Genomic DNA, 53,367 nt, shown 5'->3' with positions numbered 1-53,367 from the left:
GCCGGAGAATGAGAGCAAAGAGGCGATGGCCGCATCTTCAACCCAGCGCAGCACCCGGAAGAAAATTCCTTTTTTCTTCGTTGCGTCACTGATGGACTCAATCGTTTTTTGCCTGGCATCTTCACCTTCAATGCCAGACGCCCCATAGCTGACAATCAGAATGATGGCGCTGGCAAATAAACCGGCGAACATAATTACCCAATAGGCGGCGGCAGATACACCGATTAGCGACTTAGCCCCGGTAAATGTCGCATAGCCGAGCAACAATAGAATCCCGTATGAAAAGATGCCGATGATAACCTTGATAAAAAACTTACTCATGGCATTTCCTTTTAGGCGTGAGCCTGTCGCACGGGACAACCACCTGAGAGAAAGCGGCATTCCCCAGGCCCACTACTGAAAGACTCTCGTTTTGCGCGTGCGATGCGCATAAAAAATCCCCGCTGTTGCGAGGATCGTTATTTGAGGCACTGCGTGGTGATGTATTCCTGCAGGCCGCTCACTTGTTTGGTGATAACGCTAATTCGCTCTCTGAGGGTGAAATAATCCCGTTGAGCGGCGTCAGTAAGTCGGGGACCGGTTGCATCATCCACGCCGGTGGCGCCGGAGGTATTACCCTTGGGGCAGGTGGCGTTGATGCGCAGCCCACACTTGCCAGAGCGAACACACTGCTGAAGAGCATCAAGCTGCTTTTTCGCATCAGCTAACTCCTTTGTGTATTTGGCATCCAGCGCGGCGACGTCGCGCTGCCGGGTCTGCATGTCGGTTATGGTGGCGTTCGCTAGCGTCAGGGCGGATGTGGCTTTATCGCGCTGGGCTTTGTAGTTGATGGCGTTGTCGCGGTAGTGGTTTACCATCCAGCCAAGAGAAACCAGCAGGCAGGCGACGACAGCAATGATGATTGCGGTTATACGGCTCATTACAGGCCATCCAGACAGAGCTTTCTCTCAGCGTCGCGGCGCTTTACCAGACCGGGGAGAATGGTCTTTCCGGCGTAGACCCAGCGAGGAAACTGGTTACAGGCGGATTGCCACGCTGCTGGCCCGTCACGAAACATCGCGTAAAGCGTTGATTGCTTCATCGTGGGACAGCCAACATTAAACGTAATCGACGTCACCGCCGAGAATGTGTTGTCGCTGAGCTTTTTTCCGTTGGCGTAGGTGTTAACGCAGCGCTCGGCATCCAGGATGTTCTTTTCCCAGTCGGCGGCGATCTGCGCGTCCGTCTTGCTCACGCCAGCTTTAACGCCGTGAGTATTCCCGATGCCGTCGGTCAGGACGCCTGCCGGGCAGACATACGGATCACGTCTGCAGGATTCAGCGTTTCCGATTAACTCCAGACCACGCTCGTTTGTCCGTACATGACCCGCATTCAGCACGATGGCAATGATGGCACCTACAGAGCAAACCGCACCTGCAGCACCAGCCTTTTTATTCAGTTGCGCCATTGTTGTTTATCCTGTTCATCGATTCGGTGATCACTTCAGCGGATGAGGGGCGCTCACTGAGAGGTTTTTGTTGCACGCCATGGAGGTATTCAGCTAATAGCTGTGTCCGTTTGCTGTCTTCCTTACGTTCATTTCTGGCATCCATGCGACCAAACACAAATGAGGCAACTGAGATAACCACGCCAATAAAACCAAAGAGGATGTAAACAACATCCTGAGTTGTAAAGCCCAGCATGGACGCAATTGCCGCAAGCCAGGCAAAGAACTGTGTGATGATATTCCCTTGCTGGTCATTCATTTTCATGGTCTCTCACCTCGCGATGTTGCGGGTGCTGTGTGGTTGGAGGAAATCAGGCTCGCGGGCTCTTATGTAAAAGTGAAGGTAAGGGTGATTCCCGGAGCCTGAAAATAAAAAACCCCGGCGAACGCCAGGGCTAAGAATGTTACCCGCTTACTGATACGGGGCGCTCAACCTTAGTTAGCGCAGATTCGGATTGTGGTCCTGCCTTTGTGAGCTTTGCATTCGGCTGGAACATGTAGGATACGCATCGCCCACCGCGCTTTCATATTGGCGGCGGTTAGCCATAAAAAAACCCGCTCGCTGGCGGGTTTTTAACTCTGAACATACAATGCCCATCGTTAATGTCAAATTTACACAAAAATGGCAACATTGCAAGTATCTTGTCGCCAAATACTCATATTTCTATTCGATCTTGCATTACCGTCACCCTTTTAATTTGGATATCAGAATAGCTCTCCTCCTGAAAGCATTTTGATACGAGGCTTTCATAGAATGGCTTCCAGCTGTAGCGCCAGGTACGATCCGGCAAGCTGGATAACTCGGTGAAAATGCCACGATATGCCACCGATGATTTTGGACGGCTGTATCCGCGCCCCTCACACCGCTTACACACTTTGTATACCGGTACACCGCGGAACTCCGTTTCTTTGCGATCGAGCGTTTTCCCGGTACCGCCACACTGGCAGCGCTTGCTTATTTTCCCAGTACCGCTGCACTTTTTGCAAAGCACATGCTCTGTTTCTCTGACTACGCGCTTCACTTCAAAATCGGATGGTGACTGGCGCAGGTCTTTTGCCCATTGAGGCAGCCGCATGGTGTAGTGGCTCTTTTCTGTCTCGGTGGTGACTGGCGTAAACCCCTTTCCATGGCATTTGTGGCATTCCACCGAATCCGCCGCCGAAGATGCATAGTCGTTGTATGCGAAGCGCGCCAGAATACGCATGCAGAGGGGAAATTTTTTACCAGCGGCTTTTCGCACTGCGAACGGCGCATGCTGTTTAGCGTATTCAGCCAGCCAGGCTATAGACGCGTCCCGGTCCTGCTGGCTGATGCCTGCCTTGCCAAGATACATCGTGAGACCGATGCCGGCCTGTGCCTGCGTCATCCCAAGCGCGGCCATCACATCGGTCACGGTAAGTTGCTCACCGTCGGTAGCCCGGCTGGTACCTGAAATATGCATGCCCTTCGGGGCAAAGAATTTGATCACACCATCAAGATTCATAGTCGATTCTCCCTATGCCAGCACGCCAAGCGCAAAGGCCCGGTCCAGCAGTTGAACGATTAATACAGGCTGCAGGCCGAATTCCTGCTCAAACTTAATCCGGTCGTGATGCAGCTGATCGTGGTGCCTGCGGCACAGCGGCAACGTGAAAATATCGTGCGCTTTGGTGGCGGTACCGCCCTGCCCCCAGCCAATGAGGTGATGGGGATCGTCCGACGGCTTACCGCAGCACACGCAGGGCTGGGTCTTGACCCATTTGATGAAGGCCGGGTTCGTCCAGCGGATGCGCTTCGGGCGGGCAAAAAAGGTGGCCGGCGCTTCAGGCTCCACAGCAACACTCACCAGCGGCTGCCCGAGGGGGTGTTCCTGCCAGTCAGGCTCCACGCTGTACCCGTCCAGCCTGTTCTCCAGAATGCTGGTGGCCGGTAACGCTGGCACGATATCGCTTTCCCGGTACACCGTGGGTTCAGGTTCTGACGGCAGTCGCAGAGCGCGCTGCGCCATTTCTTCGTTGATTGCCCCGGCAATACCGGCTGATACCGCCCACCAGCAGAGCTCCGCGACGGAAAGTTCCCGCTCGCGGTTATAGCCCAGCGACGCAAGGACGGTATCAATCACCCAGGCGATGACGTTCTCGCGGGCCAGTTCGGCCAGTTGTTCGGTCGTCTGCTGCCTCAGCTCGTTATCACAGTGCCAGCAGACCGCCAGCGCACCAGGCGGGTGTCGCATCGTAACCAGTTCGTGATGGTGATAACTGGCGTGCGGGTACTGGCAGACATCCGTCCGCAGTAACAGCCAGTGCTCCAGCGCGGCCAGACCACCAGCGGCACGAATAACGCGCTCATCGGTGAAGAAGGGTCGAAGGAGGTGATCTTCCGCCAGCGGCTGCCGGGCATCAGGAATGCGCCCGGACGGCAGGTGGGCCATATTCGCCGGGGCCTCCTCCACCAGCACCCGGCCCTGGGCGAAAACACCCATCAGATCGTTGCCGGGCTTCAGCAGCACAATGCCCATCTGTCTGGCGATCTCAGGTCTCAGCAGCAGGCGCATGGGCAAGCCTCCCGGATGATAATCTGTCCTGTCTGCCCCCAGACCTTTGACACGCGCCCGTCCCAGATATGGCTGTCCTCGCCGAAGATGGCGTCCAGCAGCGCCTTTTCCAGGTTATCCTTGTCCGGACGTTGCTGGTGCGGCTTCCCGTCGTATTCAGCGCGCTTCTTCCTGCTCCAGCTCGGCGGCATGGGTAGCACAAAAATAACGTGGTAGCCGCTGGCGGGCAGCGTGATGTTGTTCAGCCGGACTTCGTCGCAGAACGCACGGTAACGGAGTACCTCCGGCCGTTTCTTCCATTTGTCTGCCCGGGTCTGTCGCGGCTTGCCCAGCGGCGTGATGTTGTAGGCCGTCATACATCACCCCAGCAGCGATGCTGCCAGCGTTTGCTTTGCCGCGGTGTTTTGCCGGATTCAGGAAGGAATGCGCTCACCGTCCAGTGGATAAGATCGTTATCCAGGCTTTTCTTGGTGCGTACGTTATTTTCGCGATAGCGCGCCACCAGCTCGTCGGCTTCTTCTGTGGTGAGATTGTCCTGAAGGAACCAGCTTTTCTTCATTTGCCACTCCGGAAGGATTCAGGCAAAAGGAAATCGCTGGCGCCAGAGAACGTCAGTGTGTGGGAGTGTTGTTTTTGATTTCGCGCCATGGTGTTGCTCCGTGGCGCATGTCGTCAGGTTCTGGTTGTTCAGGCCAGTCGTTGGATTATGCTCGATTCGCTGACGAGCGGTCAATTTTTGGCGCTCATTTCCCTGAACACCTCAATGATCGTTTCCCTGGTCCAGTACTGCTCATCCCGGGATAACTTCCTGCAAGCGACTTCATTTCCATCCGAAGACACAATAAACCTGTCATTTTTTGCCAACCTGAAGGAACAGACCTCACGACCTAATCCATCGGTAATGGTTGCTTTGAAATCTCCGGCAGGAGCTGAGTTAACAATGCCCACAACACTTCCCCCCTGCGCGACGTACTGACGCAAAATTGAGTAACGGCGGCTGCATAAAAGGGAAATACGATCCACGACTGGACATGCAGGCCACATTGGATTTTTTGTTAATAGAACCAGTCGTCGGCGCTCTCCCAGGTCTCCTGGAGGATTTTCTCCACGGCTTTTTTGTCGTCCTTATCCGCGCCAATGACTGTCAGCCCGTCGACGCTGGCGCGCCTGATGGTAATGCTGCAGTCATCAAAGCGGTTGCCAAGACGTTTTAACAACTCTTTCTCCAGCGCCGGTACAGCCCCATCAGGAAGATTCTTTGTCCGATCAATGGTTAACTCGACCTTCATGATTCCCTCCAAATCGATATACTGTATGAATATACAGTTACATTATTAACCCTACAACTGCTGATTGCAATCGGTTTAAAAGCACGTTTTGTTAACTGATTCTGTATAAATTTCTGCAAAAGCCCGCCGGAGCGGGCTTCGTATGATTAGCAGGCTTATTTTTATGCGGCCTGTTCCTTCACTCCGCAAAGCTCAGGCAGATTAGCCCGCACCAGCGCCTCGGCGAACTGTGGCGGTACTGCATTACCGCAGCGGGCCACCTGCTTATCTTTCGCGTAGCGCTTTCCGGTATAGTCCTGGTCGATGATGTACCACTCAGGAAAACCCTGCGCGCGATACAGCTCACGCGGCTGCAGCATACGCATCCCGATATCCACAATCCGGTATGTCACGCCGTCGATCTCAACAATCCCGGTACAATCTTCGCCACAATACTTTCTCAGGAATTCGACGACCTGTTGCGCGCGCTCTTCGTCGTAGCTCACGGCCGCGAGCGTAGTCTGCACTTCCCCAACATGCTGGCCACCAGCAGTGATGGTCGGCATTGGCTCATCCACGCGCTGCCCATCGCGGCACGTTCCGCGCAGCTTGATCAGATGAGAGGCAACAACAGCATGGTGATCGACCGTCGTCACGGAGTGTGCTGGCTCATCCAGCCCCACGCCCGGGCCCGTATAATTCCCGCCATAGTGCTTCGCCAGGAACGCGCTCACCGTTGCGAACTTATTGCCGCCTGCGGTAACAGTCCCCAGCGGGTGATTAAGCTGCAGCACGCGAGGCTCCTGCCCGGGTCGCTCGCCGTAGCCCATCTGGATCAGCGTCGGTGTCACCAGCTGCGATTTACCGCCACCGCCCGCAGTGATCGTTGCGCTGGGTTCGTCTGCCCGGTGGCCGATACTGGCGCCGAACTGGCGGGCAATCACTGGAGCAACCACGCAGGCGCGGGATTGCTTCAGGATAGTGTGGGCAGGCTTATTCAGCGCGCGCGGCTTCGCCTGGTATTCGCTACCGCCGTTGCCAGCCATGAACGGTGCCAGATATGGCACAGCCAGCGCATAGCCGAGCTTTTTCGTGATGGTCTGTAGCGGCTCATCCAGCGACTGGCCTCTAAAGCAATCGTACTCGCTCTTGCTGCTGGTATGGTTGCACTTGACGATAAACGGCGAGGCACTGTCAATAACGAAGCGCTTGATGCCGCGGGCAATCCTCCTGAGCGTGTTTTCTGCCAGCGGCTTCTTCCGCCCGAAAATGGAAGGTGCCGGTATTGACCAGTCGATACACTCAGCAGCTGTACGCCACGGCACCCGTTTACCAGCCATGACTGCGGCTGTTTTCGGGTCACCGTGCGTAGGTTCCGGCCACACTATCGGCTTCCCGTCGCAGCGCATCACCATGAAAAACCGTTTGCGGATTGTCGGCGTACCGTGGTCGCATGCCCGCAGCTCTCGGTACTCGACGACATAGCCCAGCCCCCTGACCAGCCGCGCAGCGTCATCACTATCAAGCGGGATGCCCAGAAACTCGCAGCATTCAGCCAGCGCGGGATGATCCGCCGGGATGCCAGTAGTCAGCATGCCGATGAAAGCCTCGAAGGTCTCGCCGGAACGGTCTGGGTCAGGTCTCATTTCCCCGGCTAGCAGCGGACCCCACGTTTTGAACTCCTCCACGTTCTCCAGTTTCATTACCCGCGGTTTAACATCCAGCCCCCAGCGCAGCACCACCCAGGCCAGCCCGCGAATCGCTTTCTCTACAGGCTTTGCCCCCTTCGCTTTCGAGAAATGACGGCAATCCGGCGAGAACCACGCCAGCGCCACAGGACGGCCGGCGGTCGCGACGCGCGGGTCGATATCGAAAACATCCTCGCAGTAGTGAAGCGTTTCCGGGTGGTTGGTGGTGTGCATCGCCACGGCGTTCTGGTCGTGGTTGATAGCAATATCCACGCTGCGGCCGATAGCCATCTCAATGCCGGTACTGGCGCCGCCGCCACCAGCAAAATTATCAACGATGATTTCTCTCACTCGTATTTCTCCATGGCGTGGGCCAGCGAGCAGGCTGCGGTGATAACTGCCGGAACAGGCATTCTTTCCAGCAGCATGCGGTTGATGTGGTGCTTAAGTCGGCGCTGGTGGTGCGCCGGGAGATCCCCGGCGTGTTCTACCTGCGAAAACACCATGCTGATCTCGGCGGGCCATACCGTTTCCGGTACGTCCACCAGCAGCATTTTTTCCAGCTCAATGATGCGGCTGGTGGCGTATTGCAGCAGAGCCTGCATCACCTCACCTCCTGCTCATCAGCTTTCCGGCGCTGCTGAAGTTCTGCACGTTCGGAGGCGCTAATCTCGCCATATTGATAAACGCGGTCCCACAGCGATAATGGTCCATACCCCGCATCTTTTGGTACGTTCAGCTCGTCCAGGCAAAATGACACCTGCTCAGCCGCCGCGTAACCCCGCTGTAAAGCTCCCTCAGCAATTCTATGCTCCCGAAGCTCACACAGTGCAAACACAGCATCACCAAGCGCCATGCCTGTTTCTGAACCATTCAAACGGTACGAATCGCGAGTAAATTTGAGCAATAATTCTTGTATGCGCTCGTCTGTTAATTTGTTATTAGCCATTATTTAAGCCCCTCAATCATCGGCAGGCGGTAAAGCTGCCCTGGCGCCACATCATGACGACGCCAGCGGATATCACAGGTGCGCTCTTCGTTCGGCGAAGACCACACCACTACGTCAGCAACTGGCTCTGCGGTTAATGCTGCCAGTGCGATTTCAAGCAGCTCAAGCTGCGCATGATATGACTCTGCATGTGCATCAGTACGTGAAATGGATATATCGCTGCGCGTTTCTTCAATGAGTCTTGAGGCCCACCCCTTTAACTGCTCTTTGGTGAATGTGGTCATACGCCCTCCTTGCTGGAGGAAACTGGGTGCAGGTAATCGGCGTTATATAGGCGCATACTCACTCCCCCACCTTAACGGTGATGCCAGTGGTGGCGGAGACTTTCGGCTGCAGCATGTAATCGCAAATTTCTTCAATGTGGGACTCGCATTTGTCCTCTTCAGTCCGCGGTCTCACATCCGTTTGCTCAGCCTGCTGCATAATGACGCCCCAGCAGACACTATCGACCTCATCACTCCAGCCGTCGCCGGCAGACTCGCGGAAGTATTCGATCGCGTTCTGCGCTTCTGTCTGCGCGCGCTCTGCAGTGTCGTGATTAGTAAATCCGCCGTCAGTGTCATAAGCAAAATAGCCAACGGGCTGAGATGTAGTTTCGGCCTGAGAATGTGCGGCACACGGTGTTATGTAGTGAACATCCGAATATTCGCCGCCGCCATCGCTGAATTCCATTACGCAGCCGCATTTAGATTTCCCGTTCACAAAGACGATTTGGTTAGTCATTGTTTGCCTCCGCCTTGTTCTCAATTTCGTCCCAGACAACGAAAGCTGTGTTGTCTTCCGTATCGATTTCCCCACAGTGACCGCACTGCATACATGTCACCTGGTCGCCGTAAAAAAGTAAATTTTCGTTGCCTTCGGTATTAACCACGGCCTTCCCATGCCCACAGGACGGGCAGTTATCAAGCCAGTTGATGACTGTCGGATGATTGTTTTTTCTGCTCATGATGCACGCTCCTGCTCTCTGCGTTGGTGGCCCAGCGCATAACGCGCCTCTATCGGATCATCTTCTTCGTAATCACCGTTGACGCTGGCGATCATCGCGGTGCAGCACGCGTTACAGCAGCGATAGGACATTAACTCACCGTCAAATTTCCATGTCGTGCTACGGTGCGCTTCATCCTTTGAAATCAGACCGGCGCAAATATGACACCGGTATTCACCGCGGCTGGTGACGATCTTGTTTGAAAGCTCAGTGTCGGCAGGCGTGCCGAAGTCACCTTCGAAAAGGTCAAAGTCCAGCGCATCATCTAAGACCAACTTGTCAATCATTCCAGGCCTCCAGCTCGTTCTGAATTTCCTCGTCGATTTCATCGTTGGTGGCTTCTTCGTTCAGATACTCCAGCGCCTCTTTGCGGTATTGCTCCCGACGTTCTCGGTACCAGGGGGAAAACCCGGGAGTCCAACCGTTCTGATCTCCCACCTCAGAGAAAAAATCATGCATCGCGTTGTTGTAGGCCAGGTTGTCAACCATGCAGTCAGCGGTGGTCAGCGCGGCATCGCGGATGTACCCGCGCAGGTCGCGTTTACGCCACCACGGGCTCACCTTGGAGTCACACAGCCCTTTAAATTCGACGGTCCAGCGGCGTATGCACCGCCCGTTAAGTGTCTTGCTCATCGTGCGGGCTCCTGTTTTGATTTACGTAGAGCTTCTTTGTAACTGGCCTTTGCCGCTTTCATTGTCGGTTTCCACTCGCCACGAATGTCGTAGTACGAATCCCAATCGCGCGAGCGGCGAACCATTCGATATTCGTATTTGTACCGGCCTATCTCACGCTCTTCATAAACTGGCAGCTCTATCCCAAGCCACTCACCAAACGATTCACATACTTCTGAATGAAGGTAATCATCGTAACGAGTGCGTTTCTTCGGCTCTGGCAGTGCAGAAATTGCCGTTGCTTCGCCTTTTTCTGTGACGTGATAAAGTGTTCCACCACCAACAAAATCAGGTGCAGTACGGGAAGTAGCCAAGCCATCAGAAACCAGCTCTTTCCACGTCTCGTTATCCGTATGCCCTTCGCCTGCGAGGAAATAATTACGGTATGGCGTGCGATTACGCGCACTGATTCCCAGCGCATGCTGCATAAGCTCTATTCCGTTACTCATACGCGGCTCCCTGGCGTAACTGGGCGGCGAAATCATTTGCCACAAGTGAATACGGATGCTCACCACCACCGGCAACCTTCAGACTATTGGCAAACATCTCCACACCCTGCGCCCGCACTTCAGCCATGAAGGAATCGATAGCTGGGGCTGTCGCTGGCGGCCGCCGGTAGCTGTAGCGCTGCAGGTCAAAGTCGATAATCGCGCGCTGGTCGCGGAACAACCCGAGGCGACCATGGCGAACCACTTCGCCGCCGGCAGCTGCTTCGCGGAAATACTTTTCCGTCGTGCTGCGGTTAAGCCCCAGAATGGCGGACGCCTGCTTCACCGTCAGGCGGCCATGCTGCCGGGTCAGTTCGATGATTCGCCCGATACAGGCAGATTTCTGTTCCGGTGTTTTTGGTCTGGCCATCGTCACCACCTCCGTGCCGTTCTCAGGCAGGCGTCACGGCGCTGCGAGATACGCAGGACTTCATGCGCATTGCAGGCCAGTCCGAGGATATCGGTGTAAACCGTCGCCGCACGGCGCCAGAGCCCGCGGGATTCGAGTTCACGCGCGACGCGTTCGGCACTCTCGATGCGCGCCGGGTCCGGCTTATCCAGCATGAAGGGCAGCACCACGTCGGGAATATCTGCGCCGGGAGCCGCGGTGTAGGTGTACTGCGTGCCGTTGTGCTCACGGATAACCGTTCCATTGTTCGTCAGCCTGCGCAGAAAGTTTCCGGCGGAGCTGGAAGTGATATCCAGCGCCTCGCAGACATCCTGCAGGACGCAGCCAGGTATGTGGCGGACAACCACCGCCACCTGGTCAATCTGGTTGATTCGTTCACTGGTCATTGGTCAAAACTCGCTGTTGTTACTTCACGACCCGTAAGTGGGTCACGTTCTTGCGGTAACTGCCCCAGGTGAAATTCACCCAGATACCGCCGTCCATCGTCAGGCGATCCATCACGCGTTCGCCGAGCGTTTTTGTTAACTCCTGGTGATTCAGGTTTGTCAGCACCCCCACTGGTTTCATTGCCGCCAGGCGGCGATCGATGATCTGGTTCAGTAACACCCACTCCCCGCGGGTTTCCCGCTGCACGCCGACTTCATCCAGCACCAGCAGGTCAACGCGACACAGGTCGTCCAGCAGCGCCGCCTCTGACTTGCCGCCGTCGTAGCATTCACGAATACGCAGCATCAGGTCAGGAACGGTGACAACCAGCACGCTGTGCCCACGCTGCAGTAGGTAGTTGCCGACGGCCGCCGCCAGATGATTTTTCCCGGTGCCGCAGCCACCGCTGAACACAAAGCTGGCAAAGCCGTTGCCGAAGTTCTGCGCATAGCTTTTGGCGAGGGAAAGCGCCTGCTTCTGGCCGTCGTTGCTGACCTGGTAGCTGTTGAACGTACAGTTCCGGTGCAAATCGCAGATGCCGGACCGTCCGAGGATTTTCTGCGCTCGGGAAAGCCGGTTTTCCTTCTCGATCTCTTCGGCCCGTTTCAGCCCTTCCTGGCGCTGCCACTCCATCAGCTCGCTGGCGCTGCTGAATCTCGGTTGAGTACCGGCGGGCATCAGCTTCTGCAGGCGAACAAACAGTTCTGTCGTCGATTTCATGGTTACCCCCTGAACCCTGGCGGGATCGTTGAGTCAGGTTGAGAAATACCCATCGCTGCTGGTTTGCGCTGCGACGGTATCTGCTGGCGTACCCGGGATGTTCTCAGGCTCTGGGCGAAGGTCTGCTCCCATTGCATCTGGTGCTTCACCCTCCCCTCGCAGGTCCAGTAATCTCGGAACTGCTGAAGTTCTTCGGCGGTATAGCCCGGCTCGTCACCGAGGTTTATTCCCCAGAGTGTCGCCTGACGGGTAAAGTCGGTTCCCGGTAGCCAGTCAGGAGTGATCGGAAATTTGCCCATGGGTGCGAGATAGTCCGTGTCCGGGTTATCCACTGGCGGCATATCGTCAGTCGCGCCCGCCTCTCTCTCTGGGTTTAGATCTTCTCTTCTCTTCTCTTCTCTGGTCCGCTTTTTGTCCGCATCTGATGCGGACGATTTGCGGGCGTTTCTCTTTCTGTCCGCTTCCTGCGCACGACGTTTTGCCGACTGCCCGTTATGCTCTGAAAACCTTGGCATACAAAGGCTTGAGTTATTTTCTTCAAGCCAGCCAACAGCAATCAGAGCCTGTGCAAAACCTTCAAACCCGATCATGTCGTTCAGGGTCTTTGAGGAGTAACCGTCGAGCTCTCCGTCAACTGAATGGGCATCGAACAGACACCACGTCGCATGTAGTGCGCCAACTACGCGCAATCTGTCCGCATCCAAAGCGGACGCAATGCGGACGACTTTTGGGTGAGTGTGCAAATCTGCACGCATCTTTATCCAGTCTCCAGCCATTACCGCTCTCCTGCCGTGGATGATTCATTGGTCATTGGTCATTGGTCAAAACTCGATTAAAAACACTGCGGCGCCACGGCGCCGATACTTGCCAGTAGCGGCCCGGCAGCATCAGCGGGCAGCAAGTTAAAAAGGGCAATTGCTGCTTCTCTAATCTCCTTCTCCAGCTTCTGCAGCGGCGCGCCAATCAGCTTTGCCTGATGCGCCTCGCTGCACTCTTTCACCGCGCTGGCCACCAGCTCGGATTCCGTCATCCCCTGCTTCAGTCCATGCTTTCTGGCGATCTCGATAGGCATCGCCTCGGCGATCGCAGCCGACAGCTGCATGACGTAGCCGGTGTATTTGTCGGTGTTGTTTTCGTTCTTCAGGTAGCGGAAAAGGTTCTGCTTGTTGACAGTGATCCCCCGCCCGCCCAGGGCACGCCACTGCTCGGCCACCAGCAGGGCAATCTTTTCCTGCGCCTGACCGGGTATGCTGGCCTCCCACTCGCGAACGGCATCATGGATAGCGCGGCGACGTATTGAATCCCGGCGGCGCGGTGCATTCTGATTTTGCGTTTTCAGGGGAATAGCTTTCCGCTGACTATGCTGATCTACAGTGATGGATTGCATGGTCATGAGTCCTTCTTCGGTAAACCGTCTGTCGGATTGGGGTATGCAAGGGGATCGATCTCATGCGGTGTCACCTGCCAGTTAAGAATCTGGCATAGAGGCAAAATACGTCTCGGAGGTATAGAGCCTTTTCTGAGCCATTTGCCAACAGCTTGTGATGAAATACCGAAGCGCTCTCCGATGCTAACTTGCGACATTAAACTGCTGATTTTTTCTTTAACTTGATTGTCCATTTTCCATACCGTTTGCATGTTTGGGTGATTGGAGAATAGCACTTAAAACTTTAGGTTCCAACAAAAAATCAAACCAACAGTTCTAATGAATTGTTAAACCGATGGTTGTAAAATGGAAAAATGAATAAAATTCCTCACCCTGTGTTTGCCCAAAGAATCCATCAAGTGATGGAAGAAAACGGCTGGAGCATAGCTGACCTGTCTCGACGCGTTACGCTTTCTCACACCGCTGTGAGGAAGTGGGCCAGTGGTTCTTCCGTTGCGAGCGGAGAACGCCTAAAACGCCTGGCGGCAGTCACTGGGCGCCCTGAGTATTGGTTCTTCATGGAACCAGGTAGTGACGGTGCGGACGGGAAAGAAAATCCACCGCCACCACGCATTCTCGATGAAAAAGAAGAGACCCTGCTTTCTTTGTTTAATCAGTTGCCTGAAGCGGAAAAACTCCGTCTGATTATCCATACGAAGGGTGTGCTACAAGAAATGGCACTTCTTAAAAATGACGTATTCGATATCATCAACGATCTTAAAAAATAGTTATTCAATCTTCACTTCAAACTAATAGGTACCGCGTTCAGGTGCCTTTTTTTCGCCTCAAAATGGAACTTATAGTTCTTTCCGCTTTACACGTCGAACTATTGGTTGTATCGTCTATTCATCGACAACAAGCGCATCGTTGTCAGGTGAAAAACGTTCCGCCAGCCTGGCGTTAAAGGCAGTAATTGGAGGAGTAATGGACAGAAAAACGCGTGAACCCGAGTTGTTAACCATTAGCGCCGAAATATTGAAAATTTTAGAGAGTGAGCTCTCTGCTCGTGGCGTTAAGCCCACTCCCGAAAATTTACGTTGGGTAATGGCAATTATTGAAAAATCATTACCAGCTACCGGACTCGAGTTTTTTGTCTAGGAACTCCTCATATTTTACATAAATTTCTTCGATCTCATTCATAGGATCACGGGAAATAGAGTTAGAGCGAGGAGAGGCGATTTGAGCCGCTCTAAAAGCTGAGTGAGTATCGACAGCAAGACGCATTAAAAACATGACTTTTTCTTCTTTTGTCATGAGCCTTACCCTCCATGGGGTTGAAGTTATGGAGTTCCCTACGGTGAGGTAGGGTTCGTGCGCCGGACACGGGTAAAAATCCGGCAATCCGATGTTAACACAACCGCAATTATGTGGATTGCAGAGGGGACTTTTATGATTGATTTAGAACGCAAACCGGCTCGGCACCAGGCCGTTCGCCTGCCCATCTTCTGGGCTATCGTTCGCCGCATCTGCTACGTGCTGGCACAGAAAGGAAATCCGGCTGCCGACCAACAGCCTGCAGTTCGTTCTTAATCGAGTTTTGACCAATGGCTGTTGCCAGCCTGATGCTCAGTGCACGGGGCATCGTGATGGTAATACCGCCATCGCAACCAGAGAGAGGAAGACGACCCCGATCTGGTTAAGTTGGAAAAATGTTCTTTTAGCCCGTCTGGTGGCGGGCTCTTTTTCCGGAGGCATCATGTCAGCAAATGACCTTGCTCTCAGATTCAGCACTGCACCAGCAGAACAGCTGATTGGTGTTTTGCCCGTTCTAGAAGTGAAAGAGGCGTTGCGGGAAGAAGTTGAAGACGATGTGACGACCGAATTATGGCAGGAGCATCAGTTCGAAATGGACGCCGTCGAAGAACAGGCGGAGGAAGCGGAACGTCGCGCCAGTAAGCATGAAGATGCGGCCGATGGTCTCGCGACAGCCATCAGGCTGGCGATGACGCTGTTACCCGACTGCGAAGTAAAAACCATCCTCAGCGACGCGATAGAGGATAACCCGGGATACGGGCGCATCCCTCTATAACGCAAAAACCCGCGCAAGGCGGGTTAGTACGCCGGTCAGCCGACCAAAGCTTTCCGGAATCGAGTTTTGACCAATGACCACTACCGAGGCGGCAATCATCAGCTGCCGGGTATCTTACAACCTCAAGGAGCCCGAACGCAATGAACAACTATGCGTATCTCATCAAAGCCAGAGCCAAAGCAACCGAGGCCAAAAGCCTGTTTTGCTGGTTTTCCTCTAAATCTGATTCTCGCGCTGACCGCGAAATCCTCAATATTCTGGAAGACAACGGCATCGAAACCGGCCGCGGCGCCGACTACCAGCTGCCGATCCGGACAAACTGGTTCGTCGTTGACGATATGCCGGAGGAAGGCAAACTTGATAGTACCTGGTGCGACCGCTACGAGCTGGACGGCGACAGCAATAACTGGAAGAAGATTGTCAGCGCTGAACAACCAGCAGCGCCAGCAGCGCCAGCAGCGCCAGCAGCGCCGGACACTACCCCTACATCAGCGGCGGCGCAACCCATCCCGGAGCCATTCGACCCGGACCTGGTTATCGAGGAAGGCGACACCGACCGTACTGAATACGCTGTCGCTGAAATGACTTTCAGCCGACGGCTGCTCGCGGAGTTTATCTCCACTTCTACGGCTCACCACATCCGGCACGCGCAGCGCGTCCAGATCATCGAGCTCTCTCTGGACACCGACAACCACTATGTCCAGAACCTGTTGCTGGCGGCCAGCAACGTCAAGGAGCTGGATACCCTCAGTAACGCGCTGCTGTGGAAATATACCGACGCAGTAAAAACGGTATTCGACCCTGCCCTGCATCATGAGCTGACGCGCGTCATTCAGTTCTCGAAGCTCTGGCTGGCAACGGAGCATATTGATCGCGGGATACTGGTGCGCGAATGGGCGAAAGGAAACCGTATCACTTCCGTGCAGCGTACACCCAGCGGCGCGAACGCGGGCGGAGTGATTCATTCAGACCGTCTGACACCACAAACCATCCTTGGGCTTGAATACGAAATTGCACTTGGCATCCTCGCGCGGAACCAGGAATTCGATATCTATAACGTTCCTCTGACAGTGGAGTTTCTCGCCAATGACATGATGAACAAAATGGAGAACAAAGAATTTCTGGCTACCAGAGAGCTTTTTGTCTCCATGCCTGGCGGGCTGGACTATTCGCGCGCCTGCAACGTAGCCACGGTGAAAACTACACCGGGTGGTCTTTGGGAGTCTCCATTCCGGCACCGTGAATACCTCAATAAAGTGATGACGGAAACTGACCATGCGCACCCGGATGAGCTGATTGTGGACATCGCCTGTGGCCGGTCCTCTTCACCTATGCCAATGGCAGCAGAAGTGACTCAACCATCCGGGAAAGAAATCAATGAGCAGTTGGCTGCTGACCGCGGCGAATACGTACCTGGTATCAGTGACCCTGGCGATCCGAAGTGGGTACACGAAAACCTGATTAAAAACGCCTCAAATAATGGCGAAAAAGAAGAAGTGGAGACCACCAGCAATGTGCAGATGGAAGAGACTGTCAGCGTCGAAAACAAAACTCCGGCAGCGGTACCAGAAAGCCAGGCAACAGATTTGCCAGCTGAAGGCGATGCTGCAGCTGTTGAGCAAACAACTGCCCTGAATACTGATTCCGGTCATCATAATGATGACGGTGTTGAATGTCAGGAATTCCCCCACCTGATGATCGATGTCGAGACGATGGGCTCTAACCCTGACGCCCCTGTCGTGTCCATCGGCGCCGTGTTCTTTAACCCGGGCGCTGGCGCATACGGCCCGGCGTTCTACAAAGTCATCAGCCTCGAGTCAGCAATGGCCTCCGGAGGTATCCCCGACGCCGGCACCATAATCTGGTGGCTGAAACAGTCCTCCGAAGCGCGCGCGGCAATCGTCATGGACGACGCCATTCCCCTGGATGACGCCCTGCTCCAGTTTAACGAGTTTATCTGCGAGAACGCTGCCGGCGGTGCCGGGTCCGTCCAGGTCTGGGGCAATGGCGCAACGTTCGACAACGTGCTTATGCGTCGCTCCTATGAACGCACCGGGATCATCTGTCCGTGGAAATTCTTCAACGACCGCGATGTGAGAACCATTGTCGAACTGGGTAAAGCCGTCGGCATCAATCCACGCTATTCCATTCCGTTTGAGGGAGACAAACACAACGCGCTGGCCGACGCCCGCCACCAGGCAAAGTACGTATCGGCAATCTGGCAGCGTCTGACTGCAAACTGATTTTCAAAAATCAAACAACGTCGGCTGCTGCGCCTAAAGTAGCAGCTGGCTATCGAGGTGAATGTGAAACTCGTATCGCTAGAGCGTTGGGCAGAGCTTCGTTATGAAGATCCGCCGCCAATAGGCACTTTGAGAAAATGGGCAAGAAGCGGAAACATATACCCACCACCGGAAAAAGAAGGCACGAAATATCGGGTCCGACCGGATGCCATTTTTATCAGGCCAAATAAATACTGCAAAACTGTAACTACCAACCAAAGCAAGTACCCGCTGAAAGGGCGATTGATAGAGAGGATTATCGATGGGGAGGCCGGACAAGTATGATGCCAATCTGCCAAGGAACCTGACCTACCGTAAAGCCAGGAAATCCTATTCCTGGCGTAATCCTGTCGACGGGAAGGAGATCTCGCTTGGCAAAATTTCCCGCAGGGATGCGATAGCCCAAGCCATTGAGGCGAATCACTACATTGAAAAGAACTACACGCCCATCGCCCTGCTCGAACAATTAAAAGGGGTTAATGAATACACCATGGCGAACTGGCTGGTCAGATACGAAGTTATCCTGCAGCGCCGTAAGCTTGCAGCTAATACCTATAAAGTTCGTACCGGCCAGTTGGCAACCATCGGGGAGCATTTCGGTAACACCGTTCTGGCCAGCATAACCACCAGAGATATCGCTGAATTTCTGGAGCGCTGGGTTTCCTGCGGAAAGACTACTATGGCGGGCACTATGCGCTCAGTTTTGTCGGATGTGTTTCGTGAGGCCGTTGTCGAAGGTCGGATTGAAACCAACCCGGTCACACCAACTCGCGCACCAAAAATCGAAGTGCAGCGCGAGCGCCTGGAATATGAAACGTATTTGGGTATTCGGGCTGGCGCCGAGCATATGCCGGCGTGGTTCGGCCTCGCGATGGATCTTGCGCTTGTGACCGCCCAGCGGCGAGAGGATGTCGCCATGATGCAATTCACAGACATCAAAGACGAGCGGCTCTACATTGAGCAGCAAAAAACCGGAGCCTGTCTGGCTATCCCGTTATCCCTGACACTGAAGTCAGCAGGATTACGCCTGTCCACAGTGATTGATCGCTGCCGACTGGTAAGCCGCTCCAACTTCCTTATAAGCCCTGGCATCCGGAAGAATAGTCCGCAAGGCAACATCAATCTTGATAGTCTGACAAAAGGTTTTGTGAAAGCGCGAAATTTATCGGGGCTGGAATTTACGGAAAATCCCCCGTCATTTCATGAGATTCGAAGCCTGTCGGGGAGAATGTATGAGAAGGAGTTTGGAAAGGAGTTCGCCCAGAAGCTGTTTGGCCACAAATCTGAGAAGATGACCGAGAAGTATCTGGACAGCAGGAAAAAAGAGTACGTGATGATTTAACTTTTATTTGTAAATGAATTGTGAACGCTCAAGGCTGTATGATATAACAGGAAACACCGAATATGGGATTTCGGGCAATTTTCGGACATTTTCGGACACGCATCCGTAAGTTGCTGAAAAGAAAGATACATAAAAAGAGACCGAATACGATTCCTGTATTCGGTCCAGGGAAATGGCTCTTGGGAGAGAGCCGTGCGCTAAAAGTTGGCATTAATGCAGGCTAAGTCGCCTTGCTTTATAAGAATAGATGACCGTGACAGCTTTTCCAGTCCACAGGCCTGGTGAGTGGAAAATTTTCGTCGAATAAACGGCATAGCATAAAAAAAACCGCAACCATTCAGCGAGAATAGTTGCGGTTTTTTATTGAATATTAAAGAGATTTGCTATGTATCAACAAAGTTTCTCTGCGCGCTCGATAAATGGCGCAAGGCTCATTTTCACCCCGGGCTGATTCGGATCGTCAATCTGAATTACGCTCAACGGCTGCGCCTGAGTCTTACCGGCCTTTACCTGCTGCTCTGCCACATCGTTCAGCGGATACTGCACCAGTGTGCTCGGGTTAATCACATACAGCGCATTATCCGCACGGCAAGTCAGCATGACCTCTTCGCGATTAAATGCCCACTTCTCTTTTCCCACCTCAAAGCGGCTGACGGTAATGACCTGCGCTGCCAGCGCGCTGCTGGCAGTGGTTAACAACAACAAAGAGAGAATAATCTTTTTCATAATTCGCCAGTTCAATTAAAAAGGTTCCCAGGTGGCAAAAAGGCTGACGCACGCCAGCACCAGCGCCGCCAAAACAATTTCCACCTGCGTGGTACGTAAAAAGACACGCTGCGCCCATCCATTCGCCGCCGTCATCCTCGGCACCAGTAAATAGCGGTTAAACAGCGCCATGATAATCATCAGTGCGACTAATCCCACTTTCACCCACAGCGCAACGCCGTACGGGGTCGAGGCCATGAAACCGCCCTGAATCATCCAGGTATTGACCAGCCCCGTTGCTACCGCACCTGCCACGGCAAGATGCCCATAACGGGAGTAACGCATCATCGTCGTAATGGCGAGCTTGCGCCAGCGGCCTTTTGCCAACCGCAAACAGTACAAAAAGGGGACCAGCCCGCCGGCCCACGCCGCAGCGCAAAGTAGATGCGCGGCGTGATTAATGCGCTGTGCCACCCCGACGGCGCCTTCATACATCGCCGCATGGCCAACGCCAGCCAGCAGAATAAACTGCGCGACGCACAGAAGCAAAAGTCGCCGCATCATCTGCCGTGGCTGTACACACGCTATACCCAGCGCCACCCACGCCAGCACGATTTCCCACAGCCAGACGCTGCCAAACTGCGTATGCAGTACGGCCTGCCAGACCTCCGGGCGCCAGGTGTCTGACCACCCCTCCCCCATTAGCCCACCTTGCGCCACCAGCATCAGCATAGCCGACAGCACACTCAGCCCTAACGAGCTACGCAACAGCTGGGAAAAACGCTGTATCAACAGTCGGCGTAGTTCAGATGGCGCCCACCAGCCCGCGTAAAGCGTGCAGCCGAAGGCCACCATCAGCGAGGCAAAATGGATGAATCGCAGACCAGTATAGAGTGCCGCTAGCATGGTTACTTCACGCTAAACTGGTACTGACCTTTCGTTTTGTGCCCGTCAACCGACACCACGTGCCACTCAACGGTATACAGACCAGGCGTCAGCGTTTGGGATAACGGAACAATCAGCTGCGTTTTGTCATTTTCGCTACGCGTCGCCTTACCTGTGTCAACAACCTGTTGCTCCGGGCCGATCAGCTTAACGCCGCTAAAGTTAGCCTCAATACCTTCAGAAAAATTAAGCGTCAGCGTTTGCGGCGTCGACGTGATTTCAGCATTGGCGGCAGGTGTTTGTTGTTGCAGGTGAGCGTGAGCCCATACGGGCGAGGAGCCGAAGGCACTCAGAAGAAGCAGTGTAGCGCAGAGCGTGCGAGGCACGGTGAATTTCATTTCCATCATTCCCTTTTGTTATCAATATAAGTCAAAGAATAACGCTGTATAATGTTCACGTCGAGATGAGCGCCCTCCGGACTTGCCATTTTGCGAGACTCTTAGTAACTTTTGCGCGTATTCCCAAGGAGAAAACCATGCAAACCAATCTGGCTGCCCTGCCTCAGCAGGAAATGGATAAAGTTAACGTCGATCTTGCCGCAGCGGGCGTTGCCTTCAAAGAGCGATATAACATGCCGGTTGTAGCCGAAGTCGTCGAGCGTGAACAGCCAGCGCATCTGCGCGACTGGTTTCGCGAGCGGCTCATTGCGCATCGTTTAGCATCGGTAAACCTTTCCCGTCTGCCGCACGAGCCGAAACAGAAATAATTATTACTGTTAGTTACAATTCCTTACATCAGACTTGTTACTATTGTCCGGAATAAAACTCGCTGACAACGTGTTGAAGGACGCAACGATGCTGACATGGACTATTGCTGCAGCGCAATATGCTCCCCGAAGGGGAGATATCGCAGATAACATCACCCACCATTTGCGCTTTATTGATGCCGCAGCCGAACAGGCGTGTAAAGTGCTCATCTTTCCTGAACTCTCCCTTACCGGCCCCAACGACGAGCACACGCTCCCCGCGCCCCCATGTGATAGCCAGCTGCAACCGCTGCGCGATGCTGCGCAGCGCCACCGGATGACCATCATTGCCGGGCTGCCAGTAGAGAACGCGGGAAAACGTATTAAGGGAATCGTGATTTTCGCGCCCGATGCCGATGCGCCGATAAAGCAACAGCAGGGGCACGGTACTTGCCTGGCGCCAGAATCGGATCAGGTCAGCGTCTTTGAGCTAAACCACGAAGGTTGTGAGCTTTCCCCTCAGGCCTCGCTGCTGGCGACCGTCAGCTGCATGGCGGAACCACAGCAGCAGCGTATCACCCAACGTCTGCAGCGGTTTGCGCATAAGTACGCCATCGCGGTATTGAAGTCGAATTACGCCAGCGGAACCTTTTCCGGAGGCAGCGCGCTGTGGGATGAGAATGGCCAGTTGATCGTTCGGGCCGACAGCGGAGAATTGCTGCTCACCGGCAGAAAAAGCGCTCAGGGTTGGCAAGGCGAGATCATTCCATTACGCTAGTCCTTTTGGCCGGGAGTTCGCCATGCTGCGCGTTATTGATACCGAAACCTGTGACCTGCAAGGAGGCGTCGTGGAGATTGCCTCCGTCGATGTTATTGACGGGCAAATCGTCAACCCGATGAGTCACCTGGTTCGCCCCGACCGCCCTATCAGCGCGCAAGCGATGGCGATCCACCGGATTACCGAAGAAATGGTCGCCGATAAACCATGGATTGAAGACGTCGTGCCGTTCTACCAGGGAAGCCCCTGGTATGTCGCCCATAACGCCAGCTTTGACCGCCGCGTGTTGCCGGAGATGGATGGCGAGTGGATTTGCACCATGAAACTGGCGCGTCGCCTGTGGCCGGGAATTAAGTACAGCAATATGGCGTTATACAAATCCCGCAAGCTGAACGTAGCCACACCGCCGGGGCTACATCACCACCGCGCGCTGTATGACTGCTACATCACCGCCGCACTGCTTATCGATATCATACAAACCTCTGGCTGGACGCCGGAACAGATGGTTGACGTCACCGGGCGCCCCGCGCTGTTGCGCACCTTTACCTTCGGTAAATACCGCGGACAGGAAGTGGCGGAAGTGGCAAAAAACGATCCGGGCTACCTGCGCTGGCTGTTTAACAACCTCGACCGCATGAGCCCGGAACTGCGTTTAACGTTGAAGCACTACCTCGGCCAATAGCTAACGCTCTGATTGTCCTGGCAGGGTTCCCTGCGCCAGGGCAATCAGGAAGGCATACTCCAGCGCGACCCCTTCATAGCTCTTATAGCGCCCGGACTTACCGCCGTGCCCGGCATCCATCTCAGTACACAGTAGCAACAGGTTATCGTCGACCTTAAGTTCGCGTAGTTTGGCCACCCATTTTGCCGGTTCCCAATACTGTACCTGCGAGTCATGCAACCCGCTGGTGACCAACAGGTGCGGGTAAACCTGCGGCTGTACGTTGTCATACGGGCTGTAGGATTTCATATAGCGATAGTAGGTTTCATCCTGCGGATTGCCCCACTCTTCAAACTCGCCGGTAGTGAGCGGAATCGACTCATCCAGCATCGTGGTCAGCACATCCACAAACGGTACCTGCGCGACTACGCCGTGGAACAGTTCGGGTCGCTGGTTGATAACGGTGCCCATCAGCATGCCGCCAGCGCTACCGCCCATGCCATAGCACAAATTCGGCGCGCCATAGCCCTTCGCCAGCAGCGCATCGCAGACATCCAGATAGTCGTTAAAGGTGTTGTGCTTTTTGAGGAATTTGCCGTCTTCATACCACTGCTGCCCCAGTTCGCCGCCACCGCGAATGTGAGCGATAGCAAAGACGAAACCGCGATCGAGCAGGCTCAGACGACTGCTGCTGAAATCGGCGTCCATGCTGGCGCCGTAAGAGCCATAGCCGTAGACCAGCAACGGATTTTTACCCCGACGAAAATGCTCATGGCGATAGACCAGCGAAACCGGCACCTCTACGCCATCTCGCGCAGTTACCCACAAGCGTTCGCTGCGATAACGACTGGCGTCGAAGCCTTTCACCTCCTGCTGCTTGAGCACGCGACGCTCGCCGCTGTCCATATCAAGCTCAAACAAGGTATCCGGCGTGGTCATCGACGAGTAGCCGTAGCGCAAACAGGCCGTTTCCGGTTCCGGGTTATAGGCAATCCAGGTGACATAGGCCGGATCGTCAAAGGCGATGGCCGTCTCCTGATGAGTTTGCCGGTGAATCTGCCGCAGGCTGGTTAATCCGCGTTGACGCTCTTCCACAACCAGCCAGTCGCGGAATAACGTGAAATCTTCCAGCATCACCGTATCGCGCGCGGCGATTATCGTCTGCCACTCCCCCTCTTCCCCGTTTACGCCCCGGTAGAGGCCAAAGTTTTTACCTTCGCGGTTTGAGCGAATATAGAAATGCCCCTGGTAGTGATCAAGACTGTATTCATGATCTTTACGGCGAGCTAAAAATGTCTGTGGTTTCGCGTCCGGGGTATCGGCATCCACCAGCAGCATTTCGCTGGTCGTCGCGCTGGACAGCGCAATCACCACGAACTGGCGTGACGATGTCTTATGCAGGCTGACGTAGAACGTGTCATCCTGCTCTTCATAGATAAGCTCGTCCTGGGTACCGGGTTCCCCTATCTGATGACGCCACACCTGCCACGGCAGTAGCGTCGTCGGGTGCTGGCGTACGTAATAGAGCGAGCGAGAATCATTGGCCCACACCACGCCCGGCGAAACATTTTCAATCACCTCCGGTAACCAGGTCTCATTTTCCAGATGACGAATCCGCAGACCGTACTGGCGGCGCGAGAGGAAATCCTCGGTTACCGCCAGCAGATTATTGTCGGGAGCAACGTTTAGCCCTCCAAGGGTATAAAATTCGCTGTGTGCCGCGCGCTTGTTTTCATCAATCAGCAGCGACCACGACTCTTCTCCCAGCGCCTGGCGTTGATAAAGGGCATATTCACGCCCCGGCTCAAAGACCTGGCGATAGCGATAGCCATTTTTAATGTAAGGGGCGGAAACCTCTCGCGGCGGGATTCGGTCAACAATCTCTTTCAGCACGCGATCCTGTAGGCTTTGCTGGGATGACATCACCTGGCGGCCATAGGCGTTTTCCTGCTGTAAATAGTCGATAACCGCGGGCCTGGCGCGCGTGTCATCGCGCAGCCAGTAGTAGTTATCAATGCGCGTATCGCCATGCAAGGTCATGGCGTGAGGGATCCGTTTTGCTTTTGGCGGCATCTCGTTATTCTTCTGTTTTAGTCACACCCTATAAGGGTGGACAAATTAAACAATGATGCAAGCAAAAGCGGTGATAAAACGCATTAAAGTTGCTGTTTTTGCTGCTGTAAATCGCGTTCTATTCCCTCACGGACCTCCAGAGGCAGTTTCAACGCTTCGCCCAGCGCGTTCAGATAGCTGCGTTCCATAAAATGATCGATATCGATCGCCGCACAGCTGATGAAGTACAGTTCCAGCGCCTCTTCTTCATTATGCACATCTCTTGCCAGACGCTGAGGGTCGAGAGGTTGTTCCATCGCCCGCGCAATCATCGCACGCCCCTGCTCTTCAATGCCGGCTTCACGCAGCTGTTGTTCAATGGCCTGCTGCTCTTTGGCATCAATATGTCCATCGCTCTTCGCCGCAAAGACCAACGCCAGAATCAAGCGTTCGGTACGCACATCCAGCGGCGCTGGCGCTTCACCGTACTGGCTGGCGGTTTGCGGGTCTGCGCGTAATTTATCTTTATACTTGTTCCACAGCACGCTGCCAGCGACCGCGCCGCCTCCCACCAGCAACGCACCGGTGCCGTACTTCGCCAGCATTTTTCGGGACGACTTACTGGCCAATAGTAGCCCAGCAAGGCCGCCTAATGCGCCGGGCACCAGCATTTGGCTGAGGTCGCTTTTACCGCTACCCGATTTTTGCCCCAGCAGAGACTGCAGTTGATTAAGCCAGCCTGACATACGACCTCCAGTATAAATATGTGAGATGCTCAGCCTAAGCGAGCTGATGTCAGGATATGTCTGTTCCACATAAAGATGCGCAAATATCCAGCGATAGCGCGGCCCGATTGCCGACAACGAGACACACGCAAACGTTTTCGTTTATAATGCGGCAAATTTTCGTGAGACGGTGGAATAGGTAAAATGACGTTATTAGGCACAGCTCTGCGTCCGGCTGCGACGCGCGTAATGCTTCTGGGTTCCGGCGAGTTAGGCAAGGAAGTGGCGATCGAATGCCAGCGATTGGGTATCGAAACCATTGCCGTTGACCGCTACGCCGACGCCCCGGCGATGCACGTCGCGCATCGTTCTTATGTAATTAACATGCTCGATGGCGCGGCGCTGAAAGCGCTGGTTGAGCAGGAAAAACCGCACTATATCGTGCCGGAGATTGAAGCTATCGCCACCGATATGCTGATTGAACTGGAGCAGGCAGGTCAGCATGTCGTGCCCTGCGCACGGGCCACCCAACTGACCATGAACCGCGAAGGCATTCGCCGCCTGGCGGCCGAACTCCTCAAGCTGCCAACCTCCGCCTATCACTTCGCCGATAGCGAAGCCCAGTTTCGCCAGGCGGTTGCCGACATCGGCTTACCGTGCATCGTGAAACCGGTGATGAGCTCATCCGGCAAGGGCCAGACCTTTATTCGCCGTGAAGACCAGCTCGCTCAGGCGTGGCAGTACGCGCAGGAAGGCGGCCGCGCCGGTGCCGGGCGCGTAATCGTCGAAGGGGTCGTCAATTTTGATTTTGAAATTACCCTATTGACCGTTAACGCCGTAGACGGCGTGCACTTTTGCGCGCCAGTCGGCCACCGTCAGGAAGATGGCGACTACCGTGAATCCTGGCAGCCGCAGCAGATGAGCGCGCTGGCGCTGGAGCGCGCGCAGGCAATCGCGCGCGAGGTGGTGCTGGCACTCGGCGGCTACGGCCTGTTCGGCGTTGAGCTGTTTGTCTGTGGCGACGATGTGGTGTTTAGCGAAGTTTCGCCGCGTCCGCATGATACCGGAATGGTCACGCTGATTTCGCAGGACGTTTCAGAGTTCGCTCTGCATGTGCGTGCTTTCCTTGGCTTGCCAGTTGGCACCATTCGCCAGTATGGCCCTTCCGCTTCTGCCGTGCTGCTGCCAACGCTGACCAGTAACAACGTGACCTTTGATAACGTGCAGAATGCGCTCGGCGCGGGTGTGCAACTGCGGCTGTTCGGTAAGCCGGATATCGCTGGTTCACGCCGCATGGGGGTAGCGCTGGCCACCGGCGATAGCGTTGAAGATGCCGTTGAACGCGCCAAAATCGCTGCGGCAGCCGTCGTTATTCAGGGATAAGAAAAAAGGCGGGCTGCTCACGCATACCCGCCCTTCTTTTGCTTACCCGATCATCAGACCGGGTATAGCAGACACCTTACAGCTTCGCGCCTTCAACCGCTTCGCGAGCCAGCTTGGTGATGCGATCGTAGTCGCCAGCTTCCAGCGCGTCTGCCGGAACCAGCCAGGAACCGCCGATACACAGCACGCTTTTCAGCGCCAGGTAGTCACGGTAGTTAGCCGGAGAGATACCGCCAGTCGGGCAGAAACGGATGTGAGAGAACGGACCTGCAATCGCCTGCAGCGCTTTCACGCCACCGTTCGCTTCAGCCGGGAAGAATTTGAACTCTTTCAGGCCGTGCTGCATACCCAGCATCAGTTCAGAAACAGAGCTAATACCCGGGATCAGCGGGATAGTGCCTGCGGTAGCCGCTTTCAGCAGTTCGTCGGTCAGGCCCGGGCTGATAGCAAACTGCGCGCCAGCGTCGGTCACTTCTTTCAGCTGCTGTGCGTTAGTCACGGTACCCGCGCCCACGATAGCATCCGGAACTTCTTTCGCAATGGCGCGGATAGCGTCCATCGCGCAGTCGGTACGCAGCGTCACTTCCAGTACGCGAACGCCACCGGCAACCAGCGCTTTTGCCATCGGTACTGCGTGCTCAAGCTTGTTAACCACGATTACCGGGACTACCGGGCCAGTGGTCAGGATTGCTTCAGCCGTTGTTTTCCAGTTTTTCATCAGAAATATTCTCTCGCCAGATCTACAAAACGTGTCATCTTAAAAGGTAATACAGGTTGCGCCCTGTTCCGCACCGGACAGTTTTTCCCGTAATGCGCCAAACAGTTCACGGCCTGTCCCCACGCGCGAAGCGCTCAGATCGGGAATATGCGGTTGGCGTGCGGCCAGTTCAGCGTCATCAACCAGCAGCGTTAGCTCGCCGGTCTGGCCGTTCACGCGGATCATGTCGCCATCGCGTACTTTTGCCAGCAGGCCACCGTCATAGGCTTCAGGCGTTACGTGAATCGCTGACGGTACTTTACCGGATGCACCGGACAGTCGTCCATCAGTGACCAACGCAATTTTGAAACAGCGGTCCAATAATACACCAAGTGGCGGCATAAGTTTATGTAATTCTGGCATCCCGTTCGCTTTTGGCCCTTGATGGCGCACAACCACGACGCAATCTTTGTCCAACAGGCCCGCTTCAAAGGCTGGCAGAACATCATGCTGGCTTTCAAAAACTACGGCAGGCGCTTCAATCACCTGGTTTTCAACCGGCACCGCGGAGGTTTTCATCACCGCACGGCCAAGGTTGCCGCTCAGCACTTTAGTGCCGCCGTGTTTTGAGAACGGTTTATCGAAGGTAGCAATGACGTTGTCATCCAGCGACGCGGTGGCGCCTTCACGCCAGTCCAGCTTGCCTTCGTTCAGCCACGGTTCCATGGTGTAGTGAGACAGGCCAAAACCGGCGACGGTGTTCACGTCTTCGTGCAGCAGCCCGCCTTTCAGCAGCTCGCGCACCAGCACCGGCACGCCGCCCGCTGCCTGGAAGTGGTTGATATCGGCCGGGCCGTTCGGATACAGACGCGCCATCAGCGGTACCACTTCTGACAAGTCGGAGAAATCATCCCAGTTAATGATAATGCCCGCCGCGCGCGCCATCGCCACCAGGTGCATGGTGTGGTTAGTCGAACCGCCGGTCGCCAACAGCGCCACGATACCGTTGACCACCACTTTTTCGTCAATCATTTTACCCAGCGGCATCCATTCATTACCGTTGCCGGTCATGCGGGTGACCTGACGCGCCGCGGCGGCGGTCAGTTCGGCGCGCAGCGGCGCATCCGGATGAACAAAGGAAGAACCCGGCAGCTGCATGCCCATAAATTCAATCACCATCTGGTTGGTGTTGGCGGTGCCGTAGAAGGTACAGGTGCCCGGCGCGTGGTACGACGCGGCTTCGGATTCGAGCAGCGCGTTACGGTCAACCTTCCCTTCCGCGTACAGCTGGCGGATGCGTACTTTTTCTTTGTTCGGCAGGCCGCTGGCCATGGGGCCTGACGGAATGAAGACAGACGGCAAGTGGCCGAATGACAGCGCGGCCATCGCCAGCCCTGGGACGATTTTGTCGCACACGCCAAGGTACAGCGCGCCGTCAAACATGTTATGAGACAGACCCACCGCAGCGGACATGGCAATCACTTCGCGGCTCAGCAGCGAAAGCTCCATCCCGTCCTGACCCTGCGTCACCCCGTCGCACATCGCCGGCACGCCGCCTGCAACCTGCCCCACCGCATTCACGCTATGCAGCGCTTTGCGGATCACGTCCGGGTAGTGTTCGTAAGGCTGGTGGGCAGAAAGCATGTCGTTATAGGAGGTGATGATCGCGATATTGTTACGCAACATGCTTTTCAGCGACGCTTTATCGTCTGGCTGACAGGCGGCAAAACCGTGCGCCAGGTTGCCACAAGCGAGCTGAGAGCGGTGAACCGTTTCAGTTTTGGCTTGTTCGATACGTGCCAGATAAGCCGCGCGCGTATCGCGAGAGCGTTCGATAATGCGACTTGTTACCCGTAACATTGCAGAGTTCATAAAGGCTCCTTAAATTTTTTCTGTCCAGGCTGCGGCTCACGACGGTGTTTACATAGGGCTGACAAATCAATAAATGCCCGTATAGCGCAGCTCAGAGGCAAAGGTCTATTCGCAGTGTAATAAAAAAAGCCCCGGGGGTGAATCCTCCCGGGGCTTAAATGCGCAAAAATAGCACTACTTGCTGTGTTAGATCATGTTACCGGTAAAATAACACTTCTGGATTACCGTCAGGCCTTACTCAAACTCATTCCAGGAACGGCCATCGCGAGTAATCATGGCGACGGATGCCACCGGCCCCCAGGTTCCCGCCTGATACGGTTTCGGCGCGTCTTTATCGCTAGCCCAGGCTTCGGTAATGGAATCGACCCACTTCCATGCTTCTTCCACTTCATCGCGGCGTACGAACAGCGCCTGGATGCCGCGCATGGTTTCCAGCAGCAGACGTTCGTAGGCATCGGCCAGATGCGTCTGATTGAAGGTCTCGGAGTAGCTCAGATCCAGCTTGGTCACCTGCAGGTTATGCTTGTGCTCCAGACCCGGAACCTTGTTAAGAATCTGAATATCCACGCCTTCATCCGGCTGCAGACGAATAGTCAGCTTGTTCTGCGGCAGCTCAGGCCAGGTTTCTTTGAACAGATTCAGCTCTGGGTTTTTGAAGTACACAACCACTTCTGAACATTTGGTCGGCAGACGTTTACCGGTGCGCAGGTAGAACGGCACGCCCGACCAGCGCCAGTTATCAATGTCCACACGAATGGAAACGAAGGTTTCGGTGTTGCTGGATTTGTTCGCGCCCTCTTCTTCAAGGTAGCCCGGCACCTTCTGCCCTTGCGCAAAACCAGCGGTGTATTGTCCACGGACGGTTTTTTCACGCACGTTGGTATGGTCAATGCGACGCAAAGACTTCAGGACTTTCACTTTCTCATCGCGGATGCTGTCAGCACTTAAATCTGAAGGAGGCGCCATGGCAATCATGCACAGAACCTGTAACAGGTGGTTCTGGATCATGTCGCGCATTTGACCGGCCTGGTCGAAGTACCCCCAACGGCCTTCAATACCGACCTCTTCGGCCACGGTGATTTCCACGTGATCGATAGTGCGGTTATCCCAGTTGTTCACAAACAGGGAGTTGGCAAAGCGTAGCGCCAGCAGGTTGAGTACCGTTTCTTTACCCAGATAGTGGTCGATACGGTAAACCTGGCATTCTTCGAAGTATTCACCCACCTGGTCGTTAATCTCGCGGGAGGTTTCCAGCGAGGTGCCCAGCGGTTTTTCCATGACGACGCGCGCCGGTTTGGCGTTCAGCTTCGCTTCACCCAGACCGCGGCAGATGGCGCCAAAGGTGCTAGGCGGCATCGCGAAATAGTTAATGGTGATGCGATTTTTTTGATCAAGCATCTCGCCAAGACGCGAAAACGCCGGCGCATCATTCACATCAAGATTGCAGAAATCAAGACGCGCGCTGAGGGTATTCCACAAGCCTTCATCAATCTTCTCTTTCATGAAGGTTTCAAGCGCTTCGCGGACAACTTTGGTGTATGCCGCTTTATCCCAGTCTGCACGGCCTACGCCGATAATGCGGGTGTCCGGATTAATCTGGCCGGCTTTTTCCAGCTGATACAGGGAAGGCAGCAGTTTTCGGCGGGCCAGGTCTCCCTTCGCGCCGAAAATGACCAGATCGCATGCCTGGGCCGTTTGCGTTACCGCCATGTCATTCTCCTCAGTTTATAATCCCGGTTCTATGCCAGGCTATCTACCCGTCGCCGTTCAGGTTTTCATGAAAACGACGGGTATCGTTGTAATTTTCTTACGGTGCACTGTACTGTGTTTACGAAATTGCCGAAACCCTTTAACGGCTTTGACCGCCTTCGATCGCACAATTCGGAACCATCATCGCCGTATAGTCAGGGCAATTGGCCAGTTTTGTTCGTTCTTTCGCCCGAACGGTGTCAGTTAAAATACGACACCGATCATGTAATGAAAAAAAACAACATATTTTGCTGTTCCTATTCACTTTTCATCCCGCTTCAAGCGTATATTCTTGCTAAAACGCCTGCAGATTTCACCCATTAATGGAATCGTTTCAATCTATGAGCGCCTTGTCACGATGAACATGCTGGAAAGAATCCAGTCCCAACTGGAAAACCTTAGCAAATCCGAGCGAAAAGTCGCAGAAGTGATTCTGGCGGCCCCTGAACAGGCAATTCATTCAAGCATTGCCGCACTCGCCCTTGAAGCTGAGGTCAGTGAACCGACCGTTAACCGCTTCTGCCGCAGTCTGGAAACCCGAGGCTTTCCTGATTTTAAACTGCATCTTGCCCAAAGTCTGGCTAACGGTACACCGTATGTTAATCGTAATGTGGACGAAGATGACAGCGTTGAAGCCTATACGGCCAAAATATTCGAATCGGCGATGGCGAGCCTTGCTCACGTGCGGCAATCGCTCGATATGTCGGCGGTGAATCGCGCGGTGGATCTGCTGACCCAGGCAAAAAAAATCGCCTTCTTTGGTCTGGGGTCTTCTGCCGCCGTGGCGCACGACGCCATGAACAAATTTTTTCGCTTTAACGTCCCTGTCATCTATTCCGATGACATCGTTTTGCAACGAATGAGCTGTATGAATTGCAGCGACGACGACGTTGTGGTGCTGATTTCCCATACCGGGCGAACGAAAAGCCTGGTCGAGGTCGCCCAGGTGGCGAGGGAAAATGACGCGATGGTCATCGCCATCACCTCCGCCGGTACGCCGCTGGCCCGCGAGGCCACGCTCGCCATCACGCTGGACGTCCCTGAAGATACCGATATCTACATGCCGATGGTGTCACGTTTGGCGCAGTTGACCGTGATCGATGTCCTGGCCACCGGCTTTACCTTGCGCCGCGGGGCGAAATTCAGGGATAACTTGAAGCGAGTCAAAGAAGCGTTGAAGGAATCGCGCTTTGATAAAGAGCTATCGACACACAGCGATAATCACTAAAAGCGATAAAAAAAGTGTAACCTATTTAAGCATTCGGTAACCCGTTATTGGCATATTGCCGAATTCCTGTTCACGCAACACCTGAGTTGTATTAGTCAACGGAGTATTACATGTCCAGAAGGCTTCGCAGAACCAAGATCGTCACCACGTTAGGCCCAGCAACTGACCGCGATAATAACCTCGAGAAGGTAATTTCCGCCGGCGCTAACGTCGTACGTATGAATTTCTCTCACGGTACGCCAGAAGATCATCAGTTACGTGCCGACAAAGTACGCGAAATTGCAGCAAAACTGGGGCGCCATGTAGCTATCCTTGGCGATCTGCAAGGACCAAAAATCCGCGTATCGACCTTCAAAGAAGGCAAAGTTTTCCTGAATATTGGCGACAAATTCCTGCTGGACGCCAACCTGGGTAAAGGTGAAGGCGACAAAGAGAAAGTAGGCATTGACTATAAAGGTCTGCCTGCAGACGTCGTACCGGGCGACATCCTGCTGCTGGATGATGGCCGCGTGCAGTTAAAAGTGCTGGAAGTTCAGGGCATGAAGGTGTTCACCGAAGTGACCGTCGGCGGACCACTGTCCAACAATAAAGGCATCAACAAATTAGGCGGCGGCCTGTCCGCTGAAGCGCTGACCGAAAAAGACAAGGCCGACATTCTGACCGCCGCCAAAATCGGCGTCGACTATCTGGCCGTCTCCTTCCCGCGCTGTGGCGAAGATCTGAACTACGCTCGCCGTCTGGCCCGCGAAGCCGGTTGCGATGCGAAAATCGTCTCCAAAGTTGAACGTGCGGAAGCCGTCTGCAGCCAGGATGCGATGGACGACATCATTCTCGCCTCCGACGTGGTGATGGTTGCCCGCGGCGACCTCGGTGTCGAAATTGGCGACCCGGAGCTGGTCGGTATTCAGAAAGCGCTGATTCGTCGCGCGCGTCAGCTGAACCGTGCGGTCATTACCGCAACCCAGATGATGGAATCGATGATCACCAACCCGATGCCGACCCGTGCGGAAGTCATGGACGTGGCGAACGCCGTACTGGATGGTACCGATGCGGTGATGCTGTCTGCGGAAACCGCGGCTGGCCAGTATCCATCCGAAACCGTTGCGGCCATGGCGCGCGTGTGCCTGGGCGCAGAAAAGATCCCAAGCATCAACGTGTCTAAACACCGTCTTGATGTACAGTTCGACAACGTCGAAGAAGCGATCGCCATGTCGGCGATGTACGCGGCCAACCACCTGAAAGGCATTACCGCGATCATCACCATGACCGAATCCGGCCGTACCGCGCTGATGACCTCACGCATTACCTCCGGTCTGCCGATTTTCGCCATGTCTCGCCATGAACGTACGCTGAACCTGACCGCACTGTACCGTGGCGTCACGCCGGTGTTCTTCGACAGCGCCTGCGACGGCGTTGCGGCAGCCCACGATGCGGTGAACCTGCTGCGTGATAAAGGCTACCTGATGTCCGGTGACCTGGTGATTGTCACCCAGGGTGACGTAATGAGCACCGTGGGTTCAACCAACACCACGCGCATTCTGACCGTCGAGTAACACTCACGTTATTGATGTAAAAAACCGGACGATGTCCGGTTTTTTTTGCACTCAAAGCAGGGCGTGAACGGTCTGGAGTCATCCCGACGTCGCTTTGCTCGCCCAGGGTTTAAGCTATTTCTTTTTCTTTGGGTAGAGTTCTTTTCGCTGATACGGCTCGATCTCACCAGGCTTGCGCGTCTTCAGCAACTTCAGAATCCACGTATACTGCTCGGCGTGCGGACCCACAAAGATCTCCACTTCTTCATTCATGCGGCGGGCTATGGTGTTGTCATCCGCTTCCAGCAGGTCGTCCATCGGTGGGCGCACCAGAATCGTCAAACGATGCGTTTCACCGTTATAAACCGGGAACAACGGCACCACGCGCGCACGGCACACTTTCATCAGTCGCCCTATCGCCGGCAGCGTGGCTTTGTAGGTTGCAAAGAAATCGACAAACTCGCTGTGCTCCGGGCCGTGATCCTGATCGGGCAGATAGTAGCCCCAATACCCCTGACGCACTGATTGAATAAAAGGTTTAATGCCATCATTACGCGCATGCAGGCGGCCGCCAAAGCGACGACGCACGGTATTCCACACATAGTCGAACACCTTGTTGCCCTGGTTGTGGAACATCGCAGCCATTTTCTGGCCCTGCGAAGCCATCACCATCGCCGGGATATCCACCCCCCAACCGTGCGGGACCAGGAAGATAACGTTTTCACCGTTGCGGCGCATTTCGTCAATAATCTCTTGCCCCTGCCAGTCGAGACGCGGCAGAATTTTTTCCGGCCCCTTCAACGCCAGCTCGGCCATCATTACCATCGCCTGCGGCGCGGTAGCGAACATCTCATCGATAATCGCTTCGCGCTGGTCTTCGCTTTTTTCCGGGAAGCAGTACAGAAGATTGATTTGCGCGCGACGCCGAGCGCTGCGGCCAAATCGCCCCGCCAGACGACCCAGTTTTCCCAGGATAGGGTCGCGGAATTTTGCGGGAACGTAGGCAATCCCTGCAAATGCCAGCACGCCTAACCATGCCCCCCAGTACTGCGGGTGACGGAAAGATTTCTCAAACTCGGGAATGTATTCACTGTTATTTTTTTTCGTTTCCATGCCTGTTCCAGGGTCGCATCATCAGGTCGGTGTGGATAATCAGATAGTTTAGCGAGGTGAGGAGCTTCGCACAAAAGAAAAAGCCGACACCCTGTGGGCGTCGGCTCTGAACGTTTACTTCTTAGACGAAACTAGTCAAAACGCAGCTGCGGCAGAACCTGTTTCACCTGCGCCAGATAATCGGCGCGGTCAGAACCGGTCAACCCTTCGGTACGCGGCAGTTTCGCCGTCAGCGGGTTCACCGCCTGCTGGTTGATCCACACTTCATAGTGCAGGTGCGGGCCGGTTGAACGCCCTGTATTGCCCGACAACGCAATACGATCGCCACGTTTCACCTTCTGACCCGGTTTCACCAACAGCTTACGCAGGTGCATATAGCGCGTGGTGTAGGTACGGCCATGACGCAGTGCAACGTAATACCCGGCAGCGCCGCTACGCTTGGCGACAACAACTTCACCGTCGCCCACCGCAAGAACCGGCGTCCCTTGCGGCATCGCGAAATCAACGCCACGGTGCGGCGCGACACGCCCGGTCACCGGATTCAGGCGACGTGGATTAAAGTTAGACGATACGCGGAACTGACGCGAGGTTGGGAAGCGCAGAAAGCCCTTCGCCAGCCCGGTGCCGTTACGGTCGTAGAACTTACCGTCTTCCGCGCGGATCGCGTAGTAATCTTTACCATCAGAACGTAAACGTACGCCAAGCAGTTGGCTCTGCTCACGCTTGCCGTCGAGCATTTCGCGCGACATCAGCACCGAGAACTCATCGCCTTTTTTCAGCTTACGGAAGTCCATCTGCCATTGCATCGCTTTAATTACCGCGCTGACTTCCGCGCTGGTTAACCCGGCGCTGGTTGCGCTGGAGACAAAGCTGCCGCCAACGGTACCTTTAATCAGGCTGTTAACCCAGTCGCCCTGCTGCATCTCGCTGCTCATTTTGAAACCGTTTGCAACGCGATCGTAGGTACGGGTTTCACGACGCGACATTTCCCAGGTTAAACGCTGGAGATCGCCATCATCGTTCAATGTCCAGGAGAGCTGCTGGCCCACCTTCATGTTTTTCAGGTCTTTATCAGAAGCGGCAAGCTGGCTGATATTTCCCATATCAATACCGTACTGATTCAGGATGCTGCTCAGGGTATCGCCCGTGGATACCACATATTCATGCACGCCCGTTTCGTTATCGACTTTGTCGTCCAGTTCGTCCTGCGGGATGGCTTCATCTTCCTGCGCGGCCTGGTCAATCGGTTCACTGGCCTCCGGCAACAGAGAACGAATTTCTTTTTTCTCCAGCTCAATCGTCCGGGTAACGGGTGATGAAGAGGTTGGATGGTAAACGTATGGCCGCCATACGGCGACGGCCAACGTGAGAACGGTGAGTGACCCCAGCATAACGCGGTGGGGCCGAGGCAAATTGTTAAATGCCAGAGCGACAGAGCGGGCTATCTGCTGCACGTATTCACTTCCTTACTTATCTCCTTTCAGGCAGCTCGCATACTGGGTCGCCAGTTGAGTCAGAAACGCCGGATAGCTTTCTTTGCTCAACTGTATATTCGTGCCAAGTGGGTCCAGCGTTCCCATGCGAACGTTGGTACCCCGCGCGACAGATTCAACGACAGCGGGCCTGAATTGTGGCTCAGCAAAAACGCAGGTTGCTTTTTGCTCAACCAACTGTGTTCTTATTTGATGTAAACGCTGCGCACCGGGTTGAATCTCAGGGTTGACGGTGAAGTGCCCAAGCGGCGTCAAACCGTAGTGTTTTTCGTAGTAACCATAGGCATCATGAAAAACGAAATACCCCTTTCCTTTCACCGGCGCCAGCTCATTCGCCACCTGCTTGTCGGTTGCAGCCAGATTGGCTTCAAAATCTTTCAGGTTGGCGTCAAGCCGGGCTCGACTCTGGGGCATAAGTTCCACTAATTTGTCATGGATTGCAACCGCCGAAAGCCGCGCTATCTCTGGGGATAGCCACAGATGCATGTTGTATTCGCCATGATGGTGATGTGCGTCACCTTTTTCGCCGTGAGCGTGGTCATGATCGCCCTCTTCCGCACCTTCGTCACCGTCGTCGTCAGCCCCTTTCATGAGCAACGGTTTCACGCCGTCCAGCTGCGAGATCGTCACTTTTTTTGCGGTGGAAATGCTTTGCGTTGACTTGTCCATGAAGGCTTCCATCTCCGGACCAATCCAGACCACTAAGTCCGCGTTCTGTAAGCGTTTTGCATCAGATGGGCGCAGTGAATAGTCATGCTCAGACGCACCGTCAGGCAGTAAAACCTGGGTCTCAGTGACGCCATCGGCAATCGCTGAAGCGATGAATCCTAACGGTTTCAGTGAGGCAACAACGGCGGCATCGGCACGCTGTGCGGCGCTACCCCAAAGGGCCATGGATAAAGCTGCGAAAAGAAGCGTATTTTTCTGTAACATAATGCGTCTAATAATCGAAATGAATGAAAGAAGTGTGATATTATAACATTCACTCTCTTGTGCAACCCCTAATTGCTATGACGAATCTTGTATCGCTGGAAAATGTCTCCGTCAGCTTCGGCCAGCGCCGGGTGCTCTCCGACATCTCACTGAATCTCAAGCCAGGCCGCATTCTGACGCTGCTTGGCCCTAACGGCGCGGGTAAATCTACGCTGGTACGCGTAGTGCTCGGGCTTGTTGCGCCCAGCGAAGGCGTCGTGGTACGCGAAAAACAGCTGCGTATCGGCTATGTACCACAGAAGGTTTACCTTGATGCGACATTGCCGCTGACCGTCAAGCGTTTTTTGCGTCTGCACCCTGCTACACGTAAAGAAGATATTCTCCCGGCGCTCAAACGCGTGCAGGCAGGACACCTGCAGGATGCGCCAATGCAGAAGCTTTCCGGTGGCGAAACCCAGCGCGTACTGCTGGCTCGTGCGCTGCTGAACAAACCGCAATTGCTGGTGCTGGATGAGCCGACTCAAGGCGTTGACGTTAATGGTCAGGTGGCGCTGTACGATCTGATCAACCAACTGCGCCAGGAGCTGGACTGCGCGGTGCTGATGGTGTCGCACGACCTGCATCTGGTTATGGCGAAAACCGACGAAGTGCTGTGCCTCAACCATCATATTTGCTGTTCCGGCACGCCGGATGTGGTCTCAATGCACCCGGAATTTATCTCAATGTTTGGGCCGCGCGGCGCCGAGCAGCTCGGAATTTATCGTCATCAACATAACCACCGCCACGATTTACAGGGCCGTATTGTTTTACGTCGGGGAAATGGGCAGTCATGATTGAAATTTTACTTCCCGGTTGGCTTGCCGGAATGATGCTGGCGTGTGCTGCCGGCCCGTTAGGCTCATTTGTGGTCTGGCGTCGTATGTCCTATTTTGGCGATACTCTGGCGCATGCTTCCCTGCTGGGTGTCGCTTTTGGTTTACTGCTCGACGTGAATCCGTTTTATGCGGTCATCGCCGTGACGCTGCTGCTGGCGGCGGGGCTGGTGTGGCTGGAAAAGCGCCCTCACCTGGCGGTGGATACCCTGCTCGGCATTATGGCGCATAGCGCGCTGTCGCTCGGTCTGGTGGTGGTAAGCTTGATGTCGAACATCCGCGTCGACCTGATGGCCTACCTGTTTGGCGACCTGCTGGCGGTCACCCCGCAGGATCTTGTCTCGATCGCGCTCGGCGTGATTGTGGTGCTGGCAATTCTGTTCTGGCAGTGGCGTAATCTGCTGTCGATGACCATCAGCCCGGATCTGGCGTTTGTCGACGGCGTGAAGCTACAGCGGGTTAAGCTGCTGCTGATGCTGGTGACAGCGCTGACCATCGGCGTGGCGATGAAGTTTGTCGGGGCGCTGATTATCACCTCGCTGCTGATTATTCCGGCCGCGACGGCACGTCGCTTCGCCCGTACGCCAGAGCAGATGGCGGGGATTGCGGTGGGTGTTGGGATGATTGCGGTAACCGGTGGGCTAACCTTCTCGGCGTTTTACGATACGCCAGCCGGCCCTTCCGTGGTGCTGTGCGCGGCGCTGCTGTTTATTCTGAGTATGACAAAGAAAGCCGCTGCCTGATTTTTCCGGCGTCGCTTCGCATACCGGGCCTACACAATTCCGTAGGCCTGATAAGCGAAGCGCCATCAGACACTAAGGCATCTCGGGCGGCTGGATGCCGAAGTGCGTCCACGCGCGCGAGGTTGCCATACGGCCACGTGGCGTGCGCTGCAAGAACCCTTGCTGAATCAGATAGGGCTCCAGCACGTCCTCAATGGTTTCTCGCTCTTCGCCAATTGCCGCCGCCAGGTTATCCAACCCGACCGGCCCGCCAAAGAACTTATCAATCACCGCCAGCAGCAGCTTGCGGTCCATATAGTCAAAGCCTTCCGCGTCAACGTTCAGCATATCCAGCGCCTGCGCAGCAATCTCTGCGGAAATGGTGCCGTCGTGCTTCACTTCCGCATAATCGCGCACACGCCTGAGCAGGCGGTTGGCAATACGCGGCGTACCGCGTGCGCGACGCGCCACTTCCAGCGCGCCTTCATCGCTCATCTCCAGCCCCATATAGCGGGCGCTGCGGCCCACGATGTGCTGGAGATCAGGTACTTGATAAAATTCCAGACGCTGTACGATACCGAAGCGATCGCGCAGAGGCGAGGTCAGCGAACCCGCGCGGGTGGTGGCACCAATCAGGGTAAAGGGCGGCAGATCGATTTTAATCGACCGGGCAGCCGGGCCTTCGCCAATCATAATGTCCAACTGATAGTCTTCCATCGCCGGGTACAGCACCTCCTCGACGACCGGAGACAGGCGGTGGATCTCATCGATAAACAGCACATCATGAGGTTCAAGGTTGGTGAGCATGGCCGCCAGGTCGCCCGCTTTCTCCAGCACGGGGCCTGAGGTGGTGCGAAGGTTAACGCCCATTTCATTGGCCACGATATTCGCCAGCGTGGTTTTCCCTAAACCCGGCGGACCGAAGATGAGCAGATGGTCCAGCGCGTCGCCGCGCAGTTTCGCCGCCTGAATAAAGATTTCCATCTGCGAGCGCACCTGCGGCTGGCCGATGTACTCTTCCAGTAATTTCGGGCGGATGGCGCGATCGGCCACCTCTTCCGCTATCGTACTACCTGCTGAGATCAGGCGGTCTGCTTCAATCATCCTTTACCTCATAGCGCTGCGCGGAGCGCTTCGCGGATCAATGTTTCGCTGCTGGCGTCCGGACGGGCAATTTTGCTCACCATCCGGCTGGCTTCCTGAGGTTTATAGCCCAGCGCCACCAGCGCGGCAACCGCTTCCTGCTCGGCGTCGTCGCTCTCCGGGCCAGCCGGTGAGGTCAGTACCAAATCGGCGGCTGGCGTAAAGAGGTCGCCGTGCAGGCCTTTGAAGCGGTCTTTCATCTCGACGATAAGACGCTCGGCGGTTTTCTTGCCAATCCCCGGCAGCTTGACCAGTGCGCCCAGCTCTTCGCGTTCCACCGCGTTGACAAACTGCTGCGCCGACATGCCGGAGAGAATAGCCAACGCCAGCTTCGGGCCGACGCCGTTGGTTTTAATCAGCTCTTTAAACAGGGTACGTTCCTGTTTGTTGTTGAAACCGTACAGCAACTGCGCGTCTTCACGCACCACGAAGTGGGTAAAGACAATCGCTTCCTGCCCGGCTTCCGGCAGCTCGTAAAAACAGGTCATGGGCATATGCACTTCATAGCCGACGCCGCCGGTTTCCAGAAGGACCAACGGGGGTTGTTTTTCGAGAATGATGCCTCTGAGTCTGCCTATCACGTGACGCTCCTGCGTTAAGGGCTGAAATGTAATGTACTATCATAAAAAAAGGCTGGATGTTTATCCAGCCTCATTTGTGATTATCGCAACCGCCCACGCGCTAAATTCAACCTGGCGTCACTCACCTGCATGGCGTTCTGGCTGACGTGGCAGTGGGTAATGGCGATAGCCAGCGCATCCGCGGCATCGGCCTGTGGGTTGGCGGGCAGTTTGAGCAACGTGCGCACCATATGCTGAACCTGGCTTTTTTCCGCGCTACCGATACCCACCACGGTCTGTTTGACCTGACGGGCGGCGTACTCAAAGACCGGCAGTTCCTGGTTAGTGGCGGCGACAATCGCCACCCCGCGCGCCTGCCCCAGCTTAAGCGCCGAGTCGGCGTTTTTCGCCATAAAGACCTGTTCTATCGCGAAATAGTCCGGCTGGAACTGGGTGATAATCTCCGTCACGCCCGCGTAAATCAACTTCAGGCGCGACGGGAGATCCTCAACTTTGGTGCGAATGCAACCGCTGCCGAGGTAGGTCAACTGACGACCCACCTGGCGAATCACACCATAACCGGTGATGCGCGACCCCGGGTCAATGCCGAGAATAATAGCCATCACGCATCTCCTGTTATGTTAGGGTTCAGCCACCTCATTCTAAGGTAGCAGCAACCTCGTCAGAGATTTCACCGTTGTGGTAGACTTCCTGAACATCGTCACAGTCTTCCAGCATGTCGATAAGACGCAGCAGCTTCGGCGCGGTTTCCGCATCCATGTCCGCTTTGGTCGACGGAATCATTGAGACTTCAGCGGCGTCAGCTTTCAGACCCGCGGCTTCCAGCGCGTCGCGCACTTTGCCCATCTCTTCCCACGCGGTGTAAACGTCAATCGCGCCGTCATCGAAGGTCACAACGTCTTCAGCACCGGCTTCCAGCGCCGCTTCCATGATGACGTCTTCGTCGCCTTTCTCAAAAGAGATCACGCCTTTTTTGCTGAACAGGTAAGCAACCGAACCGTCAGTTCCCAGGTTGCCGCCGGTTTTGCTGAACGCGTGACGCACTTCCGCAACGGTACGGTTACGGTTATCGGACAGACATTCAATCATCACCGCCGTGCCGCCAGGACCGTAACCTTCATAGATGATGGTCTCCATATTCGAGTCTTCATCACCGCCCACACCGCGCGCAATGGCACGGTTCAGGGTGTCACGGGTCATGTTGTTGGACAGTGCTTTATCCACCGCCGCACGCAGACGCGGGTTAGCATCCGGATCACCGCCGCCCAGTTTGGCCGCCGTCACCAGCTCACGAATGATCTTGGTGAAAATTTTGCCGCGCTTTGCATCCTGCGCCGCTTTACGATGTCTGGTGTTGGCCCATTTACTATGACCTGCCATAAAAATATCTCCAAAAAACTTTGCCCTATCAGGCAGCGTTAATGACAAATTCTTCAATCGCCTGCCGGTTACTCCACGACTTGGTCAGCGCCGCCGCAACGGGCGCATCGAGCCATTGGTAGGCCAGGTGTTCAGTGAACACAATCTCCCGCTCGTGGGGCAGCGCAAGGCAGAACCAGGATTCCGTATTGCGCACCACGCCCGGCGCATAGCGATGTCGTAAATGTTGAAAAATTTCAAACTCCACCGTGCGCTGACAGTCCATCAAGGTCAGTTGCTCAGAAACAACGTCAATGGTGACCTCTTCCTTTACTTCGCGCATGGCGGCCTGCGACGCGGTTTCCCCCGCTTCCAGGCTGCCGGTAACCGACTGCCAGAAATCGGGGTCATCGCGTCGCTGCAGCATCAGCACCCGTTTACTGTCCTGGGCATAAATGACCACCAGAATAGAGACGGGCTGCTTGAATAGCATGTTACTCGTTCTCCGCCGACGCTTTCGGCTCTTTTGCCACAACCTGGATACCCAGCTCGCCCAGAGAGGCCGGATTGGGGAAGCTTGGCGCTTCGGTCATCAGGCAGGCAGCCGCGGTCGTTTTCGGGAAAGCGATAACGTCACGGATGTTGTCGGTGCCGGTCAGCAGCATGGTCAGACGGTCGAGACCGAATGCCAGACCCGCGTGCGGCGGCGTACCGTACTTCAGCGCGTCCAGCAGGAAGCCAAACTTCTCGCGCTGCTCTTGTTCGTTGATGCCGAGAATACCGAACACGGTCTGCTGCATGTCGCCACGGTGAATACGCACAGAACCGCCGCCCACTTCGTAGCCGTTGATCACCATATCGTAGGCGTTGGCGACTGCGTCTTCCGGTGCCGCTTTCAGTTCTTCGGCGGTCATGTCTTTCGGCGAGGTGAACGGGTGGTGCATCGCGGTCAGGCCGCCTTCACCGTCGTCTTCAAACATCGGGAAGTCGATAACCCACAGCGGCGCCCACATCGTTTCGTCGGTCAGATTCAGGTCTTTACCCAGCTTGAGGCGCAGCGCGCCCATCGCGTCGGCAACCACTTTCTTGTTATCCGCGCCGAAGAAGATCATGTCGCCGTCCTGCGCGCCAGTGCGCTCAAGGATAGCTTCAATGATGTCGGCGGTCAGGAATTTAGCGACCGGGCTGGTGATGCCTTCCAGACCTTTGGCGCGTTCGGTGACTTTGATGTATGCCAGGCCTTTCGCACCGTAGATCTTCACAAAGTTGCCGTATTCGTCGATCAGCTTACGGGTCAGCGCAGCACCGCCCGGTACGCGCAGCGCAGCTACGCGGCCTTTCGGATCGTTTGCCGGGCCGGAGAAGACGGCGAATTCCACGTCTTTCAGCAGGTCAGCAACGTCCACCAGCTCCATCGGGTTACGCAGGTCCGGTTTGTCGGAACCGTAACGGCGTTCAGCTTCGGCGAAGGTCATGATTGGGAAGTCGCCCAGATCCACGCCTTTAATTTCCAGCCACAGCTGACGCACCATCGCTTCCATCACTTCACGCACCTGCGGGGCTGTCATGAAGGAAGTTTCCACGTCGATCTGGGTAAATTCAGGTTGACGGTCAGCACGCAGATCTTCGTCACGGAAGCATTTTACAATCTGATAATAGCGGTCGAAACCGGACATCATCAGCAGCTGTTTGAACAGCTGAGGCGACTGCGGCAGCGCGTAGAATTTACCTTTGTGAACGCGAGACGGTACCAGGTAATCGCGCGCGCCTTCCGGGGTCGCTTTGGTCAGCATCGGGGTTTCGATATCGAGGAAACCGTGATCGTCCATAAAGCGGCGCACGAAGCTGGTGATTTTAGCGCGAGTTTTCAGGCGCTGAGCCATTTCCGGACGACGCAGATCGAGGTAGCGGTACTTCAGACGCGCTTCTTCGGTGTTGACGTGGTTAGAGTCCAGCGGCAGTGATTCTGAACGGTTGATGATAACCAGATCGGAAGCCAGAACTTCGATAGCGCCGGTTGCCATATCCGCGTTGATGTTCTTTTCGTCGCGCGCACGAACGGTGCCGGTTACCTGAATGCAGAACTCATTACGCAGTTCAGAGGCTAACTTCAACGCATCCGCACGGTCCGGATCGAAGAACACCTGTACGATGCCTTCACGGTCGCGCATATCGATAAAAATGAGGCTACCGAGATCACGACGGCGGTTGACCCAACCACACAGAGTCACCTGCTGCCCAACGTGGGACTGTCGAAGCTGTCCGCAATATTCTGTACGCATGAGATATCCCTTAACTTAGCCGTCGGCGGATTGTCGCCTGCCCTGCAGGCGTTACTGTCGCAGCTTTAGCTGAATGTCACTACTGGATGAAAAAAGGGGGCTATTATACTGGAAATTCTCGCTGACGATAAGCCCAGTGCGGTTTATACGCCTGTTTGCTGAACGCTTATTGCTTACGCTCACAAAAATTAACAATAATTATCCATTCGATCACCTGGCGACGATTGTAAGGTATGCCCCCAACAGCCCGCTTACAGAGGAAAAACCATGCTGAATTTAGTCGCAAACAAAACCGCTCTTGTCGTCATTGACTTGCAGGAAGGTATTCTGCCATTCGCCGGCGGCCCGCATACCGCGAGCGACGTCGTGGCACGCGCCGCGCGTTTAGCCGAAAAATGCCGCGCCGCCTCTGCGCCGGTGGTGATGGTTCGCGTGGGCTGGTCTGCCGACTTTGCCGAAGCGTTAAAACAACCGGTTGACGCGCAGGCCCCGGCAAAAGCGCTGCCGGACAACTGGTGGACCTACCCAGCGGAACTGGGTAAACAGGACAGCGATATCGAAGTGACCAAACGCCAGTGGGGCGCCTTCTACGGCACCGATCTTGAGATGCAGCTGCGTCGTCGCGGCATCGACACCATTATTCTGTGCGGCATTTCGACCAACATCGGCGTCGAGTCGACCGCACGTAACGCCTGGGAGCTGGGCTTTAATCTGATCATCGCCGAAGACGCGTGCAGCGCCGCTTCCGCTGAACAGCATCAGGGCAGCATGACGCATATTTTCCCGCGCATCGCCCGGGTTCGCAGCACCGAGGAGATCCTGGCCGCCTTATGATTTATCTAGGGCTTCCCCAATGGTCGCACCCGAAATGGGGGCGACTGGGTATTACCAGCCTTGAACAGTATGCTCGCTTCTTCAATTGCGTAGAGGGCAACACGACGCTGTACGCGCTGCCAAAAGCCGAGATCGTCGCCCGCTGGCAGGCGCAGACGGACGATAACTTCCGTTTCTGCTTTAAGTTTCCGGCGACCATTTCGCATCAGGCAGCGCTGCGCCAGTGTGACGATCTCACGCAGGAATTTTTCCAGCGGCTATCGCCGCTCGCCGGGCGGATTGGCCAGTACTGGTTACAGCTTCCCGCGACCTTTGGGCCGCGCGACCTCCCCGCACTATGGGCTTTCCTCGACAGCCTGCCGAAAGATTTCCATTACGGCGTGGAAGTTCGTCATCCTGGCTTTTTCAGTAAAGGGGATGAAGAACGGCAGCTTAATCGTGGCCTGCACGAACGCGGGGTGAATCGCGTGATTCTCGACAGCCGCCCGGTGCATGCCGCGATCCCGCACAATGAAGCTATCATCGAGGCACAGCGTAAAAAGCCGAAAGTGCCGGTGCACGCTGTGGTCACCGCCGGGCAGCCGATGGTGCGCTTTATCGGCAGCGATAATATGGCGCAAAATCTGGCGATGTTTACACCGTGGCTGGAAAAATTGCCGCTATGGCAGCAAACCGCCACGCCCTATTTGTTCCTGCATACGCCGGATATCGCCCAGGCGCCCGAGCTGGTAGACGCTTTGTGGAATACGCTGCGCGCCGCCCTTCCCGACCTCGGCGAGGCGCCGGCAATACCACAACAATCTTCTCTTTTCTGACGTTCCTACCTATGATAATGAGTGCCATCTGCCAACAGAAAGGGAGTTTGTATGGTTAGCGCGTTGTATGCCGTGCTGGCGGCATTGTTGCTGATAAAGTTTTCCTTTGATGTCGTTCGCCTGCGTATGCTGTACCGCGTTGCCTACGGTGACGGCGGCTTTAGCGAGCTGCAGAGCGCCATCCGCATTCACGGCAACGCGGTGGAATACATCCCCATTGGCGTGGTACTGCTGCTGTTTATGGAAATGAACGGCGCTGAGACCTGGATGGTGCACATTTGCGGCCTGTTGCTGCTGGCCGGGCGGCTGATGCACTATTATGGATTCCATCATCGCCTCTTCCGTTGGCGGCGCTCCGGCATGAGCGCAACCTACATTTCGCTGTTGCTAATGGTGCTGGCGAACCTCTGGTATATGCCGTGGGAGTTGGTTTTCTCCCTTCATTAGCGCACAATACGCCGTTTTTATTTTTCCGGATTTCACCTTATGTCTGACCGCGACACGCTATTTTCTGCCCCGATCGCCCATCTTGGCGACTGGACTTTCGACGAACGGGTAGCCGAAGTCTTCCCGGATATGATCCAACGTTCCGTACCGGGCTACTCGAATATTATCTCGATGATTGGCATGCTGGCCGAGCGCTTTGTGCAGCCCGGCACGCAGGTCTACGATCTGGGATGCTCGCTGGGTGCGGCCACCCTCTCCGTACGCCGTAACATCGCCTATAACGACTGCCGTATCATCGCCGTCGACAACTCTCCCGCGATGATTGAACGCTGCCGCCGCCATATCGACGCCTACAAAGCGCCGACCCCGGTCGAGGTGATTGAAGGTGACATTCGCGATATTGAAATTCACAACGCCTCCATGGTGGTGCTGAACTTTACCGTGCAGTTCCTCGAACCCGCTGAACGTCAGGCGTTATTGAACAAAATTTATCAGGGGCTCAACCCTGGCGGCGCGCTGGTGCTGTCAGAGAAGTTCAGCTTCGAAGACGCGACCGTCGGCGAATTGCTGTTTAACATGCACCATGACTTTAAGCGCGCCAACGGCTATAGCGAGCTGGAAATCAGCCAGAAGCGCAGCATGCTGGAAAACGTCATGCTGACCGACTCCGTTGAAGTGCACAAAGCGCGTCTGCGCGAGGCCGGTTTCGAACACAGCGAGCTGTGGTTCCAGTGCTTTAACTTTGGCTCCCTGGTGGCACTGAAAGCAGGAACCCCGGCATGATCGAATTCGGCAATTTTTATCAGTTAATCGCCAAAAGCCCGCTCTCCCACTGGCTGGAAACGCTGCCCGCGCAGATTGGCGCCTGGCAGCGCGATCAGCATGGTCTGTTTAAGCAATGGGCCAATGCCGTTGAATTTCTGCCAGAAATTCAACCCTGGAAACTTGACCTGCTGCACAGCGTCACCGCGGAAAGCGAAACGCCGCTGAGTGAAGGCCAGCTTAAACGCATTGATACCTTGATGCGTAACCTGATGCCGTGGCGTAAAGGACCATTTTCACTGTATGGCGTTAACATCGACACCGAATGGCGCTCCGACTGGAAATGGGAGCGCGTATTACCGCATCTGTCTGACCTGAGCGGGCGTACCATTCTCGACGTCGGTTGCGGCAGCGGTTATCACCTGTGGCGTATGATTGGCGCAGGCGCGCATCTGGCAGTCGGTATCGACCCGACCCAGCTGTTCCTGTGCCAGTTTGAAGCGGTGCGTAAATTGCTGGGTAACGATCAACGCGCGCACCTGCTGCCGCTGGGTATCGAGCAGCTTCCGGCGCTGAAAGCGTTTGATACCGTCTTTTCAATGGGGGTGTTGTACCACCGCCGCTCGCCGCTGGAGCATATCTGGCAGTTGAAAGATCAGCTGGTCAGCGAGGGTGAGCTGGTACTGGAAACGCTGGTGGTGGAAGGCGACGAGAATACGGTGCTGGTGCCAGGAGACCGCTACGCGCAAATGCGCAACGTCTATTTTATTCCGTCCGCGCTGGCGCTGAAAAACTGGCTCGAGAAGTGCGGCTTTGTCGACGTACGCATCGCTGATATGAGCGTGACGACCACCGAAGAGCAGCGCCGCACCGAGTGGATGGTGACCGAGTCGCTGGCTGACTTCCTTGACCCGAACGACCCGAGCAAAACGGTGGAGGGCTATCCCGCCCCGCTGCGCGCGGTCCTGATTGCCCGGAAGCCATAACCCTATTTTCCGTTCCCAGGCACATTTTCTCCTGAATATTTCAGCCTGCAACAAGGCGGCGACGCAGCGAGTCCCCTGGAGCGTACATCAGTACGTGACTGGGGCGAGCGAGGAAAGCCAACGCAGTGGCGGGTTGAAATATGACGGAGAAAAAAAGGCCCCTGTTTAATGGGCAGGGGCCTGGTACAAGCAAGCATCATATTGGGCGATATGACGCGCGGTAAAAAACGTTAGCTACTCATGCTGCGTGATGATCGCTTTCATTGCGGCCACTGCCGCGCCGTCGACGGCATAACGCGAATACTCATCAGCTTCAGGATCCGTTGACATTGACAACCCGGGGTTGCGATAACGCATGTCGGAGGGCAGCCATTGCCCCGCTGAACTGTGCACTTCTTTGACGCCTGCTTCCAGGAAGAGCGTAAGGTTGCTCGCTCTTACTCCTGCACCCGCCATAATGGTTGGAGTATCGTTACGGGCGATTAGTTCCCGAATTAATGAAATACCTTTTTCCGCCGACGGCTGTTGCCCCGAAGTCAGTATGCGGGCGACACCTAATTCCGCCAGTGCATCAGCAGCTTGCAGCGGATTCGCACACATATCAAACGCCCGGTGGAATGTCACCGCCAGCGGCCCCGCGGCTACCATAATTTGTCGCATCCGTGGGATATCGACCTGCCCTTCGGGGTTGAGCACGCCAATCACAACGCCGGGATACCCCAACGAACGAACCTGGCGAACATCTTCCAGCATGGCGGCAAACTCACCGTCGGTATAACAAAAATCACCGCCTCGCGGGCGAATAATGGGATGGATGGGTATCGTCACCCGTTGGCGCGTGGCTCTCAACACGCCGTACGACGGCGTCAGACCACCTTCCAACGGCGCGGCGCACAGTTCAATGCGGTCGGCCCCGTTCTGCTGCGCGATAACCGCGCATTCCGTGCTGTAACAGCAGATCTCCAGCAATGCCATGTCTCTCTCCATTTTTCTCCAGCATCCGATCATGCCACTGTTCCGTGCGACAGACCCCGCGTTAGCTCACATTGTTACACTGCCTGCTCACTGGCAACGATCTCTTCAATCGTCCACGGATGAAATTTTACCGTCACCTTGCCGTCAGTCACCGCCATGGTAGGGTTGGGCAAGCGTTCGCGTTCCCCTTTCGGCGAGCTGGTTTTCACCGAAATACCCGGCTGGCTCAAGCCGTCATCGGACAGCAACGCCAGCGCGCGGGCGTTAAGTTGCGCCGGTTCGCCCGGCAGGACGATTTCAATATGCTCCCAACCTTCATGGGGATAACGCTTCTCCCCCGGCCACGGCAGTTCAACGACCGTAAACTGCCAGTGCGCGACGCAGACCGGCTCATCAAGTTTGAACAGACAGATGGGACGACCATTGATAATGTTTTCCGACAGCAGCGTACCACACTGCTCGAAACCGGCTCGCCAGCGTTCGGCAGTGGCATTCTGATGGCAGCGTAACGAAATGTGGTCAGCGTTGAGCGGCGCAATATCCAACCCCAGTCGCCGGGCAAGCGCGCTGAGCGCCTCGGTGAAGCGCGGGAGATCCGCAGAAATATCCTGTAGCTGTGCCATCGTCTGCCAGTTTGCCATTTCAGCCCTACTCTTAATCAATGAAAAGGCTAATCTACCCTGTTGTTGGCGCTGAACCAACCTATGAGGCGGACAAGCGATTAATCCCTGTTCAGGCGGCGTTGGGCCAATGCTGACGGCATCCGGCAAATGCAGTATACTCCCGCCTTAATTTATCCACACCCGGCGCTGAACCAGCATGGTGACGGCGTCTAAAACGTAAGGTATTCCGGTGAATATTCAGGCTCTTCTCTCAGAAAAAGTCAGTCAGGCCATGATTGCGGCAGGCGCACCTGCCGATTGCGAACCACAGGTTCGTCAGTCAGCAAAAGTACAGTTCGGCGACTATCAGGCTAACGGCGTGATGGCGGTTGCTAAGAAGCTGGGCATGGCGCCGCGACAACTGGCAGAGCAGGTACTGTCTCATCTCCAGCTTGATGGCATCGCCAATAAAGTGGAAATCGCCGGGCCGGGCTTTATCAATATCTTCCTCGATCCCGCCTTCCTGGCCGAGCATGTCACTCAGGCGCTGAAAAGCGATCGTCTGGGCATCGCGCAGCCGGAAGCGCAGACCATCGTGGTCGACTACTCCGCGCCAAACGTCGCCAAAGAGATGCACGTGGGCCACCTGCGCTCCACCATCATCGGCGACGCCGCGGTACGTACCCTTGAGCTGATGGGCCATAAGGTTATCCGCGCCAACCACGTCGGCGACTGGGGTACCCAGTTCGGTATGCTGATTGCGTGGCTGGAAAAGCAGCAGCAGGACAACGCCGGCGAAATGGCGCTGGCGGACCTTGAAGGTTTCTACCGCGATGCGAAAAAACATTACGACGAAGACGAAGCCTTCGCCGAGCGCGCGCGTAGCTACGTGGTGAAGCTGCAGGGCGGCGACGAATACTTCCGTAAAATGTGGCGTCAGCTGGTCGACATTACCATGTCCCAGAATCAGCTGACCTACGATCGCCTGAACGTGACGCTAACCCGTGACGACGTGATGGGTGAAAGCCTGTACAACCCGATGCTACCGGGTATCGTAGCCGATCTCAAAGCCAAAGGTCTGGCGGTAGAGAGCGAAGGTGCAACCGTGGTGTTCCTTGACGAATTCAAGAACAAAGAAGGCGAGCCGATGGGGGTCATCATCCAGAAAAAGGATGGCGGCTACCTGTACACCACCACCGATATCGCCTGTGCGAAATATCGCTACGAAACGCTGCACGCCGACCGCGTACTGTATTACATCGATTCCCGTCAGCACCAGCACCTGATGCAGGCGTGGACCATCGTGCGTAAAGCGGGCTACGTTCCGGATTCCGTGCCGCTGGAGCACCACATGTTCGGCATGATGCTGGGTAAAGACGGCAAGCCGTTCAAAACCCGCGCCGGCGGTACCGTGAAGCTGGCAGATCTGCTGGATGAAGCGCTGGAGCGCGCGCGTCGCCTGGTGGCTGAGAAGAACCCGGATATGCCGGCTGACGAGCTGGAAAAACTGGCTAACGCCGTCGGTATCGGCGCGGTGAAATATGCGGATCTCTCCAAAAACCGCACCACCGACTACGTGTTCGACTGGGACAATATGCTGGCCTTTGAAGGCAACACCGCGCCGTATATGCAGTATGCCTATACTCGCGTGCTGTCCGTATTCCGTAAAGCGGAGCTGGAAGAAAGCGAGATCGTTAACGCCGCGGTTACCATTACCGAAGAGCGTGAAGCCCAACTGGCCGCACGCCTGCTGCAGTTCGAAGAAACGCTGAACGTGGTTGCTCGCGACGGTACGCCGCACGTGATGTGCGCCTACCTGTACGATCTGGCCGGTCTGTTCTCTGGCTTCTATGAGCACTGCCCAATCCTCTCTGCCGAGAGCGAAGCGGTGCGTAATAGCCGCCTGAAGCTGGCGCTGCTGACGGCGAAAACGCTGAAGCTCGGCCTCGATACCCTGGGTATTGAAACCGTAGAACGTATGTAATTCGATGCAGATATGAAACAAAGCCCGCGTCAGTACGCGGGCTTTTTTTATTCATCGGCCTGCAAGCAGCAAACTCAATGCAACCGGTGACTCTCCGCCAGCCAATTTTTGAAGATGTCACTGTGCAGTTTGTGCATCAAATCCACGGCCCCACTACAGCCTATTTTTTTCATCAGCGACTGGCGTGCCTGGTAAACCGTTTTGATATGCAGATCCATCAGCTCACTCATATCTGCGATCCGTTTGCCTTGCTTAATTAAATCAATTAACAGCCGTTCACGTTGGCTTAAGGAAACCGACGATTTATACATTCGCGGCTCTTCTGTTTTATCAGCAATTGAAATAACAAACCGCTGCAATTCCTCAATGCTTGACCGCATTGGAAATTGATAAATAGATCCGTTATTCAGAAATTGAAAGAATGAGCTATCGGTCAGTAACACTATTTTCGTTGTTTGCAGATCATAATTATATTCGCGAACTTCACTGTATCTCTGCTCGGTTAAAAACACATAGCGAATTGTGTCATCCGCCAATGAGAACTGGGTAAAGATGCTCTCGAGCCCCTGCCTGAGATAATTATCCGAAAGCCAAAAATCGGCATGCTTTGTCCGTACATAGTCGTCTCTACGCATGATGAAGTTATCCAGTGAAGGCGAAACAGGGAAAGGTCGATAATAAATTATTGACCAACCGTTTAATATTTAACGATTATCGAACCTTATATTCAAATATCATCCATGGTATGACCCACAACAATCTCCAGCGTATTTCTAATCACGTCGGCCTGAACAATGTCTTCGGTAACCTCCAAACGCTGTACAAGGGATAAAATGATATTTTTATTATTAATGCATTCTCCCCGCATCAGAATATGGCGAATGATGGAACCTAAAACAACCGCTTCTTCAGCCAGCACTTCACCAGAGTGACGAAAATGGTCTGACAGAGAATGATCGCGTAACGCGCTGTAAATATCGGGTTGTTGAGTCATTGCTGTGTTCATTTTTTTCACCATTAATAAAAGTAAGGTCTCAGTGCACTTTTCCCTTTCCTGAGTTTAAGCTTGCGCTTTTACCCGATAACGATTGGACCACTTCCATCTGTCCACGCGTGATTTGCTGCTTCGTTTCCTGGTTTTTATCCATCAGTACCGCCTCAATATCAGCAATGACCGATGTATAGACACGGCGTCGACTCGCGTCGGTTTCGATCGCCTGCAGAGAACGCAGTTCGGTAAGTAGAGCCATCGAGTTTACCGGCGCCTTACGCTTGAGTAATAACAACACTGCCTGCCCAATAAGTTCGTCAGTCAGTTTCTCAATGTCACTTCGCTTCATTACTACGCTCTCTCTTTCGATTGTCCCTCGTTCGCAGCCGCGATCGAGGGTTGAGTACGCCATTCAGCGCTCAAAAAGCAGACCGATCAACGCGTTGTAGTGGCCTTTCTCCTTCTCGCACGAGGTTTTCTCCAGCCGACTCAGTAACTTCGTACAAAGCGCTTTACGGTTAAGGTGACGACCATCGTGCAGTATCTCGACCACAATCTGACCCAGCGTTTCCTGCTGCGTTGGCAAGCTGGCCTTATTGAAATACTGTGCAATGGCACCAGCCGTATCAAAAATGTAACCATTTTGCTGCATGTGTTTCTCCTGTACGAGATAAGTAAAAGATAAACAGTGTGTGAT

Annotated in this window: 68 protein-coding genes (1 of these 68 only partly in view); 20 read left to right on the top strand and 48 right to left on the bottom strand. The window is 55.0% G+C overall.

Annotation, left to right across the window (positions count from 1 at the left end; all coding sequences use genetic code 11):
- The 24 genes from NNN71_RS02510 to NNN71_RS02395 all read right to left on the bottom strand — a co-directional run.
- Positions 1 to 321 carry the 5' portion of a hypothetical protein gene (locus NNN71_RS02510; protein ID WP_271457794.1) on the bottom strand. It extends 108 nt beyond the left edge of the window, so only the first 321 of its 429 coding nucleotides appear in the window; its start codon is at positions 319 to 321; its stop codon lies off the left edge, out of view.
- Between the two features lie 137 nt (positions 322 to 458).
- Entirely contained in the window at positions 459 to 920 is a 462-nt protein-coding gene (locus tag NNN71_RS02505; RefSeq protein WP_271457793.1) for a lysis protein, read from the bottom strand.
- On the bottom strand, positions 920 to 1,447 hold the full coding sequence (locus NNN71_RS02500) for a lysozyme (RefSeq protein ID WP_271457792.1): 528 nt from the start codon (positions 1,445 to 1,447) through the stop codon (positions 920 to 922). Before NNN71_RS02500 ends, NNN71_RS02505 begins: the two co-directional genes overlap by 1 nt.
- Positions 1,431 to 1,751: a hypothetical protein gene (locus NNN71_RS02495; RefSeq protein WP_271457791.1), complete on the bottom strand. Its 321-nt coding sequence runs from the start codon at positions 1,749 to 1,751 to the stop codon at positions 1,431 to 1,433. The genes NNN71_RS02500 and NNN71_RS02495 overlap by 17 nt, the downstream gene beginning before the upstream one ends.
- Positions 1,752 to 2,142: 391 nt before the next feature.
- Positions 2,143 to 2,970 carry an antitermination protein Q gene (locus NNN71_RS02490; RefSeq protein WP_271457790.1) on the bottom strand — a complete coding sequence of 276 codons (828 nt, stop codon included), beginning with the start codon at positions 2,968 to 2,970 and terminating at the stop codon, positions 2,143 to 2,145.
- A 12-nt stretch (positions 2,971 to 2,982) separates the two neighbouring features.
- A complete protein-coding gene (locus tag NNN71_RS02485) occupies positions 2,983 to 4,020 on the bottom strand; it encodes a DUF968 domain-containing protein (protein ID WP_271457789.1) in 1,038 nt (345 codons plus the stop codon).
- Entirely contained in the window at positions 4,005 to 4,376 is a 372-nt protein-coding gene (locus NNN71_RS02480) for a RusA family crossover junction endodeoxyribonuclease (protein WP_271457788.1), read from the bottom strand. Before NNN71_RS02480 ends, NNN71_RS02485 begins: the two co-directional genes overlap by 16 nt.
- Positions 4,373 to 4,579 (bottom strand): hypothetical protein, encoded by a 207-nt coding sequence (locus tag NNN71_RS02475; RefSeq protein ID WP_271457787.1) that lies wholly within the window; start codon positions 4,577 to 4,579, stop codon positions 4,373 to 4,375. Before NNN71_RS02475 ends, NNN71_RS02480 begins: the two co-directional genes overlap by 4 nt.
- A 496-nt stretch (positions 4,580 to 5,075) precedes the next feature.
- Positions 5,076 to 5,309 (bottom strand): DinI family protein, encoded by a 234-nt coding sequence (locus NNN71_RS02470; protein WP_271457786.1) that lies wholly within the window; start codon positions 5,307 to 5,309, stop codon positions 5,076 to 5,078.
- A gap of 161 nt (positions 5,310 to 5,470) precedes the next feature.
- Positions 5,471 to 7,327, bottom strand: a complete 1,857-nt coding sequence (locus tag NNN71_RS02465; protein ID WP_271457785.1) for a DNA cytosine methyltransferase — start codon at positions 7,325 to 7,327, stop codon at positions 5,471 to 5,473.
- Positions 7,324 to 7,581, bottom strand: coding sequence for a hypothetical protein (locus tag NNN71_RS02460; protein WP_271457819.1), 258 nt, complete (start codon positions 7,579 to 7,581; stop codon positions 7,324 to 7,326). Before NNN71_RS02460 ends, NNN71_RS02465 begins: the two co-directional genes overlap by 4 nt.
- Entirely contained in the window at positions 7,581 to 7,925 is a 345-nt protein-coding gene (locus tag NNN71_RS02455; RefSeq protein WP_271457784.1) for a hypothetical protein, read from the bottom strand. Before NNN71_RS02455 ends, NNN71_RS02460 begins: the two co-directional genes overlap by 1 nt.
- Entirely contained in the window at positions 7,925 to 8,209 is a 285-nt protein-coding gene (locus NNN71_RS02450; RefSeq protein WP_271457783.1) for a hypothetical protein, read from the bottom strand. The genes NNN71_RS02455 and NNN71_RS02450 overlap by 1 nt, the downstream gene beginning before the upstream one ends.
- 58 nt (positions 8,210 to 8,267) lie before the next feature.
- Positions 8,268 to 8,708, bottom strand: coding sequence for a hypothetical protein (locus NNN71_RS02445; protein ID WP_271457782.1), 441 nt, complete (start codon positions 8,706 to 8,708; stop codon positions 8,268 to 8,270).
- Positions 8,701 to 8,931 (bottom strand): hypothetical protein, encoded by a 231-nt coding sequence (locus NNN71_RS02440; RefSeq protein WP_271457781.1) that lies wholly within the window; start codon positions 8,929 to 8,931, stop codon positions 8,701 to 8,703. Before NNN71_RS02440 ends, NNN71_RS02445 begins: the two co-directional genes overlap by 8 nt.
- Complete coding sequence (locus NNN71_RS02435) at positions 8,928 to 9,257, bottom strand: hypothetical protein (RefSeq protein WP_271457780.1); 330 nt, start codon at positions 9,255 to 9,257, stop codon at positions 8,928 to 8,930. The genes NNN71_RS02440 and NNN71_RS02435 overlap by 4 nt, the downstream gene beginning before the upstream one ends.
- Complete coding sequence (locus NNN71_RS02430) at positions 9,250 to 9,603, bottom strand: hypothetical protein (RefSeq protein WP_271457779.1); 354 nt, start codon at positions 9,601 to 9,603, stop codon at positions 9,250 to 9,252. The genes NNN71_RS02435 and NNN71_RS02430 overlap by 8 nt, the downstream gene beginning before the upstream one ends.
- Positions 9,600 to 10,091 carry a hypothetical protein gene (locus NNN71_RS02425; RefSeq protein WP_271457778.1) on the bottom strand — a complete coding sequence of 164 codons (492 nt, stop codon included), beginning with the start codon at positions 10,089 to 10,091 and terminating at the stop codon, positions 9,600 to 9,602. Before NNN71_RS02425 ends, NNN71_RS02430 begins: the two co-directional genes overlap by 4 nt.
- Positions 10,084 to 10,500 (bottom strand): DUF977 family protein, encoded by a 417-nt coding sequence (locus NNN71_RS02420; protein WP_271457777.1) that lies wholly within the window; start codon positions 10,498 to 10,500, stop codon positions 10,084 to 10,086. The genes NNN71_RS02425 and NNN71_RS02420 overlap by 8 nt, the downstream gene beginning before the upstream one ends.
- Positions 10,501 to 10,502: 2 nt before the next feature.
- A complete protein-coding gene (locus NNN71_RS02415; RefSeq protein ID WP_271457776.1) occupies positions 10,503 to 10,925 on the bottom strand; it encodes a PerC family transcriptional regulator in 423 nt (140 codons plus the stop codon).
- A gap of 19 nt (positions 10,926 to 10,944) precedes the next feature.
- Positions 10,945 to 11,685: an ATP-binding protein gene (locus tag NNN71_RS02410; protein WP_271457775.1), complete on the bottom strand. Its 741-nt coding sequence runs from the start codon at positions 11,683 to 11,685 to the stop codon at positions 10,945 to 10,947.
- A gap of 2 nt (positions 11,686 to 11,687) precedes the next feature.
- Positions 11,688 to 12,461 (bottom strand): DnaT-like ssDNA-binding domain-containing protein, encoded by a 774-nt coding sequence (locus tag NNN71_RS02405; RefSeq protein WP_271457774.1) that lies wholly within the window; start codon positions 12,459 to 12,461, stop codon positions 11,688 to 11,690.
- 56 nt (positions 12,462 to 12,517) lie between these two features.
- Positions 12,518 to 13,072 (bottom strand): toxin YdaT family protein, encoded by a 555-nt coding sequence (locus tag NNN71_RS02400; protein WP_271457773.1) that lies wholly within the window; start codon positions 13,070 to 13,072, stop codon positions 12,518 to 12,520.
- A gap of 2 nt (positions 13,073 to 13,074) precedes the next feature.
- The gene (locus tag NNN71_RS02395) at positions 13,075 to 13,305 is read right to left on the bottom strand and encodes a transcriptional regulator (protein ID WP_271457772.1); all 231 of its coding nucleotides are present in this window, start codon (positions 13,303 to 13,305) and stop codon (positions 13,075 to 13,077) included.
- Positions 13,306 to 13,425: 120 nt separating this feature from the next.
- Between NNN71_RS02395 and NNN71_RS02390 the strand changes: the two genes are divergently transcribed.
- Positions 13,426 to 13,839, top strand: coding sequence for a helix-turn-helix domain-containing protein (locus NNN71_RS02390; protein ID WP_271457771.1), 414 nt, complete (start codon positions 13,426 to 13,428; stop codon positions 13,837 to 13,839).
- A gap of 337 nt (positions 13,840 to 14,176) precedes the next feature.
- Here NNN71_RS02390 and NNN71_RS02385 read toward each other — a convergent pair whose 3' ends face one another.
- On the bottom strand, positions 14,177 to 14,365 hold the full coding sequence (locus NNN71_RS02385; RefSeq protein ID WP_271457770.1) for a hypothetical protein: 189 nt from the start codon (positions 14,363 to 14,365) through the stop codon (positions 14,177 to 14,179).
- A gap of 135 nt (positions 14,366 to 14,500) precedes the next feature.
- On the opposite strand from NNN71_RS02385, the gene NNN71_RS02380 reads away from it, so the two are divergent.
- The 5 genes from NNN71_RS02380 to NNN71_RS02360 all read left to right on the top strand — a co-directional run bounded on the left by NNN71_RS02380 (position 14,501) and on the right by NNN71_RS02360 (position 18,764).
- Entirely contained in the window at positions 14,501 to 14,641 is a 141-nt protein-coding gene (locus NNN71_RS02380; protein WP_271457769.1) for a hypothetical protein, read from the top strand.
- A gap of 166 nt (positions 14,642 to 14,807) precedes the next feature.
- On the top strand, positions 14,808 to 15,140 hold the full coding sequence (locus NNN71_RS02375) for a hypothetical protein (protein ID WP_271457768.1): 333 nt from the start codon (positions 14,808 to 14,810) through the stop codon (positions 15,138 to 15,140).
- Positions 15,141 to 15,280: 140 nt separating this feature from the next.
- Positions 15,281 to 17,383 (top strand): exonuclease, encoded by a 2,103-nt coding sequence (locus NNN71_RS02370; protein ID WP_271457767.1) that lies wholly within the window; start codon positions 15,281 to 15,283, stop codon positions 17,381 to 17,383.
- 57 nt (positions 17,384 to 17,440) lie between these two features.
- The gene (locus NNN71_RS02365; protein WP_333909570.1) at positions 17,441 to 17,707 is read left to right on the top strand and encodes an excisionase; all 267 of its coding nucleotides are present in this window, start codon (positions 17,441 to 17,443) and stop codon (positions 17,705 to 17,707) included.
- Positions 17,685 to 18,764, top strand: a complete 1,080-nt coding sequence (locus NNN71_RS02360; protein ID WP_271457766.1) for a tyrosine-type recombinase/integrase — start codon at positions 17,685 to 17,687, stop codon at positions 18,762 to 18,764. The genes NNN71_RS02365 and NNN71_RS02360 overlap by 23 nt, the downstream gene beginning before the upstream one ends.
- A 390-nt stretch (positions 18,765 to 19,154) precedes the next feature.
- Here NNN71_RS02360 and NNN71_RS02355 read toward each other — a convergent pair whose 3' ends face one another.
- The 3 genes from NNN71_RS02355 to yobA are packed head-to-tail and all read right to left on the bottom strand — an operon-like array spanning position 19,155 to position 20,752.
- Positions 19,155 to 19,493: a YebY family protein gene (locus NNN71_RS02355; protein ID WP_163448017.1), complete on the bottom strand. Its 339-nt coding sequence runs from the start codon at positions 19,491 to 19,493 to the stop codon at positions 19,155 to 19,157.
- 12 nt (positions 19,494 to 19,505) lie between these two features.
- Positions 19,506 to 20,375, bottom strand: coding sequence for a copper homeostasis membrane protein CopD (copD, locus tag NNN71_RS02350; protein WP_271457765.1), 870 nt, complete (start codon positions 20,373 to 20,375; stop codon positions 19,506 to 19,508).
- A gap of 2 nt (positions 20,376 to 20,377) precedes the next feature.
- The gene (gene yobA / locus NNN71_RS02345; protein ID WP_271457764.1) at positions 20,378 to 20,752 is read right to left on the bottom strand and encodes a CopC domain-containing protein YobA; all 375 of its coding nucleotides are present in this window, start codon (positions 20,750 to 20,752) and stop codon (positions 20,378 to 20,380) included.
- A 137-nt stretch (positions 20,753 to 20,889) separates the two neighbouring features.
- On the opposite strand from yobA, the gene NNN71_RS02340 reads away from it, so the two are divergent.
- The 3 genes from NNN71_RS02340 (at position 20,890) to exoX (ending at position 22,559) form a co-directional block, all read left to right on the top strand.
- Complete coding sequence (locus NNN71_RS02340) at positions 20,890 to 21,120, top strand: DNA polymerase III subunit theta (protein WP_271457763.1); 231 nt, start codon at positions 20,890 to 20,892, stop codon at positions 21,118 to 21,120.
- Positions 21,121 to 21,208: 88 nt separating this feature from the next.
- Positions 21,209 to 21,877 (top strand): carbon-nitrogen hydrolase family protein, encoded by a 669-nt coding sequence (locus tag NNN71_RS02335; protein ID WP_167575575.1) that lies wholly within the window; start codon positions 21,209 to 21,211, stop codon positions 21,875 to 21,877.
- Positions 21,878 to 21,899: 22 nt separating this feature from the next.
- A complete protein-coding gene (gene exoX, locus NNN71_RS02330) occupies positions 21,900 to 22,559 on the top strand; it encodes an exodeoxyribonuclease X (RefSeq protein WP_163447983.1) in 660 nt (219 codons plus the stop codon).
- On the opposite strand, the gene ptrB is transcribed toward exoX, so the two are convergent.
- Both ptrB and NNN71_RS02320 read right to left on the bottom strand, forming a co-directional pair.
- Positions 22,560 to 24,611, bottom strand: coding sequence for an oligopeptidase B (ptrB, locus tag NNN71_RS02325; RefSeq protein ID WP_271457762.1), 2,052 nt, complete (start codon positions 24,609 to 24,611; stop codon positions 22,560 to 22,562).
- 83 nt (positions 24,612 to 24,694) lie between these two features.
- Positions 24,695 to 25,336: a tellurite resistance TerB family protein gene (locus NNN71_RS02320; RefSeq protein ID WP_163447981.1), complete on the bottom strand. Its 642-nt coding sequence runs from the start codon at positions 25,334 to 25,336 to the stop codon at positions 24,695 to 24,697.
- Positions 25,337 to 25,519: 183 nt separating this feature from the next.
- On the opposite strand from NNN71_RS02320, the gene purT reads away from it, so the two are divergent.
- Complete coding sequence (purT, locus tag NNN71_RS02315) at positions 25,520 to 26,698, top strand: formate-dependent phosphoribosylglycinamide formyltransferase (protein WP_271457761.1); 1,179 nt, start codon at positions 25,520 to 25,522, stop codon at positions 26,696 to 26,698.
- A 76-nt stretch (positions 26,699 to 26,774) separates the two neighbouring features.
- Here the strand turns inward: purT and NNN71_RS02310 are convergent, their stop codons facing one another.
- The 3 genes from NNN71_RS02310 to zwf all read right to left on the bottom strand — a co-directional run bounded on the left by NNN71_RS02310 (position 26,775) and on the right by zwf (position 30,977).
- A complete protein-coding gene (locus NNN71_RS02310) occupies positions 26,775 to 27,416 on the bottom strand; it encodes a bifunctional 4-hydroxy-2-oxoglutarate aldolase/2-dehydro-3-deoxy-phosphogluconate aldolase (protein WP_064544721.1) in 642 nt (213 codons plus the stop codon).
- A 39-nt stretch (positions 27,417 to 27,455) separates the two neighbouring features.
- On the bottom strand, positions 27,456 to 29,267 hold the full coding sequence (edd, locus tag NNN71_RS02305; protein ID WP_271457760.1) for a phosphogluconate dehydratase: 1,812 nt from the start codon (positions 29,265 to 29,267) through the stop codon (positions 27,456 to 27,458).
- Between the two features lie 234 nt (positions 29,268 to 29,501).
- The gene (gene zwf, locus NNN71_RS02300) at positions 29,502 to 30,977 is read right to left on the bottom strand and encodes a glucose-6-phosphate dehydrogenase (protein WP_064544716.1); all 1,476 of its coding nucleotides are present in this window, start codon (positions 30,975 to 30,977) and stop codon (positions 29,502 to 29,504) included.
- Positions 30,978 to 31,374: 397 nt separating this feature from the next.
- Here zwf and NNN71_RS02295 point away from each other — a divergent pair, with 397 nt between their 5' ends.
- Entirely contained in the window at positions 31,375 to 32,244 is an 870-nt protein-coding gene (locus NNN71_RS02295) for a MurR/RpiR family transcriptional regulator (RefSeq protein ID WP_064544714.1), read from the top strand.
- Between the two features lie 110 nt (positions 32,245 to 32,354).
- A complete protein-coding gene (pyk, locus tag NNN71_RS02290; protein ID WP_064544712.1) occupies positions 32,355 to 33,797 on the top strand; it encodes a pyruvate kinase in 1,443 nt (480 codons plus the stop codon).
- Positions 33,798 to 33,911: 114 nt separating this feature from the next.
- Here pyk and lpxM read toward each other — a convergent pair whose 3' ends face one another.
- From lpxM to znuA, 3 genes are all read right to left on the bottom strand, one after another.
- Complete coding sequence (gene lpxM / locus NNN71_RS02285) at positions 33,912 to 34,889, bottom strand: lauroyl-Kdo(2)-lipid IV(A) myristoyltransferase (protein ID WP_271457759.1); 978 nt, start codon at positions 34,887 to 34,889, stop codon at positions 33,912 to 33,914.
- 131 nt (positions 34,890 to 35,020) lie between these two features.
- Positions 35,021 to 36,343 carry a murein DD-endopeptidase MepM gene (gene mepM / locus NNN71_RS02280; RefSeq protein WP_271457758.1) on the bottom strand — a complete coding sequence of 441 codons (1,323 nt, stop codon included), beginning with the start codon at positions 36,341 to 36,343 and terminating at the stop codon, positions 35,021 to 35,023.
- A 12-nt stretch (positions 36,344 to 36,355) separates the two neighbouring features.
- Positions 36,356 to 37,315, bottom strand: a complete 960-nt coding sequence (gene znuA / locus NNN71_RS02275) for a zinc ABC transporter substrate-binding protein ZnuA (protein ID WP_167575569.1) — start codon at positions 37,313 to 37,315, stop codon at positions 36,356 to 36,358.
- Positions 37,316 to 37,392: 77 nt separating this feature from the next.
- Here znuA and znuC point away from each other — a divergent pair, with 77 nt between their 5' ends.
- Together znuC and znuB are read left to right on the top strand one after the other, a co-directional pair.
- The gene (znuC, locus tag NNN71_RS02270) at positions 37,393 to 38,148 is read left to right on the top strand and encodes a zinc ABC transporter ATP-binding protein ZnuC (protein WP_064544705.1); all 756 of its coding nucleotides are present in this window, start codon (positions 37,393 to 37,395) and stop codon (positions 38,146 to 38,148) included.
- Entirely contained in the window at positions 38,145 to 38,930 is a 786-nt protein-coding gene (znuB, locus tag NNN71_RS02265; RefSeq protein ID WP_271457757.1) for a zinc ABC transporter permease subunit ZnuB, read from the top strand. Before znuC ends, znuB begins: the two co-directional genes overlap by 4 nt.
- Before the next feature lie 72 nt (positions 38,931 to 39,002).
- Here znuB and ruvB read toward each other — a convergent pair whose 3' ends face one another.
- The 6 genes from ruvB to aspS all read right to left on the bottom strand — a co-directional run bounded on the left by ruvB (position 39,003) and on the right by aspS (position 44,274).
- On the bottom strand, positions 39,003 to 40,013 hold the full coding sequence (gene ruvB / locus NNN71_RS02260) for a Holliday junction branch migration DNA helicase RuvB (RefSeq protein WP_163447974.1): 1,011 nt from the start codon (positions 40,011 to 40,013) through the stop codon (positions 39,003 to 39,005).
- Between the two features lie 8 nt (positions 40,014 to 40,021).
- On the bottom strand, positions 40,022 to 40,633 hold the full coding sequence (gene ruvA, locus NNN71_RS02255; RefSeq protein ID WP_064544698.1) for a Holliday junction branch migration protein RuvA: 612 nt from the start codon (positions 40,631 to 40,633) through the stop codon (positions 40,022 to 40,024).
- An 80-nt stretch (positions 40,634 to 40,713) separates the two neighbouring features.
- Positions 40,714 to 41,235, bottom strand: coding sequence for a crossover junction endodeoxyribonuclease RuvC (gene ruvC, locus NNN71_RS02250; RefSeq protein WP_064544692.1), 522 nt, complete (start codon positions 41,233 to 41,235; stop codon positions 40,714 to 40,716).
- Between the two features lie 34 nt (positions 41,236 to 41,269).
- Positions 41,270 to 42,013 carry a YebC/PmpR family DNA-binding transcriptional regulator gene (locus NNN71_RS02245; RefSeq protein ID WP_064544690.1) on the bottom strand — a complete coding sequence of 248 codons (744 nt, stop codon included), beginning with the start codon at positions 42,011 to 42,013 and terminating at the stop codon, positions 41,270 to 41,272.
- Between the two features lie 28 nt (positions 42,014 to 42,041).
- On the bottom strand, positions 42,042 to 42,485 hold the full coding sequence (gene nudB, locus NNN71_RS02240; RefSeq protein WP_163447972.1) for a dihydroneopterin triphosphate diphosphatase: 444 nt from the start codon (positions 42,483 to 42,485) through the stop codon (positions 42,042 to 42,044).
- 1 nt (position 42,486) lies between these two features.
- Positions 42,487 to 44,274, bottom strand: a complete 1,788-nt coding sequence (gene aspS, locus NNN71_RS02235) for an aspartate--tRNA ligase (protein ID WP_223802825.1) — start codon at positions 44,272 to 44,274, stop codon at positions 42,487 to 42,489.
- A gap of 267 nt (positions 44,275 to 44,541) precedes the next feature.
- On the opposite strand from aspS, the gene NNN71_RS02230 reads away from it, so the two are divergent.
- Genes NNN71_RS02230 through cmoB form a run of 5 tightly spaced genes read left to right on the top strand, consistent with a single transcriptional unit; the run spans position 44,542 to position 48,118 of the window.
- Entirely contained in the window at positions 44,542 to 45,108 is a 567-nt protein-coding gene (locus tag NNN71_RS02230) for a hydrolase (RefSeq protein ID WP_271457756.1), read from the top strand.
- On the top strand, positions 45,105 to 45,923 hold the full coding sequence (locus NNN71_RS02225; RefSeq protein WP_163447969.1) for a DUF72 domain-containing protein: 819 nt from the start codon (positions 45,105 to 45,107) through the stop codon (positions 45,921 to 45,923). The genes NNN71_RS02230 and NNN71_RS02225 overlap by 4 nt, the downstream gene beginning before the upstream one ends.
- 51 nt (positions 45,924 to 45,974) lie before the next feature.
- Positions 45,975 to 46,370, top strand: coding sequence for an MAPEG family protein (locus NNN71_RS02220; RefSeq protein ID WP_064544680.1), 396 nt, complete (start codon positions 45,975 to 45,977; stop codon positions 46,368 to 46,370).
- 39 nt (positions 46,371 to 46,409) lie between these two features.
- The gene (gene cmoA, locus NNN71_RS02215; protein WP_167575565.1) at positions 46,410 to 47,153 is read left to right on the top strand and encodes a carboxy-S-adenosyl-L-methionine synthase CmoA; all 744 of its coding nucleotides are present in this window, start codon (positions 46,410 to 46,412) and stop codon (positions 47,151 to 47,153) included.
- A complete protein-coding gene (gene cmoB / locus NNN71_RS02210) occupies positions 47,150 to 48,118 on the top strand; it encodes a tRNA 5-methoxyuridine(34)/uridine 5-oxyacetic acid(34) synthase CmoB (RefSeq protein WP_065358126.1) in 969 nt (322 codons plus the stop codon). The genes cmoA and cmoB overlap by 4 nt, the downstream gene beginning before the upstream one ends.
- A gap of 234 nt (positions 48,119 to 48,352) precedes the next feature.
- Here the strand turns inward: cmoB and cutC are convergent, their stop codons facing one another.
- Positions 48,353 to 49,093: a copper homeostasis protein CutC gene (gene cutC, locus NNN71_RS02205; RefSeq protein WP_163447966.1), complete on the bottom strand. Its 741-nt coding sequence runs from the start codon at positions 49,091 to 49,093 to the stop codon at positions 48,353 to 48,355.
- A 74-nt stretch (positions 49,094 to 49,167) separates the two neighbouring features.
- Positions 49,168 to 49,734 (bottom strand): VOC family protein, encoded by a 567-nt coding sequence (locus NNN71_RS02200; RefSeq protein WP_167575563.1) that lies wholly within the window; start codon positions 49,732 to 49,734, stop codon positions 49,168 to 49,170.
- Between the two features lie 211 nt (positions 49,735 to 49,945).
- Here NNN71_RS02200 and argS point away from each other — a divergent pair, with 211 nt between their 5' ends.
- Positions 49,946 to 51,679 (top strand): arginine--tRNA ligase, encoded by a 1,734-nt coding sequence (argS, locus tag NNN71_RS02195; RefSeq protein WP_163447964.1) that lies wholly within the window; start codon positions 49,946 to 49,948, stop codon positions 51,677 to 51,679.
- A gap of 74 nt (positions 51,680 to 51,753) precedes the next feature.
- Here argS and NNN71_RS02190 read toward each other — a convergent pair whose 3' ends face one another.
- From NNN71_RS02190 to ycgZ, 4 genes are all read right to left on the bottom strand, one after another.
- Positions 51,754 to 52,314, bottom strand: coding sequence for a LuxR C-terminal-related transcriptional regulator (locus NNN71_RS02190; RefSeq protein WP_163447963.1), 561 nt, complete (start codon positions 52,312 to 52,314; stop codon positions 51,754 to 51,756).
- 92 nt (positions 52,315 to 52,406) lie between these two features.
- Entirely contained in the window at positions 52,407 to 52,685 is a 279-nt protein-coding gene (locus NNN71_RS02185) for a biofilm development regulator YmgB/AriR family protein (RefSeq protein WP_442910498.1), read from the bottom strand.
- Between the two features lie 28 nt (positions 52,686 to 52,713).
- Entirely contained in the window at positions 52,714 to 53,019 is a 306-nt protein-coding gene (locus tag NNN71_RS02180; protein WP_163447962.1) for a hypothetical protein, read from the bottom strand.
- 63 nt (positions 53,020 to 53,082) lie between these two features.
- The gene (gene ycgZ, locus NNN71_RS02175; RefSeq protein ID WP_163447961.1) at positions 53,083 to 53,322 is read right to left on the bottom strand and encodes a regulatory protein YcgZ; all 240 of its coding nucleotides are present in this window, start codon (positions 53,320 to 53,322) and stop codon (positions 53,083 to 53,085) included.
- Between the last annotated feature and the right edge of the window lie 45 nt (positions 53,323 to 53,367).

It is taken from the genome of Kluyvera sp. Awk 3 (genome assembly GCF_028069715.1).
In the GTDB taxonomy this organism is placed as follows: Bacteria; Pseudomonadota; Gammaproteobacteria; order Enterobacterales; family Enterobacteriaceae; genus Kluyvera; species Kluyvera georgiana_A.
The sequence above is the reverse complement of the archived record's forward strand: the minus strand, read 5'-3'. Positions and strand labels throughout refer to the sequence as shown.

Excerpts from the sequence above, each read along its gene's own strand:
- NNN71_RS02505 (WP_271457793.1), bottom strand. The coding sequence starts at position 920 with ATGAGCCGTATAACCGCAATCATCATTGCTGTCGTCGCCTGCCTGCTG.
- NNN71_RS02500 (WP_271457792.1), bottom strand. The coding sequence starts at position 1,447 with ATGGCGCAACTGAATAAAAAGGCTGGTGCTGCAGGTGCGGTTTGCTCT.
- NNN71_RS02495 (WP_271457791.1), bottom strand. The coding sequence starts at position 1,751 with ATGAAAATGAATGACCAGCAAGGGAATATCATCACACAGTTCTTTGCC.
- NNN71_RS02490 (WP_271457790.1), bottom strand. The coding sequence starts at position 2,970 with ATGAATCTTGATGGTGTGATCAAATTCTTTGCCCCGAAGGGCATGCAT.
- NNN71_RS02485 (WP_271457789.1), bottom strand. The coding sequence starts at position 4,020 with ATGCGCCTGCTGCTGAGACCTGAGATCGCCAGACAGATGGGCATTGTG.
- NNN71_RS02480 (WP_271457788.1), bottom strand. The coding sequence starts at position 4,376 with ATGACGGCCTACAACATCACGCCGCTGGGCAAGCCGCGACAGACCCGG.
- NNN71_RS02475 (WP_271457787.1), bottom strand. The coding sequence starts at position 4,579 with ATGAAGAAAAGCTGGTTCCTTCAGGACAATCTCACCACAGAAGAAGCC.
- NNN71_RS02470 (WP_271457786.1), bottom strand. The coding sequence starts at position 5,309 with ATGAAGGTCGAGTTAACCATTGATCGGACAAAGAATCTTCCTGATGGG.
- NNN71_RS02460 (WP_271457819.1), bottom strand. The coding sequence starts at position 7,581 with ATGCAGGCTCTGCTGCAATACGCCACCAGCCGCATCATTGAGCTGGAA.
- NNN71_RS02455 (WP_271457784.1), bottom strand. The coding sequence starts at position 7,925 with ATGGCTAATAACAAATTAACAGACGAGCGCATACAAGAATTATTGCTC.
- NNN71_RS02450 (WP_271457783.1), bottom strand. The coding sequence starts at position 8,209 with ATGACCACATTCACCAAAGAGCAGTTAAAGGGGTGGGCCTCAAGACTC.
- NNN71_RS02445 (WP_271457782.1), bottom strand. The coding sequence starts at position 8,708 with ATGACTAACCAAATCGTCTTTGTGAACGGGAAATCTAAATGCGGCTGC.
- NNN71_RS02440 (WP_271457781.1), bottom strand. The coding sequence starts at position 8,931 with ATGAGCAGAAAAAACAATCATCCGACAGTCATCAACTGGCTTGATAAC.
- NNN71_RS02435 (WP_271457780.1), bottom strand. The coding sequence starts at position 9,257 with ATGATTGACAAGTTGGTCTTAGATGATGCGCTGGACTTTGACCTTTTC.
- NNN71_RS02430 (WP_271457779.1), bottom strand. The coding sequence starts at position 9,603 with ATGAGCAAGACACTTAACGGGCGGTGCATACGCCGCTGGACCGTCGAA.
- NNN71_RS02425 (WP_271457778.1), bottom strand. The coding sequence starts at position 10,091 with ATGAGTAACGGAATAGAGCTTATGCAGCATGCGCTGGGAATCAGTGCG.
- NNN71_RS02420 (WP_271457777.1), bottom strand. The coding sequence starts at position 10,500 with ATGGCCAGACCAAAAACACCGGAACAGAAATCTGCCTGTATCGGGCGA.
- NNN71_RS02415 (WP_271457776.1), bottom strand. The coding sequence starts at position 10,925 with ATGACCAGTGAACGAATCAACCAGATTGACCAGGTGGCGGTGGTTGTC.
- NNN71_RS02410 (WP_271457775.1), bottom strand. The coding sequence starts at position 11,685 with ATGAAATCGACGACAGAACTGTTTGTTCGCCTGCAGAAGCTGATGCCC.
- NNN71_RS02405 (WP_271457774.1), bottom strand. The coding sequence starts at position 12,461 with ATGGCTGGAGACTGGATAAAGATGCGTGCAGATTTGCACACTCACCCA.
- NNN71_RS02400 (WP_271457773.1), bottom strand. The coding sequence starts at position 13,072 with ATGCAATCCATCACTGTAGATCAGCATAGTCAGCGGAAAGCTATTCCC.
- NNN71_RS02395 (WP_271457772.1), bottom strand. The coding sequence starts at position 13,305 with ATGGACAATCAAGTTAAAGAAAAAATCAGCAGTTTAATGTCGCAAGTT.
- NNN71_RS02390 (WP_271457771.1), top strand. The coding sequence starts at position 13,426 with ATGAATAAAATTCCTCACCCTGTGTTTGCCCAAAGAATCCATCAAGTG.
- NNN71_RS02385 (WP_271457770.1), bottom strand. The coding sequence starts at position 14,365 with ATGACAAAAGAAGAAAAAGTCATGTTTTTAATGCGTCTTGCTGTCGAT.
- NNN71_RS02380 (WP_271457769.1), top strand. The coding sequence starts at position 14,501 with ATGATTGATTTAGAACGCAAACCGGCTCGGCACCAGGCCGTTCGCCTG.
- NNN71_RS02375 (WP_271457768.1), top strand. The coding sequence starts at position 14,808 with ATGTCAGCAAATGACCTTGCTCTCAGATTCAGCACTGCACCAGCAGAA.
- NNN71_RS02370 (WP_271457767.1), top strand. The coding sequence starts at position 15,281 with ATGAACAACTATGCGTATCTCATCAAAGCCAGAGCCAAAGCAACCGAG.
- NNN71_RS02360 (WP_271457766.1), top strand. The coding sequence starts at position 17,685 with ATGGGGAGGCCGGACAAGTATGATGCCAATCTGCCAAGGAACCTGACC.
- copD (WP_271457765.1), bottom strand. The coding sequence starts at position 20,375 with ATGCTAGCGGCACTCTATACTGGTCTGCGATTCATCCATTTTGCCTCG.
- yobA (WP_271457764.1), bottom strand. The coding sequence starts at position 20,752 with ATGAAATTCACCGTGCCTCGCACGCTCTGCGCTACACTGCTTCTTCTG.
- NNN71_RS02340 (WP_271457763.1), top strand. The coding sequence starts at position 20,890 with ATGCAAACCAATCTGGCTGCCCTGCCTCAGCAGGAAATGGATAAAGTT.
- NNN71_RS02335 (WP_167575575.1), top strand. The coding sequence starts at position 21,209 with ATGCTGACATGGACTATTGCTGCAGCGCAATATGCTCCCCGAAGGGGA.
- exoX (WP_163447983.1), top strand. The coding sequence starts at position 21,900 with ATGCTGCGCGTTATTGATACCGAAACCTGTGACCTGCAAGGAGGCGTC.
- ptrB (WP_271457762.1), bottom strand. The coding sequence starts at position 24,611 with ATGCCGCCAAAAGCAAAACGGATCCCTCACGCCATGACCTTGCATGGC.
- NNN71_RS02320 (WP_163447981.1), bottom strand. The coding sequence starts at position 25,336 with ATGTCAGGCTGGCTTAATCAACTGCAGTCTCTGCTGGGGCAAAAATCG.
- purT (WP_271457761.1), top strand. The coding sequence starts at position 25,520 with ATGACGTTATTAGGCACAGCTCTGCGTCCGGCTGCGACGCGCGTAATG.
- NNN71_RS02310 (WP_064544721.1), bottom strand. The coding sequence starts at position 27,416 with ATGAAAAACTGGAAAACAACGGCTGAAGCAATCCTGACCACTGGCCCG.
- edd (WP_271457760.1), bottom strand. The coding sequence starts at position 29,267 with ATGAACTCTGCAATGTTACGGGTAACAAGTCGCATTATCGAACGCTCT.
- zwf (WP_064544716.1), bottom strand. The coding sequence starts at position 30,977 with ATGGCGGTAACGCAAACGGCCCAGGCATGCGATCTGGTCATTTTCGGC.
- NNN71_RS02295 (WP_064544714.1), top strand. The coding sequence starts at position 31,375 with ATGAACATGCTGGAAAGAATCCAGTCCCAACTGGAAAACCTTAGCAAA.
- pyk (WP_064544712.1), top strand. The coding sequence starts at position 32,355 with ATGTCCAGAAGGCTTCGCAGAACCAAGATCGTCACCACGTTAGGCCCA.
- lpxM (WP_271457759.1), bottom strand. The coding sequence starts at position 34,889 with ATGGAAACGAAAAAAAATAACAGTGAATACATTCCCGAGTTTGAGAAA.
- znuA (WP_167575569.1), bottom strand. The coding sequence starts at position 37,315 with ATGTTACAGAAAAATACGCTTCTTTTCGCAGCTTTATCCATGGCCCTT.
- znuC (WP_064544705.1), top strand. The coding sequence starts at position 37,393 with ATGACGAATCTTGTATCGCTGGAAAATGTCTCCGTCAGCTTCGGCCAG.
- znuB (WP_271457757.1), top strand. The coding sequence starts at position 38,145 with ATGATTGAAATTTTACTTCCCGGTTGGCTTGCCGGAATGATGCTGGCG.
- ruvB (WP_163447974.1), bottom strand. The coding sequence starts at position 40,013 with ATGATTGAAGCAGACCGCCTGATCTCAGCAGGTAGTACGATAGCGGAA.
- ruvC (WP_064544692.1), bottom strand. The coding sequence starts at position 41,235 with ATGGCTATTATTCTCGGCATTGACCCGGGGTCGCGCATCACCGGTTAT.
- NNN71_RS02245 (WP_064544690.1), bottom strand. The coding sequence starts at position 42,013 with ATGGCAGGTCATAGTAAATGGGCCAACACCAGACATCGTAAAGCGGCG.
- nudB (WP_163447972.1), bottom strand. The coding sequence starts at position 42,485 with ATGCTATTCAAGCAGCCCGTCTCTATTCTGGTGGTCATTTATGCCCAG.
- aspS (WP_223802825.1), bottom strand. The coding sequence starts at position 44,274 with ATGCGTACAGAATATTGCGGACAGCTTCGACAGTCCCACGTTGGGCAG.
- NNN71_RS02230 (WP_271457756.1), top strand. The coding sequence starts at position 44,542 with ATGCTGAATTTAGTCGCAAACAAAACCGCTCTTGTCGTCATTGACTTG.
- NNN71_RS02225 (WP_163447969.1), top strand. The coding sequence starts at position 45,105 with ATGATTTATCTAGGGCTTCCCCAATGGTCGCACCCGAAATGGGGGCGA.
- NNN71_RS02220 (WP_064544680.1), top strand. The coding sequence starts at position 45,975 with ATGGTTAGCGCGTTGTATGCCGTGCTGGCGGCATTGTTGCTGATAAAG.
- cmoA (WP_167575565.1), top strand. The coding sequence starts at position 46,410 with ATGTCTGACCGCGACACGCTATTTTCTGCCCCGATCGCCCATCTTGGC.
- cmoB (WP_065358126.1), top strand. The coding sequence starts at position 47,150 with ATGATCGAATTCGGCAATTTTTATCAGTTAATCGCCAAAAGCCCGCTC.
- cutC (WP_163447966.1), bottom strand. The coding sequence starts at position 49,093 with ATGGCATTGCTGGAGATCTGCTGTTACAGCACGGAATGCGCGGTTATC.
- NNN71_RS02200 (WP_167575563.1), bottom strand. The coding sequence starts at position 49,734 with ATGGCAAACTGGCAGACGATGGCACAGCTACAGGATATTTCTGCGGAT.
- NNN71_RS02190 (WP_163447963.1), bottom strand. The coding sequence starts at position 52,314 with ATGCGTAGAGACGACTATGTACGGACAAAGCATGCCGATTTTTGGCTT.
- NNN71_RS02185 (WP_442910498.1), bottom strand. The coding sequence starts at position 52,685 with ATGAACACAGCAATGACTCAACAACCCGATATTTACAGCGCGTTACGC.
- NNN71_RS02180 (WP_163447962.1), bottom strand. The coding sequence starts at position 53,019 with ATGAAGCGAAGTGACATTGAGAAACTGACTGACGAACTTATTGGGCAG.
- ycgZ (WP_163447961.1), bottom strand. The coding sequence starts at position 53,322 with ATGCAGCAAAATGGTTACATTTTTGATACGGCTGGTGCCATTGCACAG.